Source organism: Streptomyces sp. NPDC059668 (genome assembly GCF_042734135.1).
Classification (GTDB): Bacteria; Actinomycetota; Actinomycetes; order Streptomycetales; family Streptomycetaceae; genus Streptomyces.
Window position 1 is genome coordinate 210,665 of sequence record NZ_JBHWEL010000001.1, and the last position, 57,671, is coordinate 268,335.

48 protein-coding genes and 1 pseudogene (1 of these 49 cut by a window edge) are annotated in these 57,671 nt (G+C 71.7%); 22 read left to right on the plus strand and 27 right to left on the minus strand.

The window, feature by feature from the left end; genetic code table 11:
* Positions 1-80 precede the first annotated feature (80 nt).
* Positions 81-341: pseudogene (locus ACFV2J_RS00935) on the plus strand (M1 family aminopeptidase); the annotation flags it as partial.
* A gap of 87 nt (positions 342-428) precedes the next feature.
* On the opposite strand, the gene glgB reads toward ACFV2J_RS00935, so the two are convergent.
* From glgB to ACFV2J_RS00960, 5 genes are all read right to left on the minus strand, one after another.
* Positions 429-2,585, minus strand: a complete 2,157-nt coding sequence (gene glgB, locus ACFV2J_RS00940) for a 1,4-alpha-glucan branching enzyme (protein WP_385437021.1) — start codon at positions 2,583-2,585, stop codon at positions 429-431.
* A gap of 88 nt (positions 2,586-2,673) precedes the next feature.
* Entirely contained in the window at positions 2,674-4,047 is a 1,374-nt protein-coding gene (locus ACFV2J_RS00945) for a phosphotransferase (protein WP_385088342.1), read from the minus strand.
* Between the two features lie 46 nt (positions 4,048-4,093).
* A complete protein-coding gene (gene treS / locus ACFV2J_RS00950) occupies positions 4,094-5,815 on the minus strand; it encodes a maltose alpha-D-glucosyltransferase (protein ID WP_385436831.1) in 1,722 nt (573 codons plus the stop codon).
* On the minus strand, positions 5,812-7,830 hold the full coding sequence (locus ACFV2J_RS00955; protein ID WP_385436833.1) for an alpha-1,4-glucan--maltose-1-phosphate maltosyltransferase: 2,019 nt from the start codon (positions 7,828-7,830) through the stop codon (positions 5,812-5,814). Before ACFV2J_RS00955 ends, treS begins: the two co-directional genes overlap by 4 nt.
* Before the next feature lie 62 nt (positions 7,831-7,892).
* Complete coding sequence (locus ACFV2J_RS00960) at positions 7,893-8,261, minus strand: DUF5133 domain-containing protein (protein WP_385088348.1); 369 nt, start codon at positions 8,259-8,261, stop codon at positions 7,893-7,895.
* A 326-nt stretch (positions 8,262-8,587) separates the two neighbouring features.
* On the opposite strand from ACFV2J_RS00960, the gene ACFV2J_RS00965 reads away from it, so the two are divergent.
* From ACFV2J_RS00965 to ACFV2J_RS00975, 3 genes are all read left to right on the plus strand, one after another.
* On the plus strand, positions 8,588-9,103 hold the full coding sequence (locus tag ACFV2J_RS00965; protein ID WP_385088350.1) for a pep a2: 516 nt from the start codon (positions 8,588-8,590) through the stop codon (positions 9,101-9,103).
* Between the two features lie 4 nt (positions 9,104-9,107).
* Positions 9,108-11,243, plus strand: a complete 2,136-nt coding sequence (gene glgX / locus ACFV2J_RS00970) for a glycogen debranching protein GlgX (RefSeq protein WP_385088352.1) — start codon at positions 9,108-9,110, stop codon at positions 11,241-11,243.
* Between the two features lie 113 nt (positions 11,244-11,356).
* Positions 11,357-12,754, plus strand: a complete 1,398-nt coding sequence (locus ACFV2J_RS00975) for an FAD-binding oxidoreductase (RefSeq protein WP_385088354.1) — start codon at positions 11,357-11,359, stop codon at positions 12,752-12,754.
* Positions 12,755-12,875: 121 nt separating this feature from the next.
* Here ACFV2J_RS00975 and ACFV2J_RS00980 read toward each other — a convergent pair whose 3' ends face one another.
* Entirely contained in the window at positions 12,876-13,400 is a 525-nt protein-coding gene (locus ACFV2J_RS00980; RefSeq protein WP_385088356.1) for a hypothetical protein, read from the minus strand.
* A gap of 420 nt (positions 13,401-13,820) precedes the next feature.
* On the opposite strand from ACFV2J_RS00980, the gene ACFV2J_RS00985 reads away from it, so the two are divergent.
* Positions 13,821-15,224, plus strand: a complete 1,404-nt coding sequence (locus ACFV2J_RS00985) for a hypothetical protein (RefSeq protein ID WP_385088358.1) — start codon at positions 13,821-13,823, stop codon at positions 15,222-15,224.
* A gap of 146 nt (positions 15,225-15,370) precedes the next feature.
* Here ACFV2J_RS00985 and ACFV2J_RS00990 read toward each other — a convergent pair whose 3' ends face one another.
* Positions 15,371-16,744, minus strand: coding sequence for an FAD-dependent oxidoreductase (locus tag ACFV2J_RS00990; RefSeq protein WP_385088360.1), 1,374 nt, complete (start codon positions 16,742-16,744; stop codon positions 15,371-15,373).
* 330 nt (positions 16,745-17,074) lie between these two features.
* Positions 17,075-17,896 carry an SDR family NAD(P)-dependent oxidoreductase gene (locus ACFV2J_RS00995; RefSeq protein ID WP_385097525.1) on the minus strand — a complete coding sequence of 274 codons (822 nt, stop codon included), beginning with the start codon at positions 17,894-17,896 and terminating at the stop codon, positions 17,075-17,077.
* A gap of 145 nt (positions 17,897-18,041) precedes the next feature.
* Between ACFV2J_RS00995 and ACFV2J_RS01000 the strand changes: the two genes are divergently transcribed.
* Together ACFV2J_RS01000 and ACFV2J_RS01005 are read left to right on the plus strand one after the other, a co-directional pair.
* Positions 18,042-18,563 carry an ATP-binding protein gene (locus ACFV2J_RS01000; protein WP_385097522.1) on the plus strand — a complete coding sequence of 174 codons (522 nt, stop codon included), beginning with the start codon at positions 18,042-18,044 and terminating at the stop codon, positions 18,561-18,563.
* 180 nt (positions 18,564-18,743) lie between these two features.
* Positions 18,744-19,196, plus strand: a complete 453-nt coding sequence (locus ACFV2J_RS01005; RefSeq protein ID WP_385436838.1) for a hypothetical protein — start codon at positions 18,744-18,746, stop codon at positions 19,194-19,196.
* 154 nt (positions 19,197-19,350) lie between these two features.
* Here ACFV2J_RS01005 and ACFV2J_RS01010 read toward each other — a convergent pair whose 3' ends face one another.
* From ACFV2J_RS01010 to ACFV2J_RS01030, 5 genes are all read right to left on the minus strand, one after another.
* Positions 19,351-20,385 carry an NlpC/P60 family protein gene (locus tag ACFV2J_RS01010; RefSeq protein WP_385436840.1) on the minus strand — a complete coding sequence of 345 codons (1,035 nt, stop codon included), beginning with the start codon at positions 20,383-20,385 and terminating at the stop codon, positions 19,351-19,353.
* A 243-nt stretch (positions 20,386-20,628) separates the two neighbouring features.
* A complete protein-coding gene (locus tag ACFV2J_RS01015) occupies positions 20,629-21,096 on the minus strand; it encodes an HIT family protein (protein WP_385098031.1) in 468 nt (155 codons plus the stop codon).
* A gap of 20 nt (positions 21,097-21,116) precedes the next feature.
* Positions 21,117-21,518: a hypothetical protein gene (locus tag ACFV2J_RS01020; protein ID WP_385098033.1), complete on the minus strand. Its 402-nt coding sequence runs from the start codon at positions 21,516-21,518 to the stop codon at positions 21,117-21,119.
* A gap of 41 nt (positions 21,519-21,559) precedes the next feature.
* Entirely contained in the window at positions 21,560-22,051 is a 492-nt protein-coding gene (locus tag ACFV2J_RS01025; protein WP_385098035.1) for a hypothetical protein, read from the minus strand.
* A gap of 210 nt (positions 22,052-22,261) precedes the next feature.
* On the minus strand, positions 22,262-22,528 hold the full coding sequence (locus ACFV2J_RS01030) for a hypothetical protein (RefSeq protein WP_385436843.1): 267 nt from the start codon (positions 22,526-22,528) through the stop codon (positions 22,262-22,264).
* Positions 22,529-23,079: 551 nt separating this feature from the next.
* On the opposite strand from ACFV2J_RS01030, the gene ACFV2J_RS01035 reads away from it, so the two are divergent.
* Together ACFV2J_RS01035 and ACFV2J_RS01040 are read left to right on the plus strand one after the other, a co-directional pair.
* The gene (locus tag ACFV2J_RS01035; RefSeq protein ID WP_385089223.1) at positions 23,080-23,847 is read left to right on the plus strand and encodes a hypothetical protein; all 768 of its coding nucleotides are present in this window, start codon (positions 23,080-23,082) and stop codon (positions 23,845-23,847) included.
* Positions 23,848-24,011: 164 nt separating this feature from the next.
* Positions 24,012-25,460, plus strand: a complete 1,449-nt coding sequence (locus ACFV2J_RS01040) for a dihydrolipoyl dehydrogenase family protein (RefSeq protein WP_385436845.1) — start codon at positions 24,012-24,014, stop codon at positions 25,458-25,460.
* Between the two features lie 252 nt (positions 25,461-25,712).
* Here ACFV2J_RS01040 and ACFV2J_RS01045 read toward each other — a convergent pair whose 3' ends face one another.
* Complete coding sequence (locus ACFV2J_RS01045) at positions 25,713-26,378, minus strand: nitroreductase (protein WP_385089214.1); 666 nt, start codon at positions 26,376-26,378, stop codon at positions 25,713-25,715.
* Positions 26,379-26,562: 184 nt separating this feature from the next.
* On the opposite strand from ACFV2J_RS01045, the gene ACFV2J_RS01050 reads away from it, so the two are divergent.
* Positions 26,563-28,215 carry a phytoene desaturase family protein gene (locus tag ACFV2J_RS01050; protein WP_385089211.1) on the plus strand — a complete coding sequence of 551 codons (1,653 nt, stop codon included), beginning with the start codon at positions 26,563-26,565 and terminating at the stop codon, positions 28,213-28,215.
* A 90-nt stretch (positions 28,216-28,305) separates the two neighbouring features.
* On the opposite strand, the gene ACFV2J_RS01055 is transcribed toward ACFV2J_RS01050, so the two are convergent.
* A complete protein-coding gene (locus ACFV2J_RS01055; RefSeq protein WP_385436848.1) occupies positions 28,306-29,082 on the minus strand; it encodes an SDR family oxidoreductase in 777 nt (258 codons plus the stop codon).
* 182 nt (positions 29,083-29,264) lie between these two features.
* A complete protein-coding gene (locus tag ACFV2J_RS01060) occupies positions 29,265-30,233 on the minus strand; it encodes an SDR family NAD(P)-dependent oxidoreductase (RefSeq protein ID WP_385436850.1) in 969 nt (322 codons plus the stop codon).
* Between the two features lie 187 nt (positions 30,234-30,420).
* Here ACFV2J_RS01060 and ACFV2J_RS01065 point away from each other — a divergent pair, with 187 nt between their 5' ends.
* Entirely contained in the window at positions 30,421-31,008 is a 588-nt protein-coding gene (locus ACFV2J_RS01065) for a TetR/AcrR family transcriptional regulator (protein WP_385089202.1), read from the plus strand.
* 126 nt (positions 31,009-31,134) lie between these two features.
* Here ACFV2J_RS01065 and ACFV2J_RS01070 read toward each other — a convergent pair whose 3' ends face one another.
* Together ACFV2J_RS01070 and ACFV2J_RS01075 are read right to left on the minus strand one after the other, a co-directional pair.
* Positions 31,135-32,292 carry a PP2C family protein-serine/threonine phosphatase gene (locus tag ACFV2J_RS01070; protein ID WP_385089199.1) on the minus strand — a complete coding sequence of 386 codons (1,158 nt, stop codon included), beginning with the start codon at positions 32,290-32,292 and terminating at the stop codon, positions 31,135-31,137.
* A 604-nt stretch (positions 32,293-32,896) separates the two neighbouring features.
* Positions 32,897-34,297, minus strand: coding sequence for a pyridoxal phosphate-dependent decarboxylase family protein (locus ACFV2J_RS01075; RefSeq protein WP_385089197.1), 1,401 nt, complete (start codon positions 34,295-34,297; stop codon positions 32,897-32,899).
* 632 nt (positions 34,298-34,929) lie between these two features.
* Here ACFV2J_RS01075 and mmsA point away from each other — a divergent pair.
* Positions 34,930-36,291, plus strand: coding sequence for a CoA-acylating methylmalonate-semialdehyde dehydrogenase (gene mmsA / locus ACFV2J_RS01080; RefSeq protein WP_385436853.1), 1,362 nt, complete (start codon positions 34,930-34,932; stop codon positions 36,289-36,291).
* A gap of 43 nt (positions 36,292-36,334) precedes the next feature.
* Positions 36,335-36,853, plus strand: coding sequence for a hypothetical protein (locus ACFV2J_RS01085; RefSeq protein WP_385088217.1), 519 nt, complete (start codon positions 36,335-36,337; stop codon positions 36,851-36,853).
* A gap of 90 nt (positions 36,854-36,943) precedes the next feature.
* On the opposite strand, the gene ACFV2J_RS01090 is transcribed toward ACFV2J_RS01085, so the two are convergent.
* The 3 genes from ACFV2J_RS01090 to ACFV2J_RS01100 form a co-directional block, all read right to left on the minus strand.
* Positions 36,944-38,179 (minus strand): MFS transporter, encoded by a 1,236-nt coding sequence (locus ACFV2J_RS01090; RefSeq protein ID WP_385436856.1) that lies wholly within the window; start codon positions 38,177-38,179, stop codon positions 36,944-36,946.
* 228 nt (positions 38,180-38,407) lie between these two features.
* Positions 38,408-39,277: a LysR family transcriptional regulator gene (locus ACFV2J_RS01095; RefSeq protein ID WP_385088213.1), complete on the minus strand. Its 870-nt coding sequence runs from the start codon at positions 39,275-39,277 to the stop codon at positions 38,408-38,410.
* A 135-nt stretch (positions 39,278-39,412) separates the two neighbouring features.
* The gene (locus tag ACFV2J_RS01100) at positions 39,413-40,051 is read right to left on the minus strand and encodes a sulfite oxidase-like oxidoreductase (protein WP_385088211.1); all 639 of its coding nucleotides are present in this window, start codon (positions 40,049-40,051) and stop codon (positions 39,413-39,415) included.
* A gap of 246 nt (positions 40,052-40,297) precedes the next feature.
* On the opposite strand from ACFV2J_RS01100, the gene ACFV2J_RS01105 reads away from it, so the two are divergent.
* Positions 40,298-40,648, plus strand: coding sequence for a DUF6204 family protein (locus ACFV2J_RS01105; protein WP_385088209.1), 351 nt, complete (start codon positions 40,298-40,300; stop codon positions 40,646-40,648).
* 149 nt (positions 40,649-40,797) lie between these two features.
* Complete coding sequence (locus ACFV2J_RS01110; protein WP_385088207.1) at positions 40,798-41,790, plus strand: aldo/keto reductase family protein; 993 nt, start codon at positions 40,798-40,800, stop codon at positions 41,788-41,790.
* Between the two features lie 135 nt (positions 41,791-41,925).
* Here the strand turns inward: ACFV2J_RS01110 and ACFV2J_RS01115 are convergent, their stop codons facing one another.
* A complete protein-coding gene (locus ACFV2J_RS01115) occupies positions 41,926-42,615 on the minus strand; it encodes a type 1 glutamine amidotransferase domain-containing protein (protein ID WP_385088205.1) in 690 nt (229 codons plus the stop codon).
* Between the two features lie 395 nt (positions 42,616-43,010).
* Positions 43,011-44,747 (minus strand): MOSC domain-containing protein, encoded by a 1,737-nt coding sequence (locus ACFV2J_RS01120; RefSeq protein WP_385436860.1) that lies wholly within the window; start codon positions 44,745-44,747, stop codon positions 43,011-43,013.
* Positions 44,748-45,016: 269 nt separating this feature from the next.
* On the opposite strand from ACFV2J_RS01120, the gene ACFV2J_RS01125 reads away from it, so the two are divergent.
* Both ACFV2J_RS01125 and ACFV2J_RS01130 read left to right on the plus strand, forming a co-directional pair.
* Entirely contained in the window at positions 45,017-45,886 is an 870-nt protein-coding gene (locus ACFV2J_RS01125) for an alpha/beta fold hydrolase (RefSeq protein WP_385088201.1), read from the plus strand.
* Positions 45,887-46,131: 245 nt separating this feature from the next.
* Positions 46,132-46,992 (plus strand): DUF427 domain-containing protein, encoded by an 861-nt coding sequence (locus ACFV2J_RS01130; RefSeq protein ID WP_385088199.1) that lies wholly within the window; start codon positions 46,132-46,134, stop codon positions 46,990-46,992.
* 20 nt (positions 46,993-47,012) lie between these two features.
* On the opposite strand, the gene ACFV2J_RS01135 is transcribed toward ACFV2J_RS01130, so the two are convergent.
* The 4 genes from ACFV2J_RS01135 to argG all read right to left on the minus strand — a co-directional run bounded on the left by ACFV2J_RS01135 (position 47,013) and on the right by argG (position 52,850).
* The gene (locus ACFV2J_RS01135) at positions 47,013-48,335 is read right to left on the minus strand and encodes a VWA-like domain-containing protein (RefSeq protein WP_385088197.1); all 1,323 of its coding nucleotides are present in this window, start codon (positions 48,333-48,335) and stop codon (positions 47,013-47,015) included.
* A complete protein-coding gene (locus ACFV2J_RS01140) occupies positions 48,332-49,579 on the minus strand; it encodes an AAA family ATPase (protein WP_385088195.1) in 1,248 nt (415 codons plus the stop codon). Before ACFV2J_RS01140 ends, ACFV2J_RS01135 begins: the two co-directional genes overlap by 4 nt.
* Positions 49,580-49,683: 104 nt before the next feature.
* On the minus strand, positions 49,684-51,132 hold the full coding sequence (locus ACFV2J_RS01145) for a hypothetical protein (protein WP_385436863.1): 1,449 nt from the start codon (positions 51,130-51,132) through the stop codon (positions 49,684-49,686).
* A gap of 275 nt (positions 51,133-51,407) precedes the next feature.
* Positions 51,408-52,850 (minus strand): argininosuccinate synthase, encoded by a 1,443-nt coding sequence (gene argG / locus ACFV2J_RS01150; RefSeq protein ID WP_385096598.1) that lies wholly within the window; start codon positions 52,848-52,850, stop codon positions 51,408-51,410.
* A 203-nt stretch (positions 52,851-53,053) separates the two neighbouring features.
* On the opposite strand from argG, the gene ACFV2J_RS01155 reads away from it, so the two are divergent.
* From ACFV2J_RS01155 to ACFV2J_RS01175, 5 genes are all read left to right on the plus strand, one after another.
* The gene (locus ACFV2J_RS01155) at positions 53,054-53,701 is read left to right on the plus strand and encodes an HD domain-containing protein (protein WP_385096596.1); all 648 of its coding nucleotides are present in this window, start codon (positions 53,054-53,056) and stop codon (positions 53,699-53,701) included.
* Positions 53,689-54,705: a GlxA family transcriptional regulator gene (locus ACFV2J_RS01160; RefSeq protein ID WP_385436866.1), complete on the plus strand. Its 1,017-nt coding sequence runs from the start codon at positions 53,689-53,691 to the stop codon at positions 54,703-54,705. The genes ACFV2J_RS01155 and ACFV2J_RS01160 overlap by 13 nt, the downstream gene beginning before the upstream one ends.
* 175 nt (positions 54,706-54,880) lie before the next feature.
* Complete coding sequence (locus ACFV2J_RS01165) at positions 54,881-55,291, plus strand: ester cyclase (protein WP_385096591.1); 411 nt, start codon at positions 54,881-54,883, stop codon at positions 55,289-55,291.
* Positions 55,292-55,440: 149 nt separating this feature from the next.
* Entirely contained in the window at positions 55,441-57,102 is a 1,662-nt protein-coding gene (locus tag ACFV2J_RS01170) for a SpoIIE family protein phosphatase (protein ID WP_385436868.1), read from the plus strand.
* Between the two features lie 184 nt (positions 57,103-57,286).
* Positions 57,287-57,671 carry the 5' end (the start) of a carbonic anhydrase gene (locus ACFV2J_RS01175; protein WP_385436870.1) on the plus strand. 386 nt of this gene lie beyond the right edge of the window, so the window shows 385 of its 771 coding nt (coding positions 1-385); the start codon lies at positions 57,287-57,289; its stop codon lies off the right edge, out of view.

Here is a 57,671-nt window from a genome sequence, read left to right on the forward strand (position 1 = left end):
TCCCGGGGGGGGGTGGGGGGGCCGTGTGCCCCCGAGCCCCCTCCTCACACCCGCCGGGGGCCCTCCGTGTGTGGGCGGGCCCCCCCCCCGACCCCGGCAGCGGCGCGCACATCTTCGAGACCCCCGTCTACTCGCGGGGAGCCATGGCCCTGCAGAAGCTGCGCACGGCCGTGGGCGACAGGACGTTCCTGCGCATCCTGCGCACCTGGGCCACCGAGCACCGGGGCGGCCACGGCACCACCGCCGAGTTCGTCCGGCTCTCCGAGCGGTTGTCCGGCAAGAACCTCCACCCGCTGTTCCACACCTGGATCGGTACGGCGGGCAAGCCGTCCTCTTCCTGAACCCCGCTTTCCCCCGCCCTCTCGGGGCTCCCGTCGCCTCTGGCGCCGGACGCCGAGCCCTTCGTGCGGGCGGGGGTGCGGCCGGGGTCAGGCAGGGCGGAGCCAGAGGGTGCTGAGCGGGGGGAGCGTCAGCCGGATGCTCGCCGACCGGCCGTGCGCGGCGCGGGATTCGGCCTTGACGACGCCGGGGTTGGCGACGTCGCTTCCTCCGTACCGGGCGCTGTCGGTGTTCAGGGTCTCCTGCCAGCCGGGGACGGAGTCGGGGACGCCGAGACGGTAGGCGTGCCGGACGACGGGGGAGAAGTTGCTGACGGCGAGGAGGGGGCTGCCGGCGGCGTCGTGGCGCAGGAACGCGAAGACGTTGTCGTCGGCGGCGTCACCGGTGATCCAGGCGAAGCCGGCCGGGTCCGTGTCGCGCTGCCAGAGGGCGGGTTCCCGGCGATACACGGTGTTGAGGTCGCGGACGAGGTCACGGACGCCCCGGTGGTCGGCCTCGGCCCCGTACCCGGGGTCGAGGAGCCACCAGTCGGGCCCCTGGGCTTCGGACCATTCGGCGCCCTGGGCGAACTCCTGTCCCATGAAGAGGAGTTGTTTGCCGGGGTGGGCCCACATGAAGCCGAGGTAGGCGCGGGTGGTGGCGCGTTGCTGCCACCAGTCGCCCGGTGCCTTGGAGACGAGTGACTGCTTGCCGTGGACGACCTCGTCGTGGGAGATGGGCAGGACGTAGTTCTCGCTGTAGGCGTAGACCATGGAGAACGTCATCTCGTGGTGGTGGTACTTGCGGTGGACCGGCTCGTGCTGGAGGTACTCCAGCGAGTCGTGCATCCACCCCATGTTCCACTTCAGCCCGAACCCCAGCCCCCCGTCCGAGGTCGCCCGGGTGACGCCGTCCCAGGCGGTGGATTCCTCGGCGATGGTGACGACGCCGGGGTTGCGGCGGTAGACGGTGGCGTTCATCTCCTGGAGGAAGGCGACGGCGTCGAGGTCTTCGCGGCCGCCGTGTTCGTTGGGTGTCCACTGGCCGGGTTCGCGGGAGTAGTCGAGGTAGAGCATGGAGGCGACGGCGTCGACGCGGAGTCCGTCGATGTGGAATTCCTGGCACCAGTAGACGGCGTTGGCGACGAGGAAGTTGCGGACCTCGCGGCGTCCGAAGTCGAATTCGAGGGTGCCCCAGTCGGGGTGGGCGGCGCGTTGGGGGTCGGCGTGTTCGTAGAGGGGGCGTCCGTCGAATGCGGCGAGGGCCCATTCGTCGCGGGGGAAATGGGCGGGGACCCAGTCCATGAGGACGCCGATGCCGGCCTGGTGGAGGGCGTCGACGAGGTGTTTGAAGTCGTCGGGGGTGCCGAGGCGGGCGGTGGGGGCGTAGAAGCCGGTGACCTGGTATCCCCAGGAGCCGCCGAAGGGGTGTTCGGCGACGGGCATGAGTTCGACGTGGGTGAAGCCGAGGTCGGCGACGTAGGCGGGGAGCTGCTGGGCGAGCTGACGGTACGTCAGGCCCGGTCGCCAGGACGCCAGGTGCACCTCGTACACGGAGAACGGCGCCTCATGGGCGGGACGCCTGCCCCGCTCCGCCATCCACTCCTCGTCGTGCCAGGTGTGGTGCGAGGTGTGGACGATCGACGAGGTGCGCGGCGGGACCTCGGTGCGGCGGGCCATCGGGTCGGCGCGCAGGGTGCGGGAGCCGTCGGGGCGGGTGATCTCGAACTTGTAGAGCTCGCCCTCCCCGATGCCGGGCACGAACAGCTCCCAGACTCCGGTGGAGCCGAGCGACCGCATCGGATACGCCGTGCCGTCCCAGTGCGAGAACGGTCCGCAGACCCTGACCCCCCGGGCGTTCGGCGCCCACACCGTGAACCGGGTGCCGGTCACACCCTGGTGGGTCATGAGGTGAGCGCCCAACGCGCGCCAGAGTTCCTCGTGACGGCCCTCGCCGATCAGATGCAGGTCGGTCTCGCCCAGCGCGGGCAGGAACCGGTAGGGGTCCTGCACCTCCGACCGGCGTCCCGCGTACGTCACCGACAGCAGGTACTCGGGAATCGTGTCGAGGGGCAGCACGGCGGCGAAGAGGCCGTCGCCGACGTCCGTCAGCGCGGTACGCCGCCCGTCGACCACCACGGCCACGGACTCGGCGTACGGACGCAGCGCCCGGAACACGACGCCACCCGGCACCTCATGAGCACCGAGCAGGGCGTGCGGGTCGTGGTGGGCGCCGGACAGCAGGCGCGCGCGGTCCGCCCCGTCCATCGGGGCCGCAGGCCCCGCGCCGACAGCGGTGGTGGAAACGGCCACGGCTTCATCCTCCTCGAGAGCGAACACGGAACAGGGCTGGTCCTCAGAGACCTTCGGCGAGTCGGGCGACCGCCGCCATCGGAACAGGCAGCCAGTCGGGCCGGTGCCGGGCCTCGTACAGCACTTCGTAAACGGCCCGGTCCGTCTCGTACGCGCGCAGCAGCGCGGGCTCCTCGTGCGGATCCCAGGCGGCCGCGGCCGCGTAGCCGGCGCCGTACGCCTCCCGGCAGCGGTGTGCCCACTCCGGGCGCCAGGGGCGCCGGGACCGCGCGGCGTAGTCGAAGGAGCGCAGCATGCCCGCGACATCGCGGACGGGTGACTGCAGTCGCCGTCGCTCGGGGACCGGGCGGGCGGGCTCGCCCTCGAAGTCGATGACGGACCACTGGCGCCCGGCCCTCAGCACCTGGCCGAGGTGGAGGTCGCCGTGAATCCGCTGCAGGGGCCGGGCCGCCGCGTCGAGCGACGCGAGGGCGTCGAAGGCGGAGCGCAACCCCGCGACATAGGGGTCGAGTTGGGGTACCGCGCGGGCCGTGGCGTCGAGGCGTTCGCTCATCGCGGCGGCGAGCCGGCCGTGCTGGAGCGGACTCGGCGCCTCGACGGGGAAGGCCGTCGCCAGGGCCAGATGCACCTCGGCGGTGGCTCGTCCCAGTTCGTACGCCTCCTCGGTGAACTCCCTTTCCGAGGCGAGTGACTGCAGTGCCAGGGTCCACCCGTCGGCGGCGCCCGGCAGGAACGGCTGGAGCACCCCCAGCGTCGCCTCCCGCGGGTGCGAGGTGCCGAACCACGCCGCGGGGGCGGGTACGCGGGTGCAACCCTGCCTGGCCAGCGCCCACGGCAGCTCCAGGTCCGGGTTGATGCCCGGCTGGACGCGGCGGAAGAACTTCAGGATGAAGGAGTCCCCGTACACGAGCGAGGAGTTCGACTGCTCCGCGTCGAGCAGCCGGGGAGCGAGGCCGGCCGGGACCGTCACCCGCGCGTCGCGCTCGAAGAGCAGCGGTCCCGCTGTCCCGGGAGTACGCAGCCGCTCCAGGAGCAGCCCCGTCGCCCGTGGGTCGTGAAGCGCGTCGTACACACTCAGGTCGGCCAGCGGTCCCGCGCTCGCACGGCCGATGAAGGCGTGGGCGAGCCGGGGCGGCAGGACCTTCCGCGCGCCGAGGAGGAGCTGGTAGCAGTCGTCGGCCGGGGGAGTGCCGGATCCGCCGTGACCGGTCCGGCCCAGGTGTTCGGTGTGTACCAGGAGATGCAGGCAGCCCGGGTACAGCTCGGTGGACGACGCCACGCTCAGGCCGGTGACGGGGCGTCCCTTGCCCGCGAACCAGCGTTGCCGCGGCAGCCACTCCCGCAGCAGATCACCCAGTGAGGTGAGCAGCGCGGCGGGGGCGTGGCGGCCCGGACGGTGCAACGCGGTCTTCGGCATGGCGACACGTCCTTTCAGAGGCAGGCGATGTTTGCCGGGCGATCGGTCAGGACCGCGTGACGGCGCCCGGGGCGACCGCGCGGCGGAGCCGGAACCAGTAGAAGCCGTGGCCTGCGAGGGTGAGCAGGTAGGGGAGTTCACCGATGGCGGGGAAGCGGACGCCGCCGATGAGCTCGACGGGGTGGCGGCCTTCGAAGGTCCCCAGGTCGAGTTCGGTGGGCTGGGCGAAGCGGGAGAAGTTGTGCACGCACAGCACCAGGTCGTCTTTGTACTCCCGCAGGAAGGCGAGGACGGCGGGGTTGGAGGAGGGGAGTTCGGTGTAGGTGCCGAGGCCGAAGGCCTTGTTCTGTTTGCGGATCTCGATCATGCGGCGGGTCCAGTGCAGCAGTGACGAGGGTGAGGACATGGAGGCTTCGACGTTGGTGACCTGGTAGCCGTAGACGGGGTCCATGATCGTGGGGAGGAAGAGGCGGCCGGGGTCGCTGGAGGAGAATCCGGCGTTGCGGTCGGGGGTCCACTGCATGGGGGTGCGGACGGCGTCGCGGTCGCCGAGCCAGATGTTGTCGCCCATGCCGATCTCGTCGCCGTAGTAGAGGATCGGGCTGCCCGGGAGGGACAGGAGCAGGGCGGTGAAGAGTTCGATCTGGTTGCGGTCGTTGTCGAGCAGGGGGGCGAGCCGGCGGCGGATGCCGATGTTGGCGCGCATGCGCGGGTCCTTGGCGTATTCCGCGTACATGTAGTCGCGTTCTTCGTCGGTGACCATTTCGAGGGTGAGCTCGTCGTGGTTGCGCAGGAAGATGCCCCACTGGCAGTTGTTGGGGATGGCGGGGGTCTTGGCGAGGATCTCCGATACGGGGTAGCGGGACTCGCGGCGGACGGCCATGAAGATGCGGGGCATGACGGGGAAGTGGAAGGCCATGTGGCACTCGTCGCCGCCGGAGGGGAAGTCGCCGAAGTAGTCGACGACGTCCTCGGGCCACTGGTTCGCCTCGGCCAAAAGCACCGTGTCCGGGTAGTGCGTGTCGATCTCCTTGCGCACCCGCTTCAGGAAGGTGTGGGTGGCGGGGAGGTTCTCGCAGTTGGTTCCCTCCACTTGGTAGAGGTAGGGCACGGCGTCGAGGCGGAACCCGTCGATGCCGAGGTCCAGCCAGAAGCGGAGGGCCGCGACGATCTCCTCCTGGACGGCGGGGTTCTCGTAGTTGAGGTCGGGCTGGTGGGAGAAGAAGCGGTGCCAGTAGTACTGCTTGCGGACCGGGTCGAAGGTCCAGTTGGAGGCCTCGGTGTCGACGAAGATGATCCGGGCGTCCTGGTACTGCTTGTCGTCGTCGGCCCAGACGTAGTAGTCGCCGTAGGGTCCTTCGGGGTTGGCGCGGGACTCCTGGAACCACGGGTGCTGGTCGCTGGTGTGGTTCATGACGAAGTCGATGACGATGCGCATGCCGCGCTGGTGGGCGGCGTCGACGAACTCGACGAAGTCGGCGAGGTCGCCGAACTCGGGCAGCACGGCGGTGTAGTCGGAGACGTCGTAGCCGCCGTCCCGCAGGGGGGACTTGAAGAACGGGGGCAGCCAGAGGCAGTCGATGCCGAGCCATTGCAGGTAGTCGAGTTTCGCGGTGAGGCCCTTGAGGTCACCGACGCCGTCGCCGTTGCTGTCCTGGAAGGAGCGGACCAGGACCTCGTAGAAGACGGCGCGTTTGAACCATTCGGGGTCGCGGTCCTTGGCCGGAGTGTCCTCGAAGGTGTCCGGTACGGGCTCGTTGACGATCATATGGTGGGTGACCCTCCGTTCTGTGGTGCCGGTCCGACCGCGAGCACATGCGCACTGCCCGGCTCCAGTCGCACGAAGTTGGTCCTGCCCCAGTAGTACGTCTCGCCGGTGAGCTCGTCATGCACCGGCACGCGCTCGTGCCAGTCCAGGCCGAGTCGCGGCATGTCCAACGAGACCGTGGCCTCCTGGGTGTGGTGGGGGTCGAGGTTGACCACCACCACGACCGCGTCCGAGCCCGTGCGCTTGCCGTATGCGATGAGGGCATCGTTGTCAGTCTGGTGGAAATGAAGGTTGCGCAGCGCGCGCAGGGCGTCGTGGCGCCTCCGGATCCGGTTCAGTTTCGTGATCAGCGGGGCGATCGTCCTGCCCTCGCGCGCGGCCGACTCCCAGTCCCGTGGACGCAGTTGGTACTTCTCCGAGTCGAGGTACTCCTCGCTGTCCGGGCCGGCCGCGGTGTTCTCGCACAGTTCGTATCCGGCGTAGACGCCCCACGCGGGCGACAGGGTGGCGGCGAGTACGGCCCGTGCCTCGAAGGCGGGCCGTCCGCCGCGCTGGAGGTAGCCGGGCAGGATGTCCGGGGTGTTGACGAAGAGGTTGGGCCGCATGAAGGCGGCGCTCTCGCCCGACAGCTCGGTGAGGTAGTCGGTCAGCTCGTGCTTGGTGTTGCGCCAGGTGAAGTACGTGTACGACTGCTGGAAGCCGACCGTCGCCAGCCTCTCCATGATCGCGGGCCGGGTGAACGCCTCGGCCAGGAAGATCACGTCGGGATCCCTGCGGTTGATCTCGGCGATGACCCGCTCCCAGAAGACCACCGGCTTGGTGTGCGGGTTGTCCACCCGGAAGATCCGGACACCGTGGTCCATCCAGAAGCGCAGCAGCCGGACACACTCGGCGATCAGACCCGGCATGTCCTCGTCGAAGGCGATCGGGTAGATGTCCTGGTACTTCTTCGGCGGGTTCTCCGCGTAGGCGATCGTCCCGTCGGCGCGGTGGTGGAACCACTCCGGGTGCTTCTCCACCCACGGGTGGTCGGGGGAGCACTGGAGGGCGAAGTCGAGGGCGACCTCGAGTCGCAGGTCCGCCGCCCGGCGTACGAACGCGTCGAAGTCCTCGATGGTGCCCAGAGCCGGGTGGATCGCGTCGTGCCCGCCCTCCGGGGAGCCGATCGCCCACGGCACACCGACGTCCTGACGGCTCGCCGACAGACTGTTGTTGGGGCCCTTGCGGAAGGTCGTGCCGATGGGGTGGACCGGCGGCAGGTAGACGACGTCGAAGCCCATCTCCGCGATGGCGGGCAGGCGTTCGGCGGCGGTGCGGAACGTGCCGTGGGCGGACGGGTCCGACTGCCCGCTCTCCGAACGCGGGAAGAACTCGTACCAGGAGCCGAAGAGCGCCCGTTCGCGTTCCACGAGCAGGGGCAACGGCAGCGAGCGGGAGACCCGTTCGCGCAACGGGTGCGCGGACAGGACGGAGGTCACTTCCGGGGCCGTCGCGGCCGCCAGACGGGCGGCCGGCGGCAGTGACGTGTCGCGCAGGCCTTCGGCCGCCGCCCGCACCGCTGACCGCCCGGCCGGGTCCGGTACGCCGGTCGCGGCGCGTTCGTACAGTGCCGCGCCCTCCTCCAGGATCAGCCCCGTGTCGATGCCGGCCGGGACCTTGATGCCGGCGGCCAGCCACCAGGCGGCCACCGGGTCGCTCCAGGACTCCACCAGATACGTCCAGTGGCCCACGGAATCGGGCGTGACCTCGGCACCCCAGCGGTCGGAGCCGGGGACGAGCTCGCGCATCGGGGTCCAGGGACCGGCCAGCCCCGTCGGGTCGCGCAGCACGACATTGGCGCCGACCACGTCATGGCCCTCACCGAAGACGGTCGCGGTGACCTGGAAGCTCTCCCCGCGGACCGCCTTGGCGGGGCGACGTCCGCACTCGACCACCGGGTGGACGTCGACGACCGGGATCCGGTCGACCGGAGTGGGGTCGGCCGGGTCACGTCCGTCGGCCGGGTGTGCGTCCATGTCCATCGCCTCCGCCGTTCTCGATCGCGCCTGCCGTTCAGAGCTGTCCGGGAGGGTCCCGGTCACTGTCCCGTCTCGGGGGCACCCCCCGGCCGTACGGCCCGCTCCGCCGGCCGGAAGGCCGTGACCGCGCCGGGAGTTCGCCGGACGCGCGCACCCGCCACGGGCGTGGTGGCCGACGCCGACGCCGCCGAGGGGGCGGGCGACGCCGACGAGGCGCCCGAAGCCCGCGCACCGCCGCGCAGATAGTGCTCGGCGGCGTCCACGGCCTCCCGCGCGCAGCGCTTACCCATCAGCACGCACAGGGTGTACCCCGAGTTCTCGAAGTTTCCCCGCACCGCGTGGTCCATGGGGGCCACGAGCAGCAGACGTTCCCAGGCCCGGTATTGCTCCAGGTGCCTGGCGACCTCGGCTTTGGCAGGCAGCAGCATGGCGCTGGTCACCTTTCCGCTCCAGGACTGCGCACGGGCCCGCCCGGCTGGTGCGGGGCGGGCGTGTACAGAGGGGCACCGGCCTGTCACTGAGGCCGGCGCCCTCACCCATGGTGCCTGTGTCACCACGAAGCGTCTTGTTGGCTCTTCAACTACGACGGGGGTCGTCACCCGAGTCGTCAGGAGTGCTCTCGTGTTGCACGAACGGAGTAGCACTCGCATTCTTGGACTTACTCAGGAGCGACCAACATTCACGCTTCGTGTTCGGGGCTCGTCCGCAAAGGGCGAGAGGGAGCGGGAGCTTCGCCGGTGAGGAGCCAACGAAGATGAAACCTGCAGTTCCCTGCTACTACCACCTCGACGTCGAGGTCAGCCCGGACCGAGTGGGACAGGTCAGACGCATTCTGGCCGCCCATCTCCGGTACTGGAACCTCGAGTTCCTCGTCGAGTCCGTCTGTCACTGCGCCGAGGCGCTGCTGGACACCATCGCCCAGCACTCGGCCGACAAGAACACCACCGTCGAGATGTGGTGGAACGGCAAGCACCTCATCACCGCCGTCTCCGACAACGACCAGGACATCCGCCCGCACAACGCACCCCAGGGCTGTCTCGCACGAATCGCCGCCCTGAGTGACAACTGGGGCTGCTGTGCGACGGGCGCCGGCGGCAAGATCATCTGGTTCTCCTGGCGGGCCCGTTCCGCCGAACGCGCCCCACTGGTGCCGGTCGGCCCCGTGCCGAGCCTGCGGGAGGCGTGCCGGATGCCCCGGGCGCTGTCGTTGCCCGTGCCCGCCTTCGCGGCGCCACGGGAGGACACCGGGACCGTGATCACCGTACGGTGATCACGTGCGCACCTGGACCGGACGCCCGTACCCGCTGGGGGCGTCATACGACGGCGAAGGCACCAACTTCGCCCTGTTCACCGAAGCCGCCGAACGGGTCGACCTCGTCCTCGTGGATGACGACGGTGCCTCGCGCACCGTCACGATGACCGAGGTCGACGGATACGTGTGGCACTGCCGACTGCCCGACGTCGGGCCGGGCCGGCGCTACGGCTACCGGGTCCACGGACCGTGGGACCCGGCGGCCGGGCACCGCTGCAATCCGGCGAAGCTGCTCCTCGACCCGTACGCGACGGCGGTCGACGGGCAGATCGACAACGACGCCTCGCTCTACGAGCGGGCGGCCGACGGGCCCGATCCCGCGGACAGCGCCGGGCACACCATGCTCGGTGTGGTGACCGACCCGGCCTTCGACTGGGGTGAGGACCGCCCACCGCTGCGGCCGTACGCCGAGACGGTGATCTACGAGGCCCATGTGCGCGGTCTGACCCGCACCCACCCGGACGTCCCCGCCGAACTGCGCGGTACCTACGCGGGCCTGGCCCATCCGGCGGTCGTCGGTCATCTGACCTCGCTCGGGGTGACCGCCGTCGAGCTGATGCCGGTGCACCAGTTCACCCAGGACGGCTTCCTGCGGGACAGGGGCCTGTCCAACTACTGGGGCTACAACACGATCGGCTTCTTCGCCCCGCACCACGCCTACGCGGCGCACGGCACCCGCGGAGAGCAGGTCACCGAGTTCAAGTCGATGGTCAAGGCGCTGCACGCGGCGGGCCTGGAAGTGATCCTCGACGTCGTCTACAACCACACCGCCGAGGGCAACGAGAACGGCCCCACGCTCTCCTTCCGCGGCATCGACAACGCCTCCTACTACCGTTTGGTGGAGGGGGACGCGGCGCACTACTACGACACCACCGGTACCGGGAACAGCCTGCTGACGCGGCACCCGAACGTACTACAGCTGATCATGGACTCGCTGCGGTACTGGGTGACGGAGATGCACGTCGACGGTTTCCGCTTCGATCTCGCGGCCACGCTCGCGCGGCAGTTCCACGACGTGGACCGCCTCTCGGCGTTCTTCGACCTGATCCAGCAGGATCCGGTGGTCGGCCGCGTGAAACTGATCGCCGAGCCCTGGGACCTCGGCGACGGCGGCTACCAGGTCGGCAACTTCCCGCCCCTGTGGTCCGAATGGAACGGCAAGTACCGTGACGCGGTGCGGGACTTCTGGCGCTCAGGCGAGCACACGCTCGGTGAGTTCGCCTCCCGCCTGACCGGTTCCGCCGACCTCTACCAGCACGACCGGCGCCGGCCGCGTGCGGGAATCAACTTCGTCACCGCGCACGACGGATTCACCCTGCGCGACCTCGTCTCGTACGACGACAAGCACAACGAGGCCAACGGCGAGGGCAACCGGGACGGCGAGAGCGTCAACCGTTCCTGGAACTGCGGTGCCGAGGGCCCCACCGACGACGAGGGAATCCTCGAACTGCGCGCCCGCCAGCAGCGCAACCTGCTCGCCACCCTGCTGCTCTCCCAGGGCATCCCGATGCTCGCGCACGGCGACGAACTGGGCCGCACCCAGCGCGGCAACAACAACGCCTACTGCCAGGACAACGAACTCTCCTGGATCGACTGGCGGCTGGACGACGAGCAGCGCGACCTCATCGAGTTCACCCGGCGCGCCGTCGCGCTGCGCGCCGACCACCCCGTGCTGCGCCGCCGCCGGTTCTTCCTCGGTGACACGGCCACCCACGAGGGCCAGCCGCTGCCCGACCTGGTGTGGCTGCGACCCGACGCGAGCGAGATGACGGACGCGGACTGGCGGCGCGCCGACGCACACGCCCTGGCCGTGTTCCTCAACGGCGACGCGATCGCCGAGCCCGACCCGTACGGCGGCCCGGTGGTCGACGACTCCTTCCTGCTGCTCCTGAACAGCTACTGGGAGCCGGTCGTCTTCCGCCTTCCGGGCACCGGGTACGGCGAGCGGTGGACGGCCCGGATCGACACCGCCGATCCGGCGGTCGTCCCCGACGAACGGGAGCGCAAGGCCGACACCGACGTCCGGCTCGAAGCCCGCAGCCTGCTGCTGTTGTCCAGGGCCCCACGGACCGCGGACGGGGCCCCCGGCGTCGGCTGAGCCGCGGGTGGGCCGGAGCAGAACGGGCGCGGTGCGCCCATCGGAGGGAGACTGGAGCGAGGGCCCCGGGCCACCGGGGTCCCCGCAACCGGCCCCGAACCCGGGGGATGCGCATGTCCATCACGCCGGCACAGGCAGCGCGACAGGAGCTGACCGGATTCGAAGGTCGGCTGACCGGACCCGACGACCCCGGCTACGACCGGGCGCGCACCGTCTACAACGCGATGATCGACCGGCGGCCCGCCCTGGTGGCGCGATGCGCCGACCCCGAGGCCGTCGCCTCCGTCGTCGGTTTCGCCCGCGACCACGGGCTACCCCTCGCCGTGCGCGGCGGGGGCCATCACGGCGCGGGCCTGGGAGTCTGCGACGACGGCGTGGTGCTCGACCTCGCACCGCTGAAGGGCGTCGAGGTCGACCCGAAAGCCCGCACCGCACGCGTCGGCGGCGGCTGTGTATGGGGCGAGGTCGACCGCGCCACCCACGAGCACGGCCTGGCCACACCCGCGGGCATCGTCTCCACGACAGGAGTCGGCGGCCTCGCGCTGGGCGGCGGCCTCGGACACCTCACCCGCGCCCACGGACTGACCGTCGACAACCTCCTGGAGGCCGACCTCGTCCTGGCGAGCGGTGACCGGGTGCGGGCGAGCGCCACCGAGAACCCCGATCTGTACTGGGCGATCCGCGGGGGCGGAGGCAACTTCGGAGTCGTCACCTCGTTCCTCTTCCGGCTGCACGAGGTGAGCACGGTCGTCGCGGGACCCACCTTCTGGCCCGCCGAACTCGGCGCCGACGTCCTGGCCGCCTACCGCGACTTCATCCCGCACGCGCCCCGTGAACTGAACGGCTTCTTCATGTTCGGATCCGTCCCGCCCGCCCCGCCGTTCCCCGAGGAGCTCCGTCTGCGCGGTGTCTGCGGCGTCATGTGGTGCCGCGTCGGGGACGAGCCGGAGCTCGCGGCGACGGAGATGGCGCCGTTGCTCTCCGCGCTGCCCGCGCCCCTGCTGCACGCACCTGCGCCGATGCCGCACCCCGCACTGCAGTCGGCCTTCGACGGGGTCTATCCCCCCGGGGACCAGTGGTACTGGCGCGCGGACTTCGTCGACGAGATCCCCGACGAGGCCGTCGCACTGCACGCCAGGTTCGGTGCCGAGCCGCCGACCTGGAAATCGGGGATGCACCTGTACCCGATCGACGGCGCCGTCCACGACCTCGCGCCGACGGACACCGCCTGGGGCTACCGCGACACGGGCTGGGCCTCCGTCTTCGCGGGCGTCGACTCCGACCCGGCCAACGCGGAACTCGTGAAGAGCTGGAGCATCGAGTACTCGGACGCGCTGCACCCGTACTCCGCGGGCGGGGCCTACGTGAACATGATGATGGACGAAGGGCCGGAAAGGGTACGGGCCGGCTATCGCGGGAACCACCCCCGCCTCGCCCGGACCAAGGCCGCCTACGACCCGGCCAACCTCTTCCACGTCAACCAGAACATCCAGCCGGTGCAGGGCGCCTGACGGGACGGCTCGCGAGCCGTGCCCTCCTTCCGCGGGCCGTTCCCTCCTGACCGGGGCGGAGTGGTTCTCCGCCCCACGGTGCCTCCCGTCGTTCGTCGCACCACCATCCGCCGGCCGACCGTCAACTCTCCTGTGGGCGTGCTTGGTTACCGGAGAGTGTGCGGACGGGATCGCGGAGCGTGAGGCCGGCGCCCCGGGCGTCGAGGGTGAGGACGGGGACGTGCTGGCCGAGGGTGCGCAGAGCGCGTGCGTATCCCTCCACGGCCTCGGCGTCGTCCGTCTCGCCCGTCACATGGAGGAGGACACCGTCGCGTTCCGCCACCGCCTCGGCGAAATCGAGTGCCTGGATCCAGGTCACCCGGGAGCGTCCACGGCGCAGCGGACCGTAGACCAGCTCATGGACGAGACTGCCGTCGACGGCCAACCGGCCCGGCGCGGCCAGGAGTTCGCGGTACGGCTGAGTGGGGTCCACATGGTGCAGCGGTCCACGCGCACGCCGGACGAGGAATCCCTGACGGGCCAGTTCGGCGATCAGCGCGCCTCGGCCGATGCCGTCGGGACCTTCGACAACCAGGGTCCGGCACTGCGCGAGGGCCTGGCGGAGGGTTCGGCGAAGGGCCTGGTGCGAAGCCTGGTGGAGGGTCATCCCCGCACCTCGGGACAAGGGCCGGTGCGCATGCCGCTCCCTCCAGGAGGACCGATTCCCCCAGTGTCGCCGGACCGCCCGCACGGCGGGAGTGCACGCGCGGGCTGTCCGGTTGTGCGGGCGTAGTGGTGCGGCCTGCCCCGGCGGACCCCGGCGCCGCGGCGGCGTACCCGGAGGCCCGCGACCGGACGGCACGGGAGGGCGCGGAGACGGACCACGCCGGTCGCGCGGGCCGACGCGAGGAATACATCAGAACGTCGGTTGCGTGCCGAGCCGGGCGGAGACCATAGTGATCGAGTGACCTGCCGCGCAGGAGGCCGTGATGACTGCTCAACTGCGTTCAGTTGTAAGGCAATTGGCCTTCCGGCAGATGGGCCGGGTCACCGCAGGCGACCGTGATGCGAGACCTGGAGCGCCACCGTGACCGACGGACGACCGAGGGGCGCGGCCAAGGGCCCCGCCGGGGCCAACGCGGCGCTGGCGGCCGCCCTGAAGGACGCGGGCTGTTCCTACGCCTCCCTCGCCCTGCGGGTCAACGAACTCGGCCGCCGCCAGGGCATCGACTCCAACTACGACAAGGCGTCGGTCACCCGCTGGTTACAGGGCCAGCAACCGCGGGGCACGACACCGGGGCTGATCGCCGCCGTCCTGTCCGAACGGTGCGGCCGTCCCCTGTCGCCCACGGAACTGGGCTTCCACTCCGAGCAGCGACGGCCCGTCGCCGGCCGGGCGCTCCTCTACGGCGAGGATGTGGCGGAGACCCTGCACACCCTGGCCGAGCTGGGATCCACCGACATCTCGCGGCGCAGCCTCCTCGGCACGGTGCCCTTCGTCGCCTCCGCGCTGACGAGCCCCCAGCGCGACTGGCTGCTGTGGCTGTCGGAACAGCGGGACGGCCTTCGGCCCACGCCGGCGGCGAGCGGCGGCCCGGTCGAGCAGGTGCACGCGATGATCTCCATGTTCGACCGGATGGACAACCACTACGGCGGCGGCGGGGTACGCACCAGCATCGTGCACTACCTCTCCACCGAGGTCGTGCCCATGCTCCAGCGCCGCGGCACACCACCGCCCCTGCAACGCCAGTTGTACGCAGCCGCCGCGCGCCTGGCCGCCATGGCCGGCTGGAGTTCGTACGACGCGGGGGAGTACGGGCTGGCACAGCGCTACATGACCCAGGGGCTGCGCCTGTGCGCCGAGGGCCGCGACCGGGTCCTGGGCGGCCAGATACTGGCCGGACTTTCCCATCTGGCGACCAGCCTCGGCCGTCCCGACGAGGGGGTGGCGCTGGCCCGGGCCGGTGTCGCCACCGCGAAGGGGTCGGGCAGCCCGCTCGGACTGATGCGGCTCTACGCCATGTCGGCGCGCGGCCACGCGGCCCAGGGGCACTCGGGCGAGACCTCCGAGGCGCTGCGGCTGGCGGAACAGCAGCTGGACGCGAGCCGGGGAGCCGCCCAGGAGTCCGTGTGGGTGCGCTATCTCGACCACCACTACCTGCAGGCCGAAGCCGCCCTCTGCTTCCGGGACCTCGGCCTCGCCGCGCAGGCGGAGCGTACGGCGAGTGAGTCACTGGGCGCCAACGCCGACCGGCGAAGACGTCAGGCCATCAGCCGGTCCGTCCTGGCGACCGCCCACCTTCAGCAGGACCGGCTCGACGAGGCGGTCGGCACCGCCACCGAAGCGCTCGACACACTCAGCAGCGTGCACAGCGAACGCTCCATCCAGGCGCTGCGCGACTTCCGCAGACGCCTGGAGCCCCGTCGCCACGAACCGGTGGTGCAGGACTTCGAGCGTAGATCCCGGGGCGTACTGGGGGCGGTGGCGTGACCGGGGAACAGTGCGACCGGTGAGGTGACTTCGGTCCTGTGGGCCCCGCCCGCCGGCGAACGTCGGAGAACACCGGAGAGCGAGGAACCCGCCGGAGCGCGTCCGCCGGCACCTGAGCCCCGGGGACGAGATGCCGGGCGGGCGGCTCAGCCTGGGATGAGCGCGTCCCACTGATCACGGGTCGGGCCGTCGTGCTTCGGCGAGAAGCCGGGGTGGGCGGCCAGCCACGCGGTGACGTGCCGGTCCACTTCGTCGGTGCCGTAGGCGTCCTGGGCCGGCCGCAAAAGATGGCGTACCTGGGCCCGGGCTCTCATGACCACGGGATCGTCGAAGGCGCAGGCGGCCCGGGCGGCGGCCCGCCGATCCGAGAGCGGTGAGCTCTCGGCGAGGCGTTGCTCGTCTGCCCGGTCGGCCGTCACCTGCGCGTCGAACCACGGGCGGAGGGCCTGCTGTGTCCAGGCGTGGTACCCGCGGGGGTCCGCGGCGACCTGGTCGGCATGGGTGGCGAGGTACTGGGCGGCGCGCAGGCCGAGGGCCACGCCATGACCGAAGGTGGGGTTGGTGTGGATGAGGCTGTCCCCGGTGTTGACCAGGCCGGTGACGACGGGTCCCGCACCGTCGGCGAGGCCGGTCCAGCGGTTGTCCAGACCGGCCATCGGCAGGACGGCCGACTGCGGTTCGGGGGCCAGGCCGAGCCAGGCCGCGGTGGCGGGGAAGCGGCGGGCGACGGCCTCGAACACGGCGGGGTCGGTGAGTGCGCCGCGGGTCGGATCAGCGGTGGAGAGCACCAGGCTCACCGCGAAGGTGTCGTTGTCGGAAGGGAAGACACCGGCGAGCGCGAACGGTGCCGCCGAGCCGGTCTTCACCCGCCCGGGGTCACGCGGGCCCTCGGCCCGCAGGCGGTACCAGCGGCACAGATAAGCGATCCCGGTGCGATGGCTGTCGACCACCGGCGGGCGGCAACCGGCCGCGACGAGCCAGTCCGGCACCGGCGAGCGACGACCGGACGCGTCGACGACGAGGTCCGCCCGATGCGTCTCGGCTCCCACCCGCACGCCGGTGACCCGGGCGGGCCGGCCCTCCCTCATGGCGAGGCCGCGCACCCGGCAGCCCCGTCGTACGACGACGGTGCGTTCCCGCCGCACGGCCGCGGTCAGGGCGGCCTCCAGCACGATGCGGCGGCTGCGCAGGGTCACCAGGTCCTCGTCCCCGGCCCGATGCGGCGGATGCTCACCGAACCAGTCGAACTCGTGGTACTCCCGGGCTCCGCGTGCCAGCAGGTCCGCGTAGACGTCCGGGGTCTCGGCGCGCAGGACGGTGCGTACGGGCGCGAGCAACGAGTGGGGCTGGACGGCCTGCGGACATCGGGGCCGGTCCCAGTGGAAGAAGTCCCGGTCCAGGTCCTGTCCGGCCTGTCTCGCGTCCTGCTCGAACAACGTGACCGCGTGGCCCCGCCGGCCGAGCATGAGCGCTGTCCCCAGCCCGCTGATACCTCCACCGATCACCGCAACCCGCGCCACTGAGCTCCCCTTCGCGTCGTGTTGCGCGACGAGCCTACCGTTCGGTGATCTTGGCGGTGGTGTCGGGGAGTCGTCCGCGCGCGGGGAGGGGGAGGTGGCCGCACGGGATCGGCGGTATCGGGCGCACGGTCCGCTTCCCCGCGCGCGGCGTCGAAGTCGAGCCGGGCTCACGCGACTTCGCGAGGCCGGCCGCCGGACAGTGAACGTCGCGCCCAACTCCCCTGCGTCGTCGGGTCATCGGGGTGCTCGACGAGCAACGGCCGGGCAGACGCACCCTTCACCGGTGTGCGGCTCCCCGGACCGGTCGACGGCTCGATGCCGTCCGCCGGCTCAGTAACCGTCCGGGGAGGGCGAGTTCTGGGCACGGTCGACGGGCAGGTGGGCGCCCGAGATCCCGCTCGACCAGTCCGACAGCAGGAACGCCACCACCCGGGCGACCTCCTGCGGCGCGACCGGCCTTCCGGTCGGCAGCTCGGCCGACACGAACCCGGCGTACGCCTCGGGGTCCTCCCGGCGCATCCGGTCCCAACGCCTGCCCGGCACGAGCATCGAGCCGGGCGAGACGGCGTTCACCCGGATCCCGTCCGGCCCGAGCTCGCGGGCGAGTGAAGCGGCCAGGTGGATCTGGGCGGACTTCGCGACCCCGTACTGGACCGGCGGACCCGGCTTCCAGCCGGAGATCGAGGAGACCACCACGACCGATCCGCCGCCCGCCGCGCGCAGCGGTGGCACCGCGGCCCGGATCAGGCGCGCCGCATGGCCGACGTTCACCTCCCAGGTCGCCGCCCAGTCCCCGGCGTCCGTCGCCTCGAACCGGCCACCCCGGGAGCCTCCCGTGCACGCCACCACGCCGTCGAGCCCGCCGAAACGTTTCGCCACGGCCGCGACGAAGCTCTCCAGGTGCTCCGGCTCGGTGATGTCGAGCGCCCGGGTGTACAACGGTGAGTCCAGTGACCGCGCCAGTGTGTCCAGGTCCTCGGCGGTGCGCGCACAGGTCGCCACCCGGGCACCCTCGGCGGCCAGGAGCCGCACGATCTGCTCACCGAGGCCTCGCGTGCCACCGGTGACCAGGACGCGCTTGCCGCCCACCCCGGACCACCCCGTGCGCTCGGCTGCGCGCGCCGACGTCCGGACCCCGCTCACGTTCCTCACGCGCTCGAACATACCTCCCGCACCACTACGGGCCCGCAACCGGACAACCCCGATACCCCCTGGCCGGAAGGTGCCTGTGACCTGTTGGCTGCTGGAGCAGCCACCGCGCACGTCCCCCACCCGAGCTGCGCACGGAGGAGGATCGATGACGGGCTCCAGGGCCCCGCGCCGCGAACCGCCGTACGACGCCTCCCTGCCGTCCGGCCGTCCGCCCACGAGCGGGGTGCGGCCCGGCGATCCGGCGGTGGTCCCCGTGGTCCCGCCCAGTCTTCTGCACGCCACGGTCCCCGCCCAGGCCTCGCGCGCGGCCGGGGTACGGACGATGGTCGCCGAGTGTCTCACCCATCTCCGCCTGCCGCCCGAGCCGCTCGACAACGCTGTCCTCGCCACCGGGGAACTCTTCGCCAACGCGGTGGGACACGGCAGTTCGGACCCCGCCGACACGATCACCGTCACCCTCGAACGCACCGGGCACGAACTGCGCGTGACGGTCGCCGACCGCTCCTGCGTCGTGCCGAGACCCCGGACGACGGATCCGGCCGCGGAGTCGGGACGCGGTCTGGCCATCGTGGCCGCGCTGACCGACGACTGGGGCATCGCACCGCCCGACCCGGGAAGCACGGGCAAGAAGGTGTGGTTCACGCTGGTGCTCCACGGCATGCCGTGAGCCGCGGGGATCGCCCCGGTACCCCGGCCGACCAGGTGAGAGGCCATGGCGGGTACCGACCTGTCATATCAATTGCGACCTCTGCTCATTGGGGTGAAAGGCGCGATGAATCCGCCCGCCGTGGCCTGAGACGAGTCATGGTCTCTTCAAGGAGAAGGGCCTGACGGAGGGAACGAGACATTGCGGTCGAGGCGTATCGGGACGGTTCTGGGCGCGGTCGCGCTCACCATGTCGGCGATCCCCGCCGACGCTCACGCCGCGGCGATCGCCTGCGGCGGGGGCGTGTCCACCGGCCGTGTGGCCGTCAACGGCTGCATCAGTGCGCAGCGCGGATCCGTCGGCAGAGTCATCACCCGGGAGATCACGGCGCACATCAAGGCGCGCAACACCGGAACGAGAGCGCTGAACGTCTCCTACGAGGCGTTCTTCCGGGTCGTCGATGGTGGGCACTGGGTGAAACTGGGCAGCGGTCGTGCCTACGTCCGGGCAGGCGAAGCCATCGGCCCCGCTGAAGTGGGAAGCACCACCCGGGTGTGCGGCCCCGTGAAGGTGGAGATCCGTGTACACGCCCGGGCCGACGGCGGCGTCTGGAGCAATTGGTCTCCCGCGTCCACGAGGCAATGCCAGACCTGAGCGCCTGGATCTCGTGGGCCGGGGAGCGGCCGGCGTTCGGACCCGAGAGTCACCCATCACCCGGTGGGCGGCGGGGCGGCTGCCGGCCAGCAGTCGTTTCCACGACCGGCGCGCGGCCCGAACACCAGGTGGCGTCCGTGCGAGCGGGCACAGGTCAGATGCGTACGCCGAACTGGAAAGGCATGTTGCCGATCGACTCGTAGCGGACGAGCGCGCCGCTGTGGGGGGCGTGCAGCACCTGGCCGCCGCCCGCGTACAGCCCTACGTGGTGTTGGTCCCCGTAGAAGATGACCAGGTCGCCGACCTGGAGGGCGCTCTGCGAGTAGATGCGGGTGCCCGCGTTGGCCTGCGCCTCGGAGGTGCGCGGGATGGAGACATCGGCCTGGGCATAGGCCCAGGAGGTGAGGCCCGAGCAGTCGAAGGTGCTGGGGCCGGCGTGGCCGTAGTCGTACGGGGAGCCGATCACGCTCTGCGCGGCGGCGAACGCGGCGGCGGCGCGCCCGGAGGCAGCCTTGGTGTGGCCGAGATCGACACGCTCGCCGGCACGGGTGGCGCGCTCCCGGTCCTGCGCGGCGAGAGCCGCCTTCTCCTTGGCCGTCAGGGTGTTGAGCAGCTTCTGGGCGGAGGCGAGCTTGCCCTGGACCTCTTGCTTCTTCTTCTTGAGCTCGGCGCGGGTGTCGGAGAGGTCCTTGAGCTTCTCGGACGCTTCCTGGCGCTGCTGGGCGAGCTCGCGCTGCTTCTCCTGGACCTTCTTCAGCGCCTCGACCTGCTGACCGCTCAGCTGGTCCATCGCGGACGCCTTGTCCAGGTAGTCGTCCGGGTTCGAGGAGAGGAACAGTGCCACGGAGGGGTCGATGCCGCCGGTGCGGTACTGGGCGCTGGCCATCGAACCGAGGGCGTCACGCAGCTCGTTGAGGTCTTCCTGACCGCGGGCGACGTTGTCCTGCAGGGTGCTGATCTGCTTCTCCAGCTGGTCCTGCTTCTCCTTGGCCCCGTCGAGCTTCTCGGTGGCCTGCTCCGCCTCCTGGTAAAGGGCGTCGACCTTCGACTTGACCTCGTCCTTGCTCGGCTTCTCGCTGGGCGCGGCGTTGGCGGCGTTGGCACTGAGGGCCACGGCGGCAGCGGCGACGGTGGTGAGCACGGTCACGCGAGTGCGGCTGGGCTGCTTGGGTCGACGGTGGGACGCCACGAAGGCGAGCTCCTTCTTCCTCCGGCCGCCTGTCGAGACGCCGACAAGCGGTGCTCCTCCGCCGTCACTCCCAACGAGTGAACGCCCGAGCAAAGGTTCGGATGCGAACTCTAGTGACACGGTCGTGATCGGAGCAAGTGGCCTCGTGACGACTGTCCTTGGGCGACGGCGACGGGTTCCGTTCCGCCACGGAGCGCTGTCGGGTGGTTACGGGCGTCGACTCGCCGGGTGGCCCCACTCGCTTCACTGTGCGTGTGGGTGCTCACGAAGGTGGGCGCGCAGGGCGTGGGCCACTTGATCCGCTTGTTCGGTCGCCACCCGCTCCCGTTCCGGCCGCCCGAGCAGCTCGAAAATGCGCGGACCACGATGCTCCTGTCGCAGATCTGCCAGGCGCGGCACGATGTGGAAGTGCACGTGCGCGAAGCCCTCCGCTTCGGCGAACTGGACGACGTAGGTCTTGACGCAACCCGTCACGCCGCGCAGTGCCCGGGAGAGCCGTACCTGCCACACCCCCAGGGCGGACGCCTCCGCGTCGGTGAGGTCGTGAACCGCGGCGACGTGGCGGCGCGGCAGCAGTACCAGCCAGCCGGGTACCGAGGTGTCCATCGCGTGGGCCACCCGCCAGAGTCGGTCATGGGCCACGCGCTCGCGCGGCGGGAGGTCGTCGAACTCCGCTTCCTTGCCGCATGCGTAGCAGTCGGGAGTGTCCACGAGGTGTCCGGTGACGGGGGTCAGGGGGAGTGACTCGGCTCGCGGCTGATCACCGGCCGGCGCCGCATCGCGAGGAACAGCGCGACTCCGGCGGCGAGGACGAGCAGTCCGACAGGCAGAAGGATCCACGGGTTGAGCAGACCCTCGGTGCAGCTCTGGCCACCGGCGGATGCGGTGCAGTGGGTGCCGGGACCGTTTCGATTGAGGTAGGTCAGAACGAACAACGGCAGGCTCGCACTGGACAGCAGCCCTGGCAGGCCTCGAAGGGCCCCGCGTCGCGTCGCCAGCACTACGGTGGCGATCAGGGGGAGCGGCAGGATGAAGATCCCGATCGACAGCACGGCCAGCAGGGCGAACACGTAGCCCGCGCCGGTCAGGAGCCATCCGGTGAAGAACAGCCAGTCGCGTCTGTCGCCGGTCATTCCTTCTCCTCTTGCCCGATGGCGCCGACGGTATCCCCGTCCTAAAGGTCATGCCACCACGACTGCCGCTCCAACCTGTCCAGTTCGCGTTCCGCCCAGGCGCCGAACTCCGAGCCGACGGCGTCGTCCTCGACAGGAGGGATCTTCCCGCCGACCGCCTCGGCCCACTGGCTTCCCCGGACGGACCGGGACGTCGAATGCCGTACGAGCAGTCCCTCCTCGACGAGTTGGCGGCCAACCTGCACGGCAGGCCTGTCCTGCGGGTCTCCTGGCACCCGGAAGGAGGGGCGGGCGTAGACGTTCGCGACGGTGGGGTCCGGCGGACTCCGCAGCCAGGTCACGCCCGGCGGCGGATCCTCGCGCAGCCAAGCAGGGGCCTCGTCCGGATGATGGATCGTGAGGATCATCGCAAGACGCTCGCCCGCGTAGCAGGGCTCCGGCTTGGTGACCACGGCCACGTACACGTGGGTGTGCGGGGCGCTGTTCGGTCCCTCGACCTCACATACGACGACCTGCCCCACCGCAGTGGTCAAGGGCTGCAGTTGAACTCTCGGCATGATCTCAGCATCGCAGGTCCCATGCCCCGCCGAGTCCCCTCCAGCACCGGCCCGCCGTGGGTCGTCGTGCGCGTCGGGGCTGCGGGAACGCGGTGGACGGGGGGCTGTCGTCACCCCGGATCCGGACGGCTGCCCTGCGCCGTGCCCGGTCCGCCGGCGGACCGGGGCAGCCGTGCCGTACGTCTCCTAACTGCCTTCAGGCTCGGGGGCGTTCAGGCGCCGGGCGACGCCTTCGATGAGGAAGTCCAGGCTGAGACGGAACTGTTCGTCCAGGCCCGCCCCTGAGGGCGAGGCCATCCACGCGGCGAGGAGGGGGTGACGGCCGCCCTCGGCAGCCAGGTCGCGGGCGGCCGTGATCGCCGCGTCGAGCTGCTCGGCGGAGGGGAGCCCGTACCGGCGGCGCACGGCCAGTTCCTCCGCCTCCTGCTGAGCGCTGCCGAGGGCGGCCGTCACCCCCTCCTTGCCGGCCCACGACACGGCGCGCTACGAACGTTTCGTACGGGACCTCGTGACCCGCTGCCGCGGCCGGATCGACTACTGGCAGTGCAACAACGAACCCGGCAACACCGGCCTCCTCTGGGCGGGCACGGCACCGGAGTACGTGGAGCAGCTCGCCGTTTTCTCCCGCGCCGTCCGTGCCGGCGATCCGGCGGCGGGGGTGGTACTCGGCGGGTGCGGTTACGACGTGCTCTCCAGCCCGGCAGACAGCGAGGCCCGGCGCTTCTTCGACCATGTCGTGGAGTTCGGCCGAGACGACTTCGACCTGTTCTCCGTGCACCTCTACGGGGACCCGCACGACATCCCGGACCAGGTCGCGTCCGTACGGGACATGATGCGGCGGCACGGTTACGAACAGCCGGTGATGGCAGGGGAGTACAACGGGCCGACGCTCTTCGAGTTCCCCCGGGCCCAAGCCGTCTTCCAACAGGAGATGGTGGCGGCGTTCACCACCCCCGCACCGGCCGCCGACGGTGCGGGCGCCGGAGAGCCCGGACCGACGGACCATGCGCGCGCTCTACGCGAAGATGCCCGAACTCCCCCCGGAACTACAGATGTCCATGGAGGACAGCCCCGCCGGGCCGGCCGCCGGACGCGACCGCATCAACTGCCGGCAGATCGTCACCCGCACCGTCCTCGCACTTGCCTCGGGCGTCACACGGATGGCGTGCTGGAACCTTGCTCCGGAGATTCCGGGCTACCGCGACCGCCTCAACATGATGGGGTTCCTCTTCGGCAAGCTGGCCTTGATGGACTACGACGGCACCGACATCACGCTGCGCCGCCCCCCGGCCGACAGCTTCGCGCTCGTCGCCTCGTACCTCCATGACGCCTCGGGCGTCCGACGCGTCGACGTCGACGGACACCCGGACCTCCACGCCTACGAGGTGTCGCGTCGGAGCCGCGGACCGGTCGTCGTCGTGTGGCGGGCGGGTGACGTCCTCACCGGTGAGGAGGAGCCCGCTGTACCCGTCGACCGGCACTGGCCCCACGGTGGTGCCCACGCAGTCGACGCCTTCGGGGAACACCTGCCGCTGGGGGCCGACGGCGACCGGCTCCGTCTCCCCGTCCCGGTCACGCGCTTTTCCTCTCCGGCCGTCCCGACGTCCCGGTGCCGCCCGGCGTATGAGGCGGGGCCCGTCCGGCCGGTGCCCGAGCGGACCTCAGGTGCCGGGCAGCCCCCGGGGTCCCCGGCAGCGCACCGGGTCGGAGGTGCCCGCCGACGGAGTGCTGGCTCGCTGGCCGGGCCCTTCCAGGGCAGGCTGGGAGGGTGATCAGCGCGCCGGTTGTCGTTGTCAGCCGTCCTCGGCCGGGGGCCGGACGGCGACGCCGTACCGGTGCGGCCGTGACGAGATCCGCGGTACCGCTCCCCGTGGCCCTGACCCGGTGGCGTTCCCCGAAGCCGCCCCACCCCCCTACGGATGAATGAGGATGTGTCATGGAAACGACGCCGCCTGACGACACCGAGGTCCACGACGTCATCGTGGTGGGTGCCGGCCCCGTGGGCCAGACCGTGCTGGAGCGGGCACGGGCCGCAGGTCTCTCGGCCGCCCTGGTCGAGCGCGAGCTCGTCGGCGGCGAGTGCTCGTACTGGGCCTGTATCCCGAGCAAGGCGCTGCTGCGGCCCGTCGTCGCCGTCGGCGACGCACGCCGGGTCGAGGGGGCGAGCGCCGCGGTCACGGGCGCGGTGGACCCGCGCGGCGCCTTCGCGCGCCGGGACCGTGTCGTGACCAACTGGAACGACAGCGGGCAGGCCGACAACATGACGGCGCTGGGGGCCACGCTGGTCCGCGGTCACGGCCGTCTCGCGGGGGAGCGACGGGTGGCCGTCGAGGGCCCGGACGGCGCGCGGCGCATGCTGGAGGCGCGGCACGCGGTCGTGGTGTGCACGGGCAGCGGCGCCTTCTTCCCCGATCTTCCGGGCATCGAGGAGGCGCGCCCGTGGAACAACCGGAGGGCCACCGATTCCGAGCAGGTGCCCGGCAGCCTCGTCGTGATCGGCGGGGGCGGTGTCGCCGTCGAGATGGCGAGCGCCTGGCAGGGCCTCGGCGCCCGGGTCACCCTCCTGGCCCGGGGCCCCGGTCTGCTGTCGCGCATGGAGCCCTTCGTCGGGGAAGAGGTGGCACACGGCCTCGCGGAGTCGGGTGTGGACGTGCGCACCCGCACCGACGTGGTGTCCCTGAGCCGGCCCGACCCGGCCGGCCCCGTCACCGTGCGGCTGGCCGGCGGGGGCGAACTCGAAGCGGACGAGGTCCTCTTCGCCACCGGACGCACCCCGCTCACCGACGACATCGGCCTGGACACGGTCGGGCTCACCCCCGGAACCTGGCTGGACGTCGACGACGCCTGCCGCGTGCGCGGGGTCGAAGGCGGGTGGCTGTACGCGGCGGGCGACGTCAACCACCACGCCCTCCTCACCCACCAGGGCAAGTACCAGGCCCGCATCGCCGGAGAGGCCATCGGAGCCCTCGCCCGCGGCGAGAGCCTCGACACGGCGGCGTGGGGAGCCCATGCCACGACCGCCGACCGCCAGGCGGTCCCCCAGGTCTTCTTCTGCGACCCGGAAGCCGCCTCCGTCGGGCTCACCGCGGCCGAGGCGGAACGGGCGGGCCACCGGACCAAGGTCGTGGACGTCGACATGGGCGCGGTTCCCGGGGCGTTCCTGTACGCGGACGGCTACCGGGGACGGGCCAGGATGGTGGTCGACCTGGACGGCCACCGTCTCCTCGGCGTCACCTTCGTCGGCCCCGGGGTGGCCGAGCTCCTCCACTCGGCGACCGTCGCCGTGGCCGGGGGCATCACCATGGACCGTCTCTGGCACGCGGTGCCCTGCTTCCCGACGATCAGCGAAGTATGGCTGCACCTGATGAAGGCGTACCGCGGCTGACACGCCGTGCCGGAGGCCGGTGGCATCGGTGTGCCGGGGGCCGGCCGGAGCCGTGGACGGTGACGGTCACGGATCCGCCTCCGGCACTGCCGGGGAGGCGGTGGCGCCGGTCCGCCGCTCGCGTGGGTGGACCGTCCGGTGGGACGGGACCGAAGCCCCACGTGGGGACTGCGCGGGCCGCGCGCCGCTGATCGACCGGCGCACCGCCGACGGCCCGGAGTGGACCATGGTCCGCGAGTGTGTCGCGGCGGGTCATCCCTCGACGAACGTGACCGTCTCGCTGAGCGGCGCCCGGCCCGTACGGGACCGATCCGCCGTGGTGTCCTCGAACCCGATCGACATGCCGCAGAACAGGACGAGACCGTCCGGGGGTGACACGACCTCCGCGACGGTCCTGTGGTACTTCGCCCAGGCCATCTGTGTGCAGCTGTGCAGTCCTTCGGCGCGGAGCAGCAGCATGACGGTCTGCAGGTACATGCCGAGGTCCGACCATTGGGGCCGGCCCATGTCGCGGTCGATGTAGCAGAACAGCGCCACGGGCGCGCCGAAACAGTCCCAGTTGGCCGCCGCCGCCCTCTGGCGCGCCTCCAGGTCCTCGCGCGGGATGCCGAGCGCGCCGTAGCGCTGCTCGCCGAAGGCAGACCGGCGCCCCTGGTAGGGGGCCTTCAGCGCCGGCGGGTACTGCTCGTACTCCGGTTCGTCCCAGGGGTCGCCCGAGGCCACTCGCTCCCCGGCGCGTCTCTTGAGCTCGGCCAGGGGCCCGCCGGTGAGTGCGTAGACGTGCCACGGCTGGAGGTTGGATGCGGACGGCGCCCAGGCTGCCGCCGCCAGCACTCGCTCCAGCACCTCGCCCGGGACGTGCCGGTCGGTGAACGCGCGCACCGCGTGCCGGCTTGCCACCGCCTCGTATACGTCCACTCCGTCTGCCTCCCTCCGCCACCTCTCAGGGTTGACCGCCGAAGCCCGGGAAATGTGACAGCACACCGCGCCGCCGTGCTCGGGGACGAGATCCGTCAGCAGGCGGACCCTCACTAATATGGAGTAAGGACACGTTTCCGGACGCTGACAGCGCGGAGAGGCCGGGCGGCAGGAGGTCAGGGCGTTGACCTGGGCGAATTCCTACGATGCGGTCGTCGTGGGGGGCGGCCACAACGGCCTGGTGGCCGCGCTGTACCTGGCGCGGGCGGGATGGTCGGTGGCCGTGCTGGAGCGCGGCGCCGCGGTGGGTGGCGCCATCGCCGGCGGCGAGGTCACACTGCCCGGGTTCGTGCACGACCTGTACGCCACCAACCAGAACCTTTTCCTCGGCTCACGGGCGTACGCCGACTTCGGTGACGATCTGACACGTCACGGACTGCGGTTTCGGACCACCGACCATCCGTACGCGAACGTGTTCCCGGACGGCCGCAGTGTGCGGGTGTATCACGACTACCCGCGCACCCTCGCCGAGTTGGGGGCGCATGACGCCCGGGACGCCGAAGGCTTCGCCGGCCTGTACGGGGAGTACCGAAGGTTCGCGCCGTACCTGTTCGGGCTCTACGGATCCGCGGTGCCCTCGGCCGCTGCCGGCCGCCAGGTGCTGAGCCTGCTGCGCCGTCACGGTCTGCGGGGTGCGGCCGAGCTCGCGCACACGCTGCTGATGAGTACGCGCGAGCTGGGCGATGCCTGGTTCGCCACCCGGGAGGCGCGGGCGATGGCGGCCTGCTGGGGCATGCACCTGGACTTCGCCCCTGACGTCGCCGGCGGGGCGATGTTCCCGCTCCTGGAACTGTTCGCGGACATGGAGAACGGCATGTCCGTCGTCGAAGGGGGCGCGCAGCGGCTGCCGCAGACACTCGCCGCCGTCCTCGCCGAACAGGGTGGCGAGGTCCGCACCGGTGTCGAGGTGGACCGGGTGGTGTGCCGGAACGGGCGGGCCGTGGGCGTCCGCACCACCGAGGGGGACACGCTGACGGCCCGCCGTGCGGTGATCGCGAACGTGGGGCCCGCGACGCTGTACCGGCGACTTCTGGAATCCGAACAGGTACCCACGCAGGTGCGCGGCAGAGCGTCCCGCTACCGGTACGGGCCGGGCACGTTGATGCTGCATCTCGCCCTCGACGGCCCGCTGCCCTGGGCGGCGGGGGCGGAACTGGCGGATTTCGCCTACGTCCATGTGGCGCCGTACGTCGATGACCTGGCGCGTACGTACGCGGAGTCCCAGGCCGGGCTCCTGCCCGTGGAACCCTTGCTGATCGTGGGGCAGACCTCCGCCGTGGACCCGACTCGGGCCCCGGCGGGCCGACACGTCGTATGGATCCAGGTCCGCACCGTGCCCTCGGTGGTGCGGGGTGACGCAGCGGGAGAGATCCGCTCCACCGACTGGTCCGGAGCCGTCGACGCGATGACCGACCGGATACTGGCCAAGCTGGAGCGCTACGCACCCGGTACCCGGGCGCGGATCGCGGGCGTCACCTCGTACTCGCCCCAGGACCTCGAAGCGGCCGACCCGAACCTCGTCGGCGGCGACAGCATCGGGGGCAGCCACCACCTGGCCCAGAACCTCGTCTTCCGGCCGATGCCCGGGCACAGCGGCTACCGCACGGCGATACCCGGGCTGTACCTGACCGGTGCGGCGACCTGGCCCGGCGCGGGCACCAACGCCACGTCGGGCCGGCTCGCGGCACGGCGCGTGCTCAAGGACTCCCGTCCCGGATCCGCGCGTGGAGCTCACCGGCCGCGGCGTCACCCACGCGTCGCACTTGGACCTCGGTGATCTCGGTGACCTCGGCGGCCTGGCCGACCAGGTCGACCGGGTATCGCCGGGCGGACCGGGCGCTCCCCGGTCCGGAGCGGTCGGGACCGGTCAACTGGGCTGACGGGTGGGCATGATGGTGACCTGCTGGAGGTTCGCCCGCGGAGGCAGGCAGGCGATGAAACCGACGGTCTCCGCGATGTCCTGCGCGGTCAGCCACTCCATCGTCTCCTTGGAGCCGTCCAGCCACTGGAGGGCTCCGTCATCGGTGACGTGGCTCTGCAACTCGGTGCCGACGATGCCCGGTTCGATGGCCGACACGCGCACGTTCTTCGCGCCCAGTTCGACACGCAGGTGCCGGGAGAGGTGGGTGACGTATGCCTTGGTGGCGGAGTAGACGGCGAAGTTCGGGAAGATGTTCTGCGCCGCGATCGACGAGGTGTTGATCAGGTCGGCCACCCCCCGTTCGCCGGCCGCGGCTACCAACTGTGGTGTGAACGCGCCGATCGCGTTCATCAGACCGGTGATGTTGAGGTCGATCTGGTGCTGCCACTGGTCGGCGGCCAGCTCCTCGATCGGGGCGGGCAGCATCACGCCCGCGTTGTTGAACAGCAGGTCCGCGGCGCCCAGTTCGGCGGCCACCCGGTCGGCCGCCGCTCGTACCGCTGCCGCGTCCGTGACGTCGGCGGCGATCGCCACCGCGGTGCCCCCGGCCTCCTGGATCCGGGTGACCACGTCGTCCAGCCGGTCCGCGCGGCGTGCCAGCACCGCCACGGCGGCCCCCAGCCCCGCCAGGTGCTCCGCCGACGCCTCACCGATGCCGCTCGACGCTCCGGTGACGACAGCCACCCGGCCGTTCAGCGGCTTGCCGGACGTTTCCGTAGACATGAGTGCCTCCACCAGGTGGGAAGAGAAAAGGTAAGAACCATTATTTATCGGTTCAACTCCACCACCTCTGCCGTACACGCCGTGCGACCGCTGCGATCAGGTCCGGGCGGGCAGGCGCCACGACGGTACGGGCCGGGCCGGTCGGCTCAAGGGCCCGACGCCCGGCCCGCCCGCACCGGACGTCACGCGGCGCTGCCGAGCGCCCGGACGGTCTCGTCGAAGAGCCGGTCGGCCGACGTGGGATCGATCGCGTACGGCGCGACCCCGGCCCTGCCCGGTGCGGGGTCCGGCTGGAGCGGCGCGAGGGCGGCGTCCTCGAAGTACCGGCCGGTGATCCCCGCGACGAGCGGGGAGGCGGCGAGCAGCACCGAGGTGGCCGCGCCCTGTTCCGGCGTCTTCCAGCCGGGCGGCACGTCCAGGGTGGCGCCCGTGGAGTCCTTGGCGCCCACGAACGTCAACTGGTCGTCGTCGAGGTGCCGTTGCAGGTTGGTCATGATGCCGCCCGGGTGCAGGGAGTTGACCGTGATCCCGTCGCGCGACCACCGCTCGGCCAGGGCCACCGTGAACAGCACGACGGCGGTCTTGGACTGCGCGTAGGCGGTCCAGGGCTCGTACGGCCGCCGTTCGAAGTGGATGTCGGCGAAGTCCACGGGGGCCATCAGGTGGGCGGAGGAGGCGACCTGCACGACGCGGCTCGACTCCGCGGACGCCAGTGCTCCGTGCAGGCCCAGTGTCAGGGCCGCGTGCCCCAGATGGTTGGTGGCGAACTGGCTCTCCCAGCCCTCCGGCGTCCGCACGAGGCCGGGCAGTGCCATGATCCCGGCGTTGTTCACCAGGATGTGGAGCGGTCCGGTCCACGAGGCGGTGAAGTCCGCGATGCTGTCGCGGTCCGCGAGGTCGAGGCGGGCGACACGAACGGCGCCTCCACGGCTCACCGCGCGGATCTCACCGGCCACCCGTCGCGCGGCTCTGGGGTCGCGCACGGCCAGGGTGACGTCCGCGCCGGCCTCGGCGAGGGTACGGGCGGTCACCAGGCCGATCCCGGACGCTCCGCCGGTGACCACGGCGTGCCGGCCGGTGAGGTCGACCCCGGCGATCACCTCGGCGGCCGTCGACCGGGCGGTGAAGGGGAGGGAGGGTGCGCTGGGCATGGTGGGTTCCTCTCGGACGGTGAGGGAGGCGGGGCGAAGGTGTGCCGGGCCGCATCCGCCGTCGCGGAGACGGGTGCGGCGCGGCCTAAGAAAAATCCAACCGGATGGTTTATCCAACTGGATGGTTTATTCGTACACCCGCCCTCCCGGAACCGTCAAACCATCTGGTTGTTTTAGGATGGCGCGCATGAGTTACGACTCCTCCGCCACCCGCGCGCGGCTGCTGGCCGCGGCGTACGACGAGTTCGTCCGCGTCGGGTTCGCGGGGGCCCGGGTCGACCGCATCGCCACCGCCGCCTCGGCGAACAAGCAGGCGATCTACGCCTACTTCGGTTCCAAGGAAGCCCTGTTCGACGCGGTCCTGGCCGACCGGCTCCGGGTCCTGGCGGACGTCGTGCCGTTCACGCCGGACGATCTGGCCGCCTACAGTGGCGCGCTGTTCGACGAGCTGACGGCCGACCCCGGACTGCAACGCCTCACCCAGTGGAAGATGCTGGAGCGCCCCGAGGCCTCGGATCAGGAGCGAGAGGCGCATCTGTCCAAGGCCGCCGCTCTCGCCGAGCACTACGGCGTCGGGGTTCCGGTCGCGATGGACGCGATGATGATCGCGCTGGCGGCGGCCCAGAGCTGGAACATGACCGCCTCCGTGATCCGCGACCCCCTGGACGGGGATCCGGGGAAGCGGGTCGCCGGCCACCGTGCCGCCATCGTCACGGCGGTCGCCGCGGCCGCCTCCGCACTCCTGGAGAGGCCGGAGCCCGCCGAGGGGGAGTGACCGGGCGGCAGGGCGACCACGGACGGGAGAACCGTTCGGAGCGGTCGGGCGGGTCGGGCAGGTCGGTACGGGCCATCGGGCGGCGCCCGATGGAGGAGCGCACGGCGGTCGCCTGTCGGGGGGCGGTCAGCCCGTTCCCACCTCTGCCCGGTCCTCCAGGGCGGACAGGGACTCGCCCCTGCCGTCGTCCTGCCGCCGGATACTGCCGTTGCGCAGACGCTGGACCGTGACCATGGCGGCGTCGTCGTTCAGGTGCATGTCCCCGCCCACGTGAGCGGTCAGGCCGTCGAGAATGTACGGGAGCAGTTCGTCCGGCCCTCTGACCGGCCACCCGGCGATCCGGGCCTCGAGGTCGAAGAAGGTGCCTTTCGGGTCGCGGGCCTCGATGACGCCGTCGGTGTAGAGCAGCAGCAGCGCTTCCTCGGCCAGCGGCAGCACCGTCGTGGCGTAACCCTGCGTGCCGGTGCTGTTCAGCCCGAGAGGCGGTGCGGGCCGCTGAGCCGGAACGGACCGGACCACGTCTCCCTCCACGAGGAAGGGCGGAGGGTGGCCGCAGTTGATCATCCTGACGCACGAACCGTCCGCGGATATCTCCAGCAGGAGCGCGGTGATGAAGCGCTCCGCGACATCGGGATCGGTGGCGGCCACTTCTTCGAAGTGGGCCTGCACCGCTTCTTCGAGGAGGGCCATGAGCTGGGCCAGTGACGGTGTCCGGCGGGCTGAGCTGCGGAACGCCCCGAGCAGCGCGGCCGCGTCGTCCACGGCCGCCAGGCCCTTTCCCTTGACGTCTCCGATGAGGAAGCGGACGGCGCCGTCGGCACGGGCGACGGCGTACAGGTCGCCCCCCACCAGGGCCTGCGGGTGGGAGGCCCGGTACTCCGCCCGGATGCGCAGCGAACCGATGGACGCCGGCATCGGACGTATCAGGACCCGCTGAACGGCCTCGGCGACGGCCCGTACACCGAGCAGTTCCCTGGTGGACCGTTCCCGCAGGGTGCGAAAGGCGATGACGCACAGCGAGACCAGGACGATCGCCACGAGGTGCACGACGAACGTGGACGTGCCGAAGAGCCCGTCGTGCGCGTCGAGCACGACGCACGAGGCGCAGGACAAACCGGCGATGGTCGCGGTGACGCGTGCCCCGGCGAGAGCGGCCGTCGCCGCGGGAACCGTGGCCATGAGGGAGCCGAGGTGTTCCGACGTGGGCAGCATGAAACCGAAGCCCAGAATGGTGGCGATCATGGCGATCGCGAAGAGGAACGGCCCGTAGCGGCTGGCGGTCACGGCGTGCCCCGCCGCCCTGATCCGGGCCGATCGCGCCGTGCGGGGCGAGGGCGTCCGACGCGCTGTGCCGCCGGGGCGCAGGAGCCGGACGGGTCGTGCGAGGAACCGCAGGGTCTCGTCGAAGCGAGTGGTCCCGGCGTGGCTCCGGCGGTGCTCAGAGCGCTTGCGGTCTCTGCGTACGGCGATGCCCAGCATGGTTCACCATCTATGTCTCCGCGGTGTCGATCCCGGGCGCGGGCGGCCTGCGCGGAGAATGGCGTGCGCATGGCCGTACGCCTGGACGACCGGAAGAGTGGCAGCGTTTCCCGCGTGCCGCTCGACTTCGGCTGTTGCGTGCGTCCCGCACGGTGAGTCGGGAGACGGCCCTCGGACCGCTCCGCCCTGGGGCGAACGCCCTTGCGAGGCACGCGAACGTCAGGGGCCGCCGGGTGAGCGTGCGCTCTCCGGGCCGCCGAACTGCCGGCGACTCGTCATGCCCCTGGCGTGCGGAGCCTCATTCTGGCCAAGGGTAGAACCCGGGGGCAGACTTGTGCAAGGAAAGTCAGCTTTTGTCGGGTCTGCACAGAATGCGCTGATGTGTGCGGCTGTGATGAACGAGGGTCGGCTACCCCTCGGGCGTGGTCGCTTCCGTGATCGCCGCGAGCACGCGCTCCGTGTCCGCCTGGGTCGTGCGCCAGTTGCTGAAGGCCGCGCGCAGGGCGGGCACGCCTTGGTAGGAGGTCTGGGTGACGAAGGTTTCTCCGGTGGCCGCGACTGCCTGGACGGCGGCCCGGACCGCCTGCGGAGTGGGGGAGCCGGCGAGAGTGAAGCAGACGACGTTGAGGCGGACGGGCGCGAGCAGCCGCAGATGAGGGACCTCCGCGAGGGCGTCGCCGAGGCTCGCCGCCGCGGCGGTGTTGCGGGCGACGATCTCGCGGTGACCGTCCCGCCCGTAGGCCACCAGGGAGAACCAGGCCGTCAGGGCACGCAGCCGACGGGAACTCTCCGGCGTCAGGTGCAGGAAGTCGGGGTCGGGCAGCGCGGGCGGACCCAGGTAGGGCGAGGAGTTGTGAAAGACCCGGACCTGAAGGTCTTGCCGTCGCGTGAACAGGACGGCGCTGTCGTAGGGCACGTTGAACCACTTGTGGAGGTCCACGCAGACCGAGTCCGCGAGGTCGAGGCCCTCGGTGAGGTGCGCGTGGGAGGGAAGCAGCGCGGCGAAGGCACCGAAGGCGGCGTCCGCGTGCAGCCAGAAGCCGTAGCGGTCCTTCAGCGCGGCGATGGCACGCAGGTCGTCGAAGTCGACGGTGTCGACGGTTCCGAGGTTGGCGACGACGATGGCCGGGCGGCCGTCCAGGCTCTCCAGTTCGCGGGCGAGCGCCGTGACGTCCACGGCCTCACGGTTGCCGGGCAGGAGCGGCGTCCGGCGCACGGCGGAGCGGCCGAGACCGAGGACGGAGGCGGCTTTGGTGATGCTGGAGTGCGGTGCTCCGGACAGTACCGTGACCGGCCCGAGCGCGGCCGCTCCGTCCTGGGAGACCGATACGTTCCGCTGTTCGCCCAGCCACTCGCGCGCGAGGGCCAGACCCACGGTGTTCGACATGGTCGAGCCGGTGACGAAGGCACCGCTGTGTGCGTCACCGAGTCCGAACAGTTCGCGCAGCCAGGTCAGCGTCTGGCGTTCGAGCGCCGCCGCGGACGAACCTTCGCCGGAGCCGGCGTTCTGGTCGTAGACGCTGGTGAGCCAGTCCGCGGCGATCGATGCGGGCGTCGCGCCGCCGGTCACGAACCCGAGATAACGCGGGCCGGCGCTGCCGGAGAGTCCCGGTGCCCACTGCTCGGTGAAGCGGGCCAGCGCGCCCCGGGTGCCGGACCCTTCGTCCGGCAGCGGTTCCGGCGCCGGCGCGCGACGCGGCTGCCAGGCCGGCCGGTCGTCGAGCCCGGCCAGTTCCCTGGCGGCGAGGCCGTGGACGGACTGGAGCAGCTCCGTGAGCCGGGCGCGGTCTTCGGCGAGCGTGGGATGCATGGAGCTCCTTCGTCGTGTGCTGCGCTGCGGGCATGCCTGGGCTGTTCAGTGTGCGGGTGAACGGAGGCCCTGGGCTCCTGTGTCGCGAGACCGGCAAGTCCTCGCAGGTGATCTTCGTACCGGCGGGCGCGGAGAGCTTGTCGGCCGTCCGCTCATGGTCCGTCCCGGAGAACGGACGGCGGTGCCGGTCCTCCGGGCCGAGCGGCGGCGCGGCGATGGCATCCGGCCGCCGGAGACACCACGAGCGCGGGGAGGAGGGAACGGACCGCGACGCTCCACCGGACGTCTCCGTACCCGCGTACGGCGTCCGCGGCGGGAAGCCACCGCCGCACGGTGTACGGCGCGGCACGGAACGCGCGGTCACGGGGCGGAAGTTCACGGCCGGTCGCCTCGCCGGTGATCCGCGCCACGACGGAACGGGACCTGAGTGGGGCACTTCGTGCCGGGAGCACTCCGAAGCCGCCGTCGGCCTCCGCGCGGAGGGATGCTGAACCAGCAGTCCCGCCCCGCAGGCGTGGTGGGACGTGCCCGTGGCCGAGACCGTGGGGCCGCCCGGCCGCAGTCGAGGCCCGCGAGGCCCACCGACAGCGACCTCGCAGCCCACCGCCGTCACCATTGAAGGAGCCGCGCCGATGAAGACCGTCACCCACTGGATCGGTGGCAGACCCTACGGGGATGGATCGAGTGCCTCGGGCACCTGGGCCCCGGTGACCGATCCGGCGACCGGAGAGGTCACCACGCTGGTCGCGATGGCCGGCGCCGACGAGGCCGACGCGGCGGTCGCCGCGGCGAAGGAGGCGTACGCCACCTGGCGCACGTCCTCGCTCGCGCGGCGGACCGCGATCCTCTTCCGCTACCGCGAGCTGCTGCACGCGCGCCGTGACGACCTCGCCGCGCTGATCACCGCCGAGCAGGGCAAGGTCCACGCGGACGCGCTGGGCGAGGTGGCCCGGGGCCTGGAGATCGTCGAACTGGCCTGCGGACTCGGCATGGCGCTCAAGGGCGACACGTCCACGGAGGTGTCGGACGGCGTCGACGTCGTGTCGGTCCGCCGGCCGCTCGGTGTGGTCGTCGGCATCTCACCGTTCAACTTCCCCGCGATGATCAGCATGTGGATGTTCCCCATGGCCATCGCCTGCGGGAACACCTTCGTCCACAAGCCGAGCAGCAAGGCGCCGTCCGCGTCCATGCTCCTGGCGGAGCTCGCCGCCGAGGCCGGTGTGCCCGACGGTGTGCTCAACATCCTGCACGGCGACGAGATCGCCGTGAACGCGCTGCTCGACCACCCGGACGTGGCGGCCGTGTCGTTCGTGGGCTCCACGCCGGTGGCCCGGCACGTCTACGCCAGGGCGTCCGCCGCCGGCAAGCGCGTCCAGGCCCTCGGCGGCGCCAAGAACCACATGCTGGTCCTGCCCGACGCCGACCTCGACGCGGCCGCCGACGCCGCGGTGACCGCCGCCTACGGCTCCGCGGGCCAGCGCTGCATGGCCGTCTCCGTGGTGGTCGCGGTCGGCTCGGCGGGCGACGCGCTGGTGCCCCGGATCGCCGAGCGGGCCACGAAGGTCACGATCGGTCCGGGCGACGACCCGAGGTCCGAGATGGGCCCGCTCGTCACCAGGGCCCACCGCGACGAGGTCGCGAACCACGTCGCGGGCGCGGCCGCCCAGGGGGCCGACGTGGTCCTCGACGGCAGGGACTTCACCGTCGCGGGCCTCGAGAACGGGCACTGGATGGGGATCTCGCTCCTCGACAGGGTCGGCACCGACTCGGACGTCTACCGGAACGAGATCTTCGGTCCCGTCCTGTGCGTGGTCCGCGCGGAGACCTACGAGGAGGCCATGGACATCGTCAACGGCTCCCCGTTCGGCAACGCCGCCTCGATCTTCACCCGCGACGGCACGGACGCGGGTTCTGGCTGGGCACGGCTTGATCGCCGATCTACGAGGGCAAAAACGCTGGCCACGGCATGTTCGGCTCATTTGACACCCAGTTGAGGGCACAGATAGGAAACAGCTCTCTGAGGTGGAGAGGTGGACTGTGCACGAGCCGAACGTGGTCGGGGACTGGCAGGAGTACGACGAGCATGCCGGCCTGCGTGTCCGCGTTCACGGAGTGGAGACGGCGGAGCCGCCGCGGGGGCGCGACGACGCCGCCGAGGGTCTGACCTACTTCCGCTGCCGTGTGACCGTGGAGAACCGCTCCGGCGAACACTTCGGCATCCACCTGGAGGACGGCCAGATCGACATCCGTATCGGCCCCGACGGCGAGAGCGCCCTCCTGGACTGGCGCAACTCCCAGTTCATCGAGGGCTATGACGTCTATCCGCTGCGCCGGGCCACCGCGGTCCTCTACGCCGCGGGCCCGGACGCCTCGCTTCCCCGGGTGGACATCCAGATCCAGCTGAAGGTCGACGACGAGTGGACCGACCGTTACCTCTGGGCGGGCGGCGTCGATCCGTCCGAGGGTCCGGCCGACGCCGAGACCCGGGCGGACCTGGGCGGGGACAGCCTCGCCTGCCAGGTGAGCAACTTCCTGAGGAAGGAAGCCGGTTCCTGACAGGCGGTGCGAGCGGCGTCGCGAGGCCGTCCGCTCAGCCCGTCCGGCCGTCGGGTCGGCCGGGTCGTCGGGCCGGCCGACGTGTGCCGGTCAGGCGGTGCGGGCGGCGGTACGGCGGGCGGCACGGCGTTCCGTCGTCCAGTAGAGGAGTGCCAGGACGGGCAGGGCGGTGCCGAGCACGCTGACGGCGGTCCAGCCCGCCGCGTGGTACGCGATGGAGCCGAACTGGGACCCGAGCGCGCCTCCGACGAAGAACGTGGCGATGAAGGCGCTGTTGAGCCGGGCGCGGGCGTTCGCGTCGAGCTGGTAGATGGTGTGCTGGCCGAGGATCAGGGTGGTCTGGACGGCCATGTCGAGCAGGACCGCGGCCACCGCGAGCAGGGCCACGTGCTCCTGGCCGAGCCCCGCGGCCGCGAAGGCCACGGCCGCGACGACGAACGCGACGCCGGTCACGGGACGTACGTGTCCCCGGTCGGCCCAGTGCCCGGCGAGCGGGGCGACGGCCGCACCGGCGGCACCCACCAGGGCGAACAGGCCCACCCCGACGGGGGAGTAGTGGAAGCGGGGCCCCGTCAGGACGTAGGAAACGGTCGTCCAGAACGCGCTGAACGCACCGAACATCGCCGCCTGGTAGAGACCCCGGCGCAGCAACACGGGGTGGGTGCGCACCAGTTGCAGTGTGGAGCGCAGCACATGGACGTACGGGATGGTCGTCGTCGGCGCGTGCCGCGGCAGGGCGGCGCGCAGGGCGAGGGCCAGCAGTGCCATCAGGACGGCGGAGCCGAGGTAGACCACGCGCCAGCCGGCCACGTCGGAGACCAGACTGCTCAGGGTCCGGGAGAGCAGTATGCCGGTGAGCAGGCCGCTCATCACCCGGCCGACGATCCGGCCGCGGGCGTGATCGGGGGCGAGGCTCGCCGCGAAGGGGATCAGGATCTGGGCGACGACCGAGGTGCCGCCGCTGATCAGTGACGCGATCAGCAGCATCGGGAAGTTCGTGGCGAGGCCGGCCGCGACCAGGGCGAGCGTGGTGACCGTCAGCAGCACGGTGATCAGCTTGCGCTTCTCCAGCCGGTCGCCGAGCGGTACCAGGAAGACCATGCCGAGGACGTAGCCGACCTGGGTGAGGGTGATGAGGCCGCCGGCGGCCGCCGTGCCGACGTGGAAGACGTCGCGCAGCGAGGACAGCAGGGGCTGGGCGTAGTACAGGTTGGCCACCGTCATGCCGGAGGCGACCGCGAAGAGCGCGACCAGCCATCCCGGTACGCCGTGCGCGGCCGTGGTGGCGGTCGGGTCCGAGCGCTTCAGTTCGGGGGATACGGACACGGGCACCTTCTCGGGAAGGGGAACCGGTGGGACGGTTCGGGGACGGACCGGGTGGCGGTGAAGCGGCTTCCTCGTCGCTCGCACGGTTGCCTCAGCGCCGCGGCGGCCCGATTGCTTCCCCCGTCACGACGATGATCGAAGATGTCTGTCATCTCTAAGGAAGATGAAGGGGCTCAGGGCGCGGCGAGGGACGGGCGCGCGGGGCGGGACGAGCGGCTCCGCCCCCGGTCAGGTCATGTGCCGCAGCAGTGCCGCGACGGCCGGCGGGGCCTCGCCCCGTGGCCGGACCACCATGACCTTCCAGCTCGGCGCGTGCCGGTCGAACCGGTGCGTCCGCAGGTCGGGGAACCGGGCGGCGATCGAGCCGGGCATGACGCAGACGCCCAGGTCGTTGCGGACCAGCTCGGACGCCGCCACGATGTCGTTGACCTCGAAGGTCGGCTCGCGCTCGACGGCGGCGGCACGGAACGCCCGGTCGACGGAGAGCCGGATCGCCCAGCCGGGCGTGAAGTCCACCAGCGGCAGCCGGGCGGCCTCGGCGAGCGTGACCGTCCCGTCCGCGCCGGACCCGGACAGGGCCCGGTCGGGCGCGGACACCAGCACCATCTCCTCGTGGGACAGCAACCGGGTGACGAGCCCCCGCTGCTGCTGGCGGTCGAGGGCGACCACGGCGAGATCCACCGTGCCCTCGCGCAGCGCCTGCCGGATGTCGGTCACCGCCGCCTGCCGCAGCCGCACCGACACCTCCGGATGCTCCGCACGCAGTGCGGCCAGCGGGAGGTGGAGATCGGCCCACACACCCTGCATCGTGCCGACCGTCACGCGGCCCCGCAGCCGTCCCTGGACCACGTCGACCGCCGACCGGGCCTGTTCGGCGGCCCGCAGGGTCGCCCGTGCCGCCGGTACGAAGGCCTCACCGGCCGGGGTCAGCGACACCCGGTGCGTGGTGCGGTCGAACAGCGCCGTTCCCAGCTCACGCTCCAGCGCGCGCACCGTGCTCGACACCGCGGACTGCACCACGTGCAGCCGCTGCGCCGCCGCGGTGAAGCCGCCTTCCTCGGCCACCGCGACCACGACCTCCATCTGCCGCAGATCCATGTGCTCTCCCGACGCCGCGGATCATCTCCTCCTGATGATGACCCCCGCCGGCGGTGTGTCCCGCTGCCGGGCCCGTCCGCGTGGTGCGGCGCACTCCGGCCGGCGGCAGGGGGCACCGCGCGCCGCCGTGCTGCGTCACGCGGCCGGGCCGTCGCCCTCCCGCTCCTGGTGGGAGTAGCGCTGTTCCTTCCAGGGGTCCGCGAGGTTGTGGTAGCCGCGCTCCTCCCAGAATCCGCGTCGGTCCGCGGTCATGTACTCGATGCCGCGCAGCCACTTGGCGCTCTTGTAGCCGTAGAGGTGCGGCACGACCAGACGCAGCGGGAAGCCGTGCTCGGCGGTGAGCGGCTCACCGTTGTGGTGGGTGGCCAACAGGGTCTGCCGGGTCGTGAAGTCGCTGAGGCGGAGGTTGGCCCCGTAGCCGTACTCGGCCCAGGCCATCACATGGGTGACCTCGGGGGCCGGAGGGGCCAGGTCCAGCAGGGCCGTGGCGGCGATGCCGAACCACTCGTGGTCGGTCGACGTGGGGCCCGTCGCGCAGTGCAGATCGGCGACGACCGTGATGTGCGGAAGCCCGGTGAGGTCGTCGAAGGACCACGAACGCTCCTCGCCCGTGGCGGTGGCGCCGAACACCCGCAGGTCCCAGCGCTCCGGGCGGAACCTGGGAACCGGGCCGTAGTGCGAGACGGGCCAGCCCTGCACCCTGCGCTGGCCCGGAGGAAGGGGGTGGGGCGCACCGGGTGCGCCGCCGGCCGCGCCGGGTCGGTCGCCTGTCATCTCCGGCTTCCCCTCTCCCGCGGCCGCGTCTCCACCCGTGCAGGGTATGCGTTCACTCCTGGTGACGCCGAGGCAGGGTTCGGCCTGTCCCTGGGCGGCCACCGCGATGGTTCACGCGTGTCCGCACCACCACGGACGCACCCGGCCGGCGCCCGCCCCGACACCGCGCGACGACGCCGGGCCCGAGGGGCGCGGCGGAAGAAAATGGGGTGGAGCTCCCGGGGAGTGCGTCGCTAGGGTCGCGGAATGAGTACGCGCACCTTCCGTATCACCGTTCGCGGTGTCTTCGACCGACTCGGCACCGATCAGCGCTCCGAGCTCCTGGCCCGGGCGGCGGAGCACGACGTGCTGCGCGCGGCGTTCACCGCGGAGGGACACCTCAGCTACGACCTGGCCGTACGGTCCGCCTTCACCTTCCGCTTCCTGGACTCGGGCGAAGAGGAGGAGGACATCCTGGAGGCGACCGAACGCGCCGAGGAGGCCGCGCGGGCGTGGCTGACCGAGCGCGGCTACCCCTACAAGAACCTCAGGTCCAGCGCCGAGGACCTCTCCCAGGCACCCCTGGGCAAGCGGCGCCGCCGCGCCGCCGCCGGGTGACGGACGGGCGTACGGAACGGGTGTGAGGGGGACGGGCGGGACCCGCGGCGGCCCTTCCCCCGCGCCGGGTGGCGGCTCCCACGCCGGGCCTTTCAGGGGTTACATGGTGATCGACCAGTTCGTCGCAGGAACCGCGGAAGGGAACCGTCATGCGTTTTCGGAAACTCGGCAGCTCGGACCTGGAGGTCTCGGAGATCTCCCTCGGCTCCTGGCTCACCTACTCCGGAGGCATCCAGGCCGACCAGACGCGCGCCTGCACCGAGGCCGCTTTCGACGCGGGCATCAACTTCTTCGACACGGCCAACGTCTACGGCCGGGGCGCGGCCGAGTCGGCCTGGGGCGAGATCCTCTCCCAGCACCCACGCGACTCCTACATCCTGGCGACCAAGGTCTGGGGGCAGATGTCGGACACCGACCAGGGCCTGTCCGCCGACCAGATCGGCAAGCAGATCGACGCCTCGCTGCGACGGTTGCGGACGGACCACGTCGATCTGTACCAGGCCCACCGCTTCGACGTGAACGTGCCGATCGAGGAGACGGTCGAGGCACTCCAGGAGGTCGTGCGGCAGGGCAAGGCCCGCTACCTCGGTTTCAGCGAGTGGACCCCCGAGCAGATCCAGGCGGCCGTGGACCTCGCGGGGCCGGAACTGTTCGTCTCGTCGCAGCCGCAGTACTCGATGCTCTGGCAGGCGCCCGAGGCGGAGGTGTTCCCGGTGTGCGCGGCCAACGGCATCTCGCACATCGTCTGGTCCCCGTTGGCGCAGGGCGTGCTCACGGGCAAGTACAAGCCGGGGCAGCCGCTCCCCGCCGACAGCCGCTTCGCCAACGACGCGATGAGCGGCTCCAAGGACCTCGTCCTCAACGACGCCGCTCTGGAGGCCGTGCAGCGGCTCGTTCCCGTGGCCGAGGGCGCGGGTGTGAGCCTGCCGACCCTGGCGCTGGCCTGGGTGCTGCGCCGCGGTGAGGTGGCGTCGGCGATCACCGGAGCCTCGCGACCCGAGCAGGTGCACGCCAACGCCGCCGCCGCGGGCGTGCACCTCACGGACGACGTGCTGGCCGCGGTCGACGCGGCCCTCGGCGACGTACCGGTGACGCGTCCGACCCTCGCACCGTTCGCCGCGGAGGGCGTCCTGCGCCGCTGACGCCGCCGGCCTCCGGCCGCCCCCTGCCGCCCGCCGTATCAGTGCGGGCACGCCGCGCGTGACGCCGGGCGCGACCCGCACCATGGCGTCACGAGCGACGCGGTGAGCGATGGCGAGCGATGTCCTGGGCTGCTGTCACAGGGCCTTGAGCAGCCGCTCCGCCAGGACGGCGGCCGAGGCGGGGTTCTGCCCGGTGAACAGGTTGCGGTCCACCACCGTGTACGGCTTCCACATCTCGCCGCGGGTGAACTCGACGCCCAGGTCCTTGAGTTCGTCCTCCAACAGCCACCTGGCCCGGGAGGCGAGCCCGACGGCGTTCTCCTCGTCGTTGGTGAAGCCGGAGACCCGGTATCCGGCGAACGGCGAGACGCCGCGGATCCTGGTGGCCAGCAGGGCGGCCGGGGCGTGGCAGACCACGGCGAGGGGTTTGCCGGAGGCGAGCGCCGCGGTCAGCAGCCGCCCCGCGTCGGCGTCGACACACAGGTCCTCCATCGGACCGTGCCCGCCGGGGAAGTAGACGGCGTCGTAGTCCTCCAGGCGGGCGTCGGCCAGCTGGATGGGCCGCCGCATCTCCTCCGCGGACCGGATGACGGCTTCCAGGTCGAGGGCGGTCTGCGCGCCGCCCGCCATCTCGGGACGCAGGCTCATCATGTCCACGTTGGGGACCACCGCGCCGGGGGTGGCGACGACGACCTGATGTCCGGCTTCGGTGAGCGCCTTGTACGGGGCCGCGAACTCCTCGGCCCAGTAACCGGTCGCGTGCCGGGTGCCGTCCTTGAGCGTCCAGTAGGTCGCTCCGGTCATCACGAACAGAAGTTTCGCCATGGTGAGACCGCCTCCTCGTCTCTGCTGGGGGGATGCCGTCAGGGCGAGGGGGGTGGCACGTCGTCCGGGACCGGAGCGCCGTCGCCGTCGTCGGCTGGGACGGGGCGCGGGATGAGCCGGTCCTCGAGAGCGTCCATCCCGAAGAGAAACGCCATCATGAGACCCGGCGCTAGCAGAGCAAGCATGATCACAGGACCTCCCCAGGGGGTAGTCAAGCTGTGGGCCGCCGTGGTGCCGCTATTCGAGTATGGGGCCGTATGGGGTAGCACGCATGTCGTGCCCGATGACCGAGAGTGACCTGGTCAGCGCCCTGACTCGGCGGACACCACACCACACCTCGCCCGGCACCGGCCGCGTGCCCGCCTCCCGCGCACCGACCGGACCGCGCCCAAGTCCTAGAGGTCGAGGACGATTTCGCCGGCCGGTCGGCTGCAGCAGATCAGGACGGTTCCGGCCGCGGGCGGTTCGAGGGGCTGGGTGGTGTAGGCGGCGTCGCCCGAGACGACCGGGGTGACGCAGGTGTGGCACACGCCGGTGCGGCAGGACCAGCGGGTGGGGACGTCGCAGGCCTCGGCGAGTTCGAGGAGGGACGCGCGGTCCGCTGACCACGCGGTGGTGATGCCGCTGCGGGCGAAGGTGACGAGCGGACCGGTCGCCACGGAACCGGTGGCCGCGGTACCGGTCGGCTGGTGCGGCCGGACCTGCGGCGCGGCCGTGATCCCGGGGTTGAGGGCGGGCAGGGCGCTGAAGACCTCGGTGTGGATGCGCTCGGGCCTCAGCCCCTGCGCCCGCAGATGACCTCCGAGGGTGTCCATGAAGGCGGGCGGGCCGCAGAGGTAGGCGTCGGCGTCCGCGGGAATGGCCATGCCGGCCAGCGACTCGGCGGTCAGACGCCCTTGCCGGACATGGGCGTCACCGTCGGACCGGATGACCTCGCCGGCCGCGGTGTACGAGAGGTACGCGCGGCCGTGGGGGAGCCGGGCCAGCAGCTCCCGGGACTCGGCCGCGAAGACGTGCTGCGCGCGGTCCCGGGCCGTGTGGATCCACCACACCGGGCGGGGGTCCCGAGCGCCGGCGAGCCGGTGGAGCATCGCCAGCACGGGGGTGGCGCCGATCCCCGCGGAGACGAGGACGACCGGTCCGGTGCCCTCTTCGAGGACGAACGTCCCGCGCGGGCTCGCGATGTCCACGAGGTCCCCGGGGTGCAGGCAGGCGTGGAGGTAGCCGCTGACCCGGCCGTGGGGCTCGCGCTTCACGCTGATGCGGTAGGCGCCCGCGCCGGGGGCGGAGGACAGGGAGTAGCTCCGTACGGCGGGAGTGCCCTTCCCCGTGCTGAGCCGGATGGACAGGTACTGACCGGGCCGGGCCTCGGGCAGCGGTGTGCCGTCGGTGGCGTGCAGGTGGATGGAGGTCACGCTGGGGGTCTCGGGGACGATCCGGGCCACGCGCAAGGTCCTGAAGCCGGGCCACCCCGGTTCCTGTTCCGGTGGGCCGCCGTGCGCGAGTTCGCGGAACGACTGCTGCCAGCCGGGGCTCAGGGCGGGGATGTTCAGGGCGCTGCGGAGCTTCGCGGGATCACGGCCGGGCAGGTAGAGCAGCGCGTCGGTGTCGGCGACGCTGAGTGCTTCCGGGCCCCGTCGGGTGCGGGTGATGTCATCGCCGGCCTGTACATGCCCCTCGTCGATGACGCGCAGATAGAAGCCGGGACGGTGATGGGCGACCAGGAGCGAGGCCATGGCGGGTTCGCCCAGGCGCATCCCGACGCGGTAGCAGGTGACGCGGGGCTGGGTGACCTCGAACTCCGCCTCGCCGATGCGGTAGCGGTCGCCGATGCACACCTCGTCGTCGGGGAGGCCGTCGACGGTGAAGTTCTCCCCGAAGCTGCCGGGGGTGAGGTCCTGGCGGCTCAGCTCGCGCTCCCAGTACCGGTAGGACTCCAGCTGGTAGACGAGGACCGCCCGGTTCTCGCCCCCGTGCCCCGCCAGATCACCCTGGCCGTCTCCGTCGATGTTCAGGCGCCGCACCATGCGGCGGCCGGGCACGGGCGCCTTCCACGCGCCCGTGTGGACGGTCCTTCCCTGCCACGAGACGTCCTTGGGCTTCCCTACGTTCACGGACAGCAACGTCGCCATTGCGTACTCCTGCGTGGGTGGCCGGCCGGGAGCAACTCCCCTGTGGCGGCTCTTCTTGCGCCATGGCCGATTTTAGTTCTTCGACCGCCGCCGTACCGGTTCGGTGGCCCGGGGCCGCTCGCGGGCGGACGCTTGAGTGGAGTGCCGGGCCCGGTCCGGCCCCGGAGGGGGACCCGATCAATCTAACCGGTAAAAGTGTATTGACAGGTTAGGGGGAGCGTGGTCGACTGATCACATAACCCTTAAAGGTGAAGTGAGAGGTTAGAGAGATGACTTCCGTAGTCCATCACCGCACCGCCACCGTCGGTGGCCTAGAGGTCTTCTACCGGGAGGCCGGCGACCCGCAGGCGCCGGCCCTGGTCCTGCTCCACGGCTTCCCGACCAGCTCGCACATGTTCCGCCACCTGATCCCGGCGCTCGCCGACCGCTACCACGTCATCGCCCCCGACCACATCGGCTTCGGCCAGTCGGCGATGCCCTCCCCGCAGGACTTCCCGTACACCTTCGAGGCCCTCACCCAGGTCACCTCCGACCTGCTCGAACAGCTGGGTGTCGACCGGTTCGCGATGTACGTGCAGGACTACGGCGCTCCCATCGGCTGGCGGCTCGCGCTACAGGCCCCGGACCGCGTCACCGCGATCGTCACCCAGAACGGCAACGCCTACGTCGAGGGCTTCGTCAAACCCTTCTGGGACGGCGTGTTCGCCTACGCCGAGGCGCCCGGACCGGAGACCGAAGCCCCGATGCGGGGCGCCCTGACCCCCGAGATCACCCGCTGGCAGTACTTGAACGGCGTCGCCGACCCCAGCCTCGTCAGCCCCGACAACTGGGTCCACGACCAGGCCCTGCTGGACCGGCCAGGCAACGACGAGATCCAGCTCAGGCTCTTCCGCGACTACCCCACCAACGTGGACCTCTACCCGAAGGTCCACCAGTACTTCCGCGACTCCCAGGTGCCGGTCCTCGCGGTCTGGGGCGCCAACGACGAGATCTTCGGTCCCGCGGGCGCGGAGGCGTTCCGCCAGGACCTGCCCCAGGCCGAGGTCCACCTGCTCGAGTCGGGGCACTTCGCGCTGGAGAGCCATCTGGAGAACATCACCCAGTACATCCGCGACTTCCTCGGCCGCGTCGTCGCCTGACGCGCCAGGGCGGGGACGGCCCGAGCGGCCGGAGCCGCCGACGACCGCGCGGTCCACGGCCGGTCCCCTGCTCCCGCGGCCACCTCCCGCCGGTACGGCACCGCCCCTCCCGCGGGCCCGGAGCCGACCGCGGCACCTCCCGGGGGTGCGAGGTGTCCGCCGCGTCCGGCACCTCGCGCCCCGCATTCACCTCGTACCCCTCACCTCGCGCCCCGTCCTCACCTCGCACCCGGAAGGAACGAGCCATGGGACTGTCCTGGCAACAAGGGCCGCTCTCGGCGACCGCGATCGGACACTTCCTCACCCCCGAACCCCTGCCGCGGCGCCTGCTGTTCGCCGAGCGGCTGCGTCGCCGTATGCGTGTGCGGTTCAACGGGGCCTGGGTCGCCGACAGCGAGAACGTCCTGCTGCTGCACGAGCCGGGCCGTTACCCCGTCGCCTACTTCCCGCGCGCGGACGTCGATCCGCGGGCGCTGGTCAGGAGCGACAAGGTCACCCGGCATCAGGATCTCGGTGAGACCTCCTGGTACGCCGTGCACGTGGGCGACCGCACCACCGAACGCGCCGCCTGGGAATTCACCGCGCCGCCCGGACACGCCGCCGCCTTCGAGGACCGCGTCGCCTTCGCCTGGCGGGCGATGGACGCCTTCTACGAGGAGGACGAACGCGTCCTGGGACACGCGGCGGACGCGTACCACCGCATCGACATCCGCAACACCTCCCGCACGCTGGAAGTCCGGCTGGGGGACACCGTGGTGGCCCGCTCCGAACACCCGGTCGTCCTCTACGAGTCCGGCTTCGCCCCGCGCTGGTACGTTCCGCGCGCCGACATCGACGAGAGCCGGCTCAGTCCCGTCGAGGGGCAGACCTTCTGCCCCTACAAGGGGCTGTGCGACTACTACGACATCGGCGCCGCGCACCGCGCCGCCTGGTCGTATCGCGACGCCTACGACGAGGTCGGCCGCATCGACGGCATGGTCTCCTTCGAGCCGGACCAGGTCGAGGTCCGAATCGACGGCCGGCGGCTGGAGACCGAGCCGGGCCAGCAGGTCGTCCCCCACGGCGTCGACCGCGGTCTGGACGCCGAGGAGACCAGGTCCCGCTGACTCCGTACGATCCGAAAGGCTCACGGGGTGCCGGGAGTCGACTCGATGACGACGACCCGCGCCCACTCCGGCGGTGAGTCCGGGACGTAGTCGGGATCGTTCTCGTCCCACGACGAGGACGAGCGCTGCCGGGGGAACAGGCCGACCACCGTCCGGCACGGTGGCCGGCTGCTCGGCCAGGGCGTCTGACCGTCGGTCAGGACCACGACGACATCCGGTCGGGGCCCCCTCCGCAGCGCCCTCGCGAAGCCCGTACGCAGGTCGGTGCCCCCGCCGCCCACCAGCGGTATCCCTTCGGCCCGGCAGAGCGAGTGCACGATCGGCGAGGACGCGTCGCACGGCAGCACGGTGATGAGGTCGCGACGGCCCCCCACGGCGCGGGTGATCGCGGCGACCTCGCGGAGCGCGCCGCCCAGTTCGGCGTCGCTGACCGACCCTGAGGTGTCGATGATCACGGAGACCCGAGGCGGTCTGCGCCTCAGGCTCGGCAGGACGGTGCCGGGTACCCCCGCCGAGCGCCGCGACGGCCGGCCGTACGTGTAGTCCTCGCCCGCGCCGGAGCCGGAGGCCGCGGAACGGACGGCCGCTCCCAGCAGGTCCCGCCACGGCTGCGGTGGCTGGAACGCCTCCTGCGCCCATCGGCGCCACCCCTTGGGTGTGTTCCCCGGACGTGCGGTGATGCCACGTGCCACACGGAAGCGCACGGCATCCCGTTCCTGGTCGCTGAGGCCGTACGCCCCGTCCGGGCCCCACTCCCATTCACGGTCCAGTCCGTCGGCGCCGCTGCCGCAGTCCAGCCAGACCAGGCCCTGGGTGCGCGGGCCGAGCCGGAACCGGCGCAGGTAGTCCTCCATCAACTCGCCCTCGGGCAACGCCAGGGTCTCCGGCGTGACAGCGCCTTCGGGCCGCAGGAGACCCTCGCCGAACACGTCGTCGTTGATCTCGCAGTCCGCCGCGATGTTCATCCGCAGCCGTTCACCCGGGCCGGTGAGCCCACGCTCCCGCGCGACCCGGTCACTGCGTCCGTGATGGTCGCGCAGCAGGTGCGACACCTCGTGCACCCATACGCCGGCCAGTTCCTCCACCGGCGTCCGGTCCACGAACGTCGGTGACACGTAGCACCGCCAGTACCGGTCGACGGCCATCGTCGGCACCTGCCGCGACTCCACGGTGTGCAGGGCGAAGAGCGCCGTCGCCAGGTAGGGCCGGACCCGGGCGGCGTGCAGCCTGGCGGCGAAGAGCTTGTCGCGGTCCAGCACCCCCGGCGTCCCCGGCGTGTCCGGTACCTCTGGTGCGTCCGCGATCTCGGGCGCGTACGCCGCCGCCGGTGGGTCCGCCCTCATCGGCCGGCCGCCGCGGCGACCGCGGTCCGGGTCGCCGCGCGGTCGGCCCGCCGGGACAGGGAGACCGCTCCGGCGAGCTTGTCGATCGACGCCGGAACGTCCCAGTCCTCCTGGCGCAGCGAGGCGAGTGTGTTCGCGGGCACGACCACCAGATCCGGTGCTCCGGTCTCCACCGCCCGGACGAGGAGCGTCCACGCGGCCTCCCAGCGCGACCTCTCCGGACGCTTGCGGACCGCCTCCACCACACCGTCGAGCACGGCCTGGCGCAGATCCCCCCGTTCCGGCAGGGCCGCACTCTCCGGGTCGGCGAGCAGCACCTCGGGGTCCGGCAGGTCCATCCGGTCGAGACCGGCCAGCAACTCCAGCCCCGGACCGTCTCCCACGGTGCCCCGGACCAGCAGGGAGAGCACTTCGCGAGAGGAGCCGGCCGCGGTCGCGAAGGCGATCAGACACAGCGTCATCTCCCAGCTCCGGGGTGACGGCCAGGGGCCGCCCCTGCGCGTCTCGTTGCTGGGCAGACGGTGTACGAGTCCGGGCCGGGCGGCGAGGAGTTCGCACACCGCGCGGCGGGCGAGGGCCACGGCTCCCGGCAACCGCTCGGGGTCGAGCCGTGGCAGCGTGGCCCGGGGCCAGGTCCCGCCGAGCCCGCGGACCACGACCTCGTGGTCGTGGATCCACTGGAGGTGGACGAAGCGGTTGGCCAGCGGCGGGCTCAGCTCCCAGCCGTCGGCCGCCGAGGCCCGCGGGTTGGCGGCGGCCACGATCCGCACCCCGGGCGGCAGTTGCAGGGCGCCGATCCGCCGTTCGAGGACGAGGCGGAGCAGGGCGGCCTGAACGGCCGGCGGCGCGGTGGACAACTCGTCCAGGAACAGCAGTCCCCGGCCGGCCCGGACCAGCCGCACCGCCCAGTCCGGCGGGGCCATGGGCACGCCTTGTTCCGCCGGATCGTCGCCGATGACGGGAAGCCCCGAGAAGTCGGACGGCTCGTGCACGCTGGCGATCACCGTGGTCAACGGGAGGTCGAGGGACGTCGCGAGCTGTGTCAGCGCCGCGGTCTTGCCGATCCCCGGTTCACCCCACAGGAGTACGGGGAGGTCGGCGGCCACGGCGAGGGTCAGGGCCTCCAGTTGGATGTCGGGGCGCGGTTCGGTGGACGTGTCGCGCAGCAGGGTCAGCAGCGCGCCCGCGACGTCGAGTTGGGTGGCGCGGGCGTCGGTCGGGCCGGAACGGGGGTGTGTGGACATGCGTGATCACCTTTTGGATGTGTGGCGGGCCGGGAGGGCGCGGGCGATGGGTACCAGGGGTGGCGGAAGCGCGCGTGAGCTGCGGGAGGGGAACGGTCCCCGGGTCAGCGCAGGGCCGCGCGGCGCGGGCGCGGGCGGCCGGGTGGGGTGTGGCGACGGCCGGAGCGGATACGGCCAGGTCCCGGTCCGCTGTCGGGGCCGGTGCCCATGTCCGGTTCGGTGCCGGTCAGGCCGGCTCGGTAGAGCCCGTACGTGATCCGCCGCCGCGCCGCCGCCTCCAGTTCGTCCCGCAGGGCGCCGTCGCGCAGCAGCGCGTCGGGGCCGAGCAGGCCCTCCACGACGGCCAGCGCACCGGCGGTGTCACCGTGGTCCAGCCGCTCGCGGACGCCGGAAAGGCAGTCCGGCTCACGGTGCGCCGCGTCGATGGCGCGCAGGCAGGGGAGTGGGGTGCCGGTCAGCGCGGCCAGCAGTTCTTCGCGGCGGATCTCGTCCGGGTCGTGGTCCAGTGGCGCCAGGGCTCCGTCGACCAGACCGATCCGGTGCAGGGCTCCCCGGCACTCGACGAGGTGCGGTCGTCCCGGCCGGTCCGGGAGCGGGGGCGGCCGAAGCGGGGAACGGCTCGGTGTGTCCGGTGCCAGCGCCGAGGCGACCAGTGGGTGCAGCCGGTCCACCTCGATCACGCCGGCGCGGAGCAGGTCCAGGTCGGGCAGTACCCAGGTCGCCGCGTCGGGCAGGACCGGCAGCGCGGAAGTGTCGGCCTGCGCGGGTGGCGACGTGATCCGCCACGTGGCCGGCCCGTCACCGCCGCGGTCCGTGACCGGGTTCAGCACCACCCGGTGCCGGCTCCCGATCCGTACGGCGACGGCGTCGGTGGGCCGCCCCTCGGCGCGGAGCACGATCTCCGCCTCGGCCGCCCATCGGTCGACGGCGCACCGGTGCGACCGCGGCACCTCCGCCAACGCCTCCGTGTCCACCACCGGGCTGGCGCCGGCGGGCGGTTGCCCGGCACCGGAACGGATCCGCAGTTCGTCCGTCCTGCGCGCGTCCCACAGATGACGGTGGAGGTCGAGGCGGAACCGCCGGTCGGGGTGAGGGTGGGGGTGGCGACGGCCACCGACGTCGGACCAGGAGCCGTCCCGGAGCGCGAGGCTGATCCGCTGGCCGGCGTCCGCCCAGGCAGGCGCTGTCCGTGCGACGAGGTGCACCGGGCTCGTACCGTCGCGTCCCGCTTCTTCGTACCGCGCCAGAGCGATGGTCAGCCCCGGGCGCAGCAGGCCGTCGGGGGCGATCCTCGGCATGTGCCAGCGCAGCAGGTCGGGAGCGAGATGGCGGAGGTCGGCCCGGACCAGGGCGGCGAGCTCCCGGCCATGGGTGCGTGCCACCGAACGCGGACTGAGGTCGACGTCGATCCGCGCGGCGGCACAGGCCCCCGCCCAGTCGCCCGCGCAGCGGCGGGCGGTCGACGTCTCGATCATGGAGGGCGGCACGGCGAACTCGCGCACGCGCAGCCAGAGGGAAAGCCGGGGATCCCGGTTCGCGGTACGAGTGAGCATCAGCGCTCACCTTGCGCGGACGGGTCCCCCGATCTGTGAACGGAGTGAGTGGTCATCGCCGGGATCGTAGCGGTCCTCGCCGGCGAGGTGCCAGGGGTTTTCCACCGGACCGTCAAATGCGCGGCCCCTCTCGCCGTTGTGCCGTCCGGCGGGTCCTCGTCGGGGCTTCGGGTCCTCGGGACCTCGCAAGGGAGGTAGGGAAAAGGGAGGCGGGGAGAGGGGCGGGCGCGGCCCGTCCCTCTCCCCGCCTCCCAGGTGGTGCGGGGGCCGGCAGGTCAGTCCGTGCCGAACTCCATCGCGGCGCGGTCCAGCATCTCGTCGTCCTCGGAGACCTCGCCGCGGGAGGCGATGGCCTCGGCGCCGCCCTCCGGCATGGTGCCGATCAGCCCGGTGGCGGCCGCCTGGGCGGCGCCGATGGCGGGGGAGGTGCCGATCAGGCCGAGTCCGGCGTACTGCTCCAGCTTGGCGCGCGAGTCGGCGATGTCGAGGTTGCGCATGGTGAGCTGGCCGATCCGGTCCACGGGGCCGAAGGCCGAGTCCTCGGTGCGCTCCATGGACAGCTTGTCCGGGTGGTAGCTGAACGCGGGGCCCGTGGTGTCGAGGATCGAGTAGTCCTCGCCGCGCCGCAGTCGCAGGGTCACCTCGCCGGTGACGGCCGTGCCGACCCAGCGCTGAAGCGACTCACGCACCATCAGCGCCTGCGGGTCCAGCCAGCGGCCCTCGTACATCAGCCGGCCGAGGCGGCGGCCCTCGTTGTGGTACTGGGCGACGGTGTCCTCGTTGTGGATCGCGTTGACCAGGCGCTCGTACGCCGCGTGCAGCAGGGCCATGCCGGGCGCCTCGTAGATGCCGCGGCTCTTGGCCTCGATGATCCGGTTCTCGATCTGGTCCGACATGCCCATGCCGTGGCGGCCGCCGATCGCGTTGGCGGCCATCACCAGTTCCACCGCGGAGGGGAACTTCTCACCGTTGATCGTCACCGGGCGGCCCTGGTCGAAGCCGATCGTGACGTCCTCGGTGGCGATCTCGACCGAGGGGTCCCAGAACCGGACGCCCATGATCGGCTCCACGCTCTCCACACCGGTGTCGAGGTGTTCCAGGGTCTTCGCCTCGTGGGTGGCACCCCAGATGTTGGCGTCGGTGGAGTACGCCTTCTCCGTGCTGTCGCGGTAGGGCAGGTCGTGGGCGAGGAGCCACTCCGACATCTCCTTGCGGCCACCCAGCTCGGTCACGAAGTCCGCGTCCAGCCAGGGCTTGTAGATCCGCAGGTGCGGATTGGCGAGCAGGCCGTACCGGTAGAAGCGCTCGATGTCGTTGCCCTTGAACGTCGAGCCGTCGCCCCAGATCTGGACGTCGTCCTCGAGCATCGCCCGGACCAGGAGGGTGCCGGTGACGGCGCGTCCGAGCGGGGTGGTGTTGAAGTAGGCGCGCCCGCCCGAGCGGATGTGGAACGCCCCGCAGGTGAGCGCCGCCAGGCCCTCCTCGACCAGTGCCGCGCGGCAGTCGACCAGGCGCGCGATCTCGGCACCGTAGGTCTTCGCGCGGCCCGGCACCGAGGCGATGTCGGGTTCGTCGTACTGGCCGATGTCGGCGGTGTAGGTGCACGGGATGGCTCCCTTGTCGCGCATCCACGCGACCGCGACCGAGGTGTCGAGACCGCCCGAGAAGGCGATGCCGACGCGCTCGTCGGCGGGAAGGGAGGTGAGGACCTTAGACATAGAAAGAGTATGCATTGAAACGCATGATCATGCAAAGTCCTCGGGGTGGGTTCGTCTGTGGTGTCCCGGACACCGGTGTCCGGATCTGTGGGGCATATGGCTCCAGCGCCATGGCGGCGCCCGCCGTCCGAGCGGAACCTTGAGGAGGAACACGCGAGGTCCACCGGCCCGGACCGGCGGACGGTGACAAGGAGGCGGATGTGATGTCGAGTCGTACGGACACAGCGGCAGGGGTGACGGTGCCCGACACGCGCTTGGCGCGCGAGGCCACCGCGCTGGTGCGCGACACCTCGACCGAACTCCTCTTCCACCACTCGCGCCGGGTGTTCTGGTTCGGCAGCCTGCAGGGGCGCAACCGGGATCTGAGCTTCGATCCCGAGCTGCTGTACATCGGGGCCATGTTCCACGACCTGGGACTCGCCGAGCGCTTCCACCACAGCGGCCGCCGCTTCGAGGTGGACAGCGCCGACGAGGCCCGCCGGTTCCTGCGCGCGCACGACGTGCCCGAGGACAGCATCCGCAGGGTCTGGACGGCCATCGCCCTGCACACCACCCCGGGGGTGCCGGAGTTCATGGAGCCCGAGGTCGCCCTGGTGACCGCGGGGGTCGAGTACGACGTCCTCGGCATCGGCTACGACGGCGTCTCCGACGAGGACCGCGCGGCGATCACCGCGCTGCACCCCCGGCCCGATTTCAAGCGCCGCATCCTCGAGTCCTTCACCGAAGGCGTCCGGGACAAGCCGGGGACCACCTTCGGCAACGTCAAGGCCGACGTACTCGCCCACTACGTCCCCGGCTTCGAGCGCGGCGACTTCGTCGACACGATCCTGGCATCGCCGTGGCCCGAGTGAGGACCGATCCCCGTACGGGCGCGGGGAGTTCGCCCCACACCGTGGCGGTGCTCGCCTTCGACGGAGTGCAACTGCTCGATGTCGCCGGCCCCGCCGAGGTGTTCACCACCGCGAACGAGGACGGCGCCGACTACGACGTACGCATCGTCTCGGAGACCGGGGCGGGCATCCGCACCTCCTCCGGGGTGCGGCTCAGCGCCGACACCGCGGCGGCCGAACTGCCCGGGCGGCTGGGGACCCTCGTCGTCCCCGGCCGCCCGGACTGGCGGCGAGCGGTCGACGACCGGCACCTGGTGGACCTGGTCGCGGCGCTCTCCACCCGCTCGACCCGTACGGCCTCGGTCTGCGCGGGCGCCTTCCTGCTGGCCGAGGCCGGGATCCTGGAGGGCCGCCGCGCCGCGACGCACTGGCGCCTCGCGGGCGAACTCGCCGCGCGCTACCCCCGCGTGCGCGTCGAGGCCGATCCCGTGTTCGTCCAGGACGGGCCCGTCCTGACCTCGGCGGGAGTCACGACGGGCATCGATCTCGCGCTCGCGCTCGTCGAGGCGGATCACGGGGCGGACCTCGCGCGCGCCGTCGCCCAGCAGCTCGTTGTCTTCATGGCCCGGCCGGCCGGCCAGTCCCAGTTCAGTGCCAGGATGACCCCGCGCGGCTCCGGGCATCCCACGCTGCGCGGGGTCATGGACGCCATCGCGGCCGACCCGGCCGAGGCCCACCACATGGATGCCCTCGCGCTCCAGGCGGGCGTCAGCACCCGGCATCTGAGCCGGCTCTTCCGCACGGAGGTCGGCATGACCCCTGGGCGCTATGTGGAGTTGGTGCGCGTGGAGGCCGCGCAGGCGCTCCTCACGAGCGGCAACGACTCGGTGGACGCCGTCGCCGAGCGCTCCGGCTTCGGTTCCGCCGAATCCATGCGGCGCAGCTTCCAGCACATCATCGGTGTCGCACCCACGGTCTACCGCGCCCGTTTCCGCAGCACGGCGGAGCAGGGGACCCGGGCGTGAGTCCGGTGCCGCCGTGTCCCTCCGGGAGCGCTGACCGGGGTGCGGGACGAGGTGCTCGCCCCCGGCTCCAGCAGGCCACCCCCGCCCGCCAGACCTATCGTGGAAGGGAGGAACACGCGACCGCACACCCCCGAGGTGTGCGCGCCCGAGCCACCCCGACCTCAGGGAGCGCGTCATGTCGCGCAGCGCCAACTTCGCCGTCCTGGAGAACTTCGGATCAGCGGTGAACAGTGACCATCTCGCGGATCTGGACGACTATGTCGCACCAGGCTCCGTGGACCACGACCCGGCCCCGGGCCAGGTACCCGGACCCGAGGGCTACGAGGAGATGTTCGCCTCGATGAGACGCGCCTTCCCCGATCTGCACGTCGAGGTCGAGCACGTCATGGCCACCGACGACGAGATCGCCTTCGCGTACACCATCACGGGAACGCATCTCGGTGAACTGATGGGGCACAGCGCGACCGGCAGGACGGTGAGCTACCGGGGCATGCAGATCAGCCGCTTCGCCGACGGGAAGATGGTCGAGCGCTGGGGCAGCAGCGACGAGCTCGGCATGCTGCGCCAGCTCGGTCTCGTCCCGTGATCGCCGCGGGCCCGCCATGAGCGAACCCGCCCCAGGAACGGGTGCACGGCGCCGAGTTCGCTCTCAGGGTCCCCGCGGCCCGGTGATCGCGGCAGCTGCCCGTCCGGTACGCCCGGGTCGGTGACCGGTCCGCTCACCGGGAGACAGCCATGAGCACCGACGAGGGAGCCGCGGCCGGCAGCCGGGACGAGATGTGGGGCACGTCCGTCGAGACGGAGGACATGGCGGCGGCGGTCGTCGACGCGGACGGTACCGTGGCCGGCTGGACACTGGGAGCTCAACGGCTCCTCGGCTACGAGGCCGAGGAGGTGATCGGCCGGCCGTTCGCGGACCTGCTGGCGCCGACGGGCGCCGCCCGGCTGCGCCATCGGCGGGGGCAGCAGCTGGAAGTCGAACTGCGCATCTCCCGACTGGCCGCACGGGACGGCGCGCCGCGATGGCTGGCCGCCTTCGACCCTCATCCCGACGCCCGCCGACGGCTGGCGAGCGAGCGCCTCGCCCTGCTCAGCGAGGCCAGCACCCGGATCGGCACCACCCTCGACGTCATGCAGACCGGGCAGGAACTGGCCGACTTCGCCGTCCCGCGGTTGGCCGACTACGTCACCGTGGATCTGGCGGACTCCGTCCCCCTCGGTGAGGAGCCCCTGGCGCGGCTGGGAACGGACGCCGGGCGCATCCCCGTCTTCCGCCGGGCCGGCCTGGCGTCGATCCACGAAGGCATCCCGGAGGCCTTGTGGGACCGGGGCGAGCCCGTCTTCGTCCCGAAGGCCTCACCGTTCACACAGGTACTCACCTCGGGGAAGTCCTTCATCGAGCCGATGCTGCGCAGGTCCCTCGGCACCTGGCTGCGGTGCGATCCGGAGCGGACCCGGGTCATCCGCACGACCGACATGCACACCGTGATGATGGTGCCGATCAATGCGAGGGGCGTCGTACTCGGTATCGCCGTCTTCGTCCGGACGGACAACCCGGCCCCGTTCGAGCAGGACGATCTGGTCCTCGCGGAGGAACTCGTCGAGCGCGCCGCCCTGAGCCTCGACAACGCCCATCGTTACACCCGCGAACACACCGTGGCCCTGGCCCTTCAGCGCAACCTCCTCCCGGCCCGGCTGTCCGGCGGACCGGCCCTGGAGGTGAGCTCACGCTATCTCCCCGCCGACCTCGACCACGGTGTGGGCGGCGACTGGTACGACGTGATCGCGCTGCCCCGGGACCGGGTGGCCCTGGTCGTCGGCGACGTGGTCGGACACGGCATCCAGGCCGCGGCCGCGATGGGCAGGCTCCGCACCGCCCTGCGCACCCTCGCGGACATGGACCTCCCGCCCGTCGAGCTGCTGAGTTGCCTGGACCGCACGGTCGGGCGTCTGACCCAGGAGGACGCGGACTCCCCGGGCGCGACCGTCTCCGGCGTGGGCGCGACCTGCCTGTACGTCGTCTACGACCCGGCCGAACGGTTCGTCGAGATCGCCGGGGCCGGCCACCTTCCCCCCGTCGTCGTCAGTCCCGCCGGTGAGGCGTCCGTCCCGGAGATCCCCTCCGGGGTCCCGATCGGCCTGGGCCTGGGGCACTTCGAATCCGTCCGGATCGCGATCGCCGACGGCAGCCTGATCGCCCTGTACACCGATGGGCTGGTCGAATTCCCGACCGAGGACATCGAGTCCGGGATACGCCGCCTCGCCGCGGCCCTGGCCCACCCGACGCTGCCCCTGGAGGAACTGTGCGACCGGGCCGTCGCGGCCCGCCGCACCCCCTCCCCGTCGGACGACACCACGTTGCTGCTGGCCCGGACAGGTCCCGTCGGCGCGCGCTGACACCTTTGTCGACCCGGCCGCGCCCGACGACGATCCGGTCGCGGTCCGCCGCGGATGTGTGGGCCGTTGGTGGCAATGCGGTCCGCGCCCGCTTGTGCCTGTCGCCCGGGTACTCGTGCCGCGCTGAACAATCGCCCTGGTCAGGACGCGAGGACGTGTCCGAGTGGCGGCGAGGGGAACGACGATGAACGGAACCGGACAGCCGGAAGGACCGAGACGCCCGGAGCGCAGAGTGCTTCTCGCCGGCGGATTCGCGGTCGCGGCGGCCGCGGTCGCCGGATGCTCCGCCACGAAGGCCGTGGTGGCACCCGCCGGGACCCCGTCGGCGACCGGGAGTTCGCCGGCGGCACGGCCGGCCACGCCCGCGGCGGCCTTCGCGAGACTGATGGACGGCAACAAGCGCTGGGTGAGCGGCGACTTGGAGCACCCCGACCGGGATCCCGACCGGCGGGAATTCGTCGCCCAGCAGCAGGTGCCCTTCGGGTCGGTCCTCTCGTGCATCGACTCCCGGGTGCCGCCCGAACTGCTCTTCGACACCGGGCTGGGCGACCTCTACGTGATGCGCACGG

Excerpts from the sequence above, each read along its gene's own strand:
- ACFV2J_RS00960 (WP_385088348.1), bottom strand. The coding sequence starts at position 8,261 with ATGCTGCTGCCTGCCAAAGCCGAGGTCGCCAGGCACCTGGAGCAATAC.
- glgB (WP_385437021.1), bottom strand. The coding sequence starts at position 2,585 with ATGGACGGGGCGGACCGCGCGCGCCTGCTGTCCGGCGCCCACCACGAC.
- ACFV2J_RS01130 (WP_385088199.1), top strand. The coding sequence starts at position 46,132 with ATGGGACTGTCCTGGCAACAAGGGCCGCTCTCGGCGACCGCGATCGGA.
- ACFV2J_RS01055 (WP_385436848.1), bottom strand. The coding sequence starts at position 29,082 with ATGTCTACGGAAACGTCCGGCAAGCCGCTGAACGGCCGGGTGGCTGTC.
- ACFV2J_RS01020 (WP_385098033.1), bottom strand. The coding sequence starts at position 21,518 with ATGACCGGCGACAGACGCGACTGGCTGTTCTTCACCGGATGGCTCCTG.
- ACFV2J_RS01165 (WP_385096591.1), top strand. The coding sequence starts at position 54,881 with ATGTCGCGCAGCGCCAACTTCGCCGTCCTGGAGAACTTCGGATCAGCG.
- ACFV2J_RS01170 (WP_385436868.1), top strand. The coding sequence starts at position 55,441 with ATGAGCACCGACGAGGGAGCCGCGGCCGGCAGCCGGGACGAGATGTGG.
- ACFV2J_RS01110 (WP_385088207.1), top strand. The coding sequence starts at position 40,798 with ATGCGTTTTCGGAAACTCGGCAGCTCGGACCTGGAGGTCTCGGAGATC.
- ACFV2J_RS01120 (WP_385436860.1), bottom strand. The coding sequence starts at position 44,747 with ATGGCGACGTTGCTGTCCGTGAACGTAGGGAAGCCCAAGGACGTCTCG.
- ACFV2J_RS01125 (WP_385088201.1), top strand. The coding sequence starts at position 45,017 with ATGACTTCCGTAGTCCATCACCGCACCGCCACCGTCGGTGGCCTAGAG.
- ACFV2J_RS01100 (WP_385088211.1), bottom strand. The coding sequence starts at position 40,051 with ATGACAGGCGACCGACCCGGCGCGGCCGGCGGCGCACCCGGTGCGCCC.
- ACFV2J_RS01060 (WP_385436850.1), bottom strand. The coding sequence starts at position 30,233 with ATGCCCAGCGCACCCTCCCTCCCCTTCACCGCCCGGTCGACGGCCGCC.
- ACFV2J_RS01040 (WP_385436845.1), top strand. The coding sequence starts at position 24,012 with ATGGAAACGACGCCGCCTGACGACACCGAGGTCCACGACGTCATCGTG.
- ACFV2J_RS01035 (WP_385089223.1), top strand. The coding sequence starts at position 23,080 with ATGCGCGCGCTCTACGCGAAGATGCCCGAACTCCCCCCGGAACTACAG.
- mmsA (WP_385436853.1), top strand. The coding sequence starts at position 34,930 with ATGAAGACCGTCACCCACTGGATCGGTGGCAGACCCTACGGGGATGGA.
- ACFV2J_RS01095 (WP_385088213.1), bottom strand. The coding sequence starts at position 39,277 with ATGGATCTGCGGCAGATGGAGGTCGTGGTCGCGGTGGCCGAGGAAGGC.
- ACFV2J_RS01155 (WP_385096596.1), top strand. The coding sequence starts at position 53,054 with ATGTCGAGTCGTACGGACACAGCGGCAGGGGTGACGGTGCCCGACACG.
- ACFV2J_RS01135 (WP_385088197.1), bottom strand. The coding sequence starts at position 48,335 with ATGAGGGCGGACCCACCGGCGGCGGCGTACGCGCCCGAGATCGCGGAC.
- ACFV2J_RS01000 (WP_385097522.1), top strand. The coding sequence starts at position 18,042 with ATGACGGGCTCCAGGGCCCCGCGCCGCGAACCGCCGTACGACGCCTCC.
- ACFV2J_RS01105 (WP_385088209.1), top strand. The coding sequence starts at position 40,298 with ATGAGTACGCGCACCTTCCGTATCACCGTTCGCGGTGTCTTCGACCGA.
- ACFV2J_RS01115 (WP_385088205.1), bottom strand. The coding sequence starts at position 42,615 with ATGGCGAAACTTCTGTTCGTGATGACCGGAGCGACCTACTGGACGCTC.
- ACFV2J_RS00975 (WP_385088354.1), top strand. The coding sequence starts at position 11,357 with ATGTCCATCACGCCGGCACAGGCAGCGCGACAGGAGCTGACCGGATTC.
- ACFV2J_RS01145 (WP_385436863.1), bottom strand. The coding sequence starts at position 51,132 with ATGCTCACTCGTACCGCGAACCGGGATCCCCGGCTTTCCCTCTGGCTG.
- ACFV2J_RS01140 (WP_385088195.1), bottom strand. The coding sequence starts at position 49,579 with ATGTCCACACACCCCCGTTCCGGCCCGACCGACGCCCGCGCCACCCAA.
- ACFV2J_RS01065 (WP_385089202.1), top strand. The coding sequence starts at position 30,421 with ATGAGTTACGACTCCTCCGCCACCCGCGCGCGGCTGCTGGCCGCGGCG.
- treS (WP_385436831.1), bottom strand. The coding sequence starts at position 5,815 with ATGATCGTCAACGAGCCCGTACCGGACACCTTCGAGGACACTCCGGCC.
- argG (WP_385096598.1), bottom strand. The coding sequence starts at position 52,850 with ATGTCTAAGGTCCTCACCTCCCTTCCCGCCGACGAGCGCGTCGGCATC.
- ACFV2J_RS00955 (WP_385436833.1), bottom strand. The coding sequence starts at position 7,830 with ATGGACGCACACCCGGCCGACGGACGTGACCCGGCCGACCCCACTCCG.
- ACFV2J_RS00965 (WP_385088350.1), top strand. The coding sequence starts at position 8,588 with ATGAAACCTGCAGTTCCCTGCTACTACCACCTCGACGTCGAGGTCAGC.
- ACFV2J_RS01075 (WP_385089197.1), bottom strand. The coding sequence starts at position 34,297 with ATGCATCCCACGCTCGCCGAAGACCGCGCCCGGCTCACGGAGCTGCTC.
- ACFV2J_RS00980 (WP_385088356.1), bottom strand. The coding sequence starts at position 13,400 with ATGACCCTCCACCAGGCTTCGCACCAGGCCCTTCGCCGAACCCTCCGC.
- ACFV2J_RS00945 (WP_385088342.1), bottom strand. The coding sequence starts at position 4,047 with ATGCCGAAGACCGCGTTGCACCGTCCGGGCCGCCACGCCCCCGCCGCG.